This window comes from Allotabrizicola aquatica (SeqCode), from assembly GCF_965194375.1.
Lineage (GTDB): Bacteria > Pseudomonadota > Alphaproteobacteria > Rhodobacterales > Rhodobacteraceae > Tabrizicola_A > Tabrizicola_A aquatica.
Genome location: NZ_CBDAEL010000001.1, coordinates 113433 through 169975, shown reverse-complemented (window position 1 = coordinate 169975; position 56543 = coordinate 113433). Strand labels below are relative to the sequence as shown.

At 61.0% G+C, this 56543-nt stretch carries 51 protein-coding genes and 1 tRNA gene (2 of these 52 cut by a window edge); 31 read left to right on the top strand and 21 right to left on the bottom strand.

The features are described 5' to 3' along the window. From AC72UB_RS00795 to AC72UB_RS00785, 3 genes are all read left to right on the top strand, one after another. Positions 1-288, top strand: partial view of an FAA hydrolase family protein gene (locus AC72UB_RS00795; protein ID WP_505188097.1) — the end only. The gene continues 501 nt to the left of window position 1, outside the view; the window shows 288 of its 789 coding nt (coding positions 502-789); the start codon falls outside the window, past its left edge; the stop codon is at positions 286-288. 9 nt (positions 289-297) lie between these two features. Further along, positions 298-1065, top strand: coding sequence for an HpcH/HpaI aldolase family protein (locus AC72UB_RS00790; protein WP_505188096.1), 768 nt, complete (start codon positions 298-300; stop codon positions 1063-1065). 63 nt (positions 1066-1128) lie between these two features. Next, positions 1129-1899: a GntR family transcriptional regulator gene (locus AC72UB_RS00785; RefSeq protein WP_505188095.1), complete on the top strand. Its 771-nt coding sequence runs from the start codon at positions 1129-1131 to the stop codon at positions 1897-1899. A 30-nt stretch (positions 1900-1929) separates the two neighbouring features. Here AC72UB_RS00785 and clpB read toward each other — a convergent pair whose 3' ends face one another. Then, a complete protein-coding gene (gene clpB / locus AC72UB_RS00780; RefSeq protein WP_505188094.1) occupies positions 1930-4545 on the bottom strand; it encodes an ATP-dependent chaperone ClpB in 2616 nt (871 codons plus the stop codon). 271 nt (positions 4546-4816) lie between these two features. On the opposite strand from clpB, the gene AC72UB_RS00775 reads away from it, so the two are divergent. From AC72UB_RS00775 to iolB, 6 genes are all read left to right on the top strand, one after another. Next, a complete protein-coding gene (locus tag AC72UB_RS00775; protein ID WP_505188093.1) occupies positions 4817-4960 on the top strand; it encodes a hypothetical protein in 144 nt (47 codons plus the stop codon). Positions 4961-5072: 112 nt separating this feature from the next. Next, complete coding sequence (locus tag AC72UB_RS00770) at positions 5073-5432, top strand: hypothetical protein (protein ID WP_505188092.1); 360 nt, start codon at positions 5073-5075, stop codon at positions 5430-5432. Between the two features lie 105 nt (positions 5433-5537). Next, the gene (locus AC72UB_RS00765; RefSeq protein WP_505188091.1) at positions 5538-7445 is read left to right on the top strand and encodes a bifunctional 5-dehydro-2-deoxygluconokinase/5-dehydro-2-deoxyphosphogluconate aldolase; all 1908 of its coding nucleotides are present in this window, start codon (positions 5538-5540) and stop codon (positions 7443-7445) included. After that, a complete protein-coding gene (gene iolD, locus AC72UB_RS00760) occupies positions 7442-9268 on the top strand; it encodes a 3D-(3,5/4)-trihydroxycyclohexane-1,2-dione acylhydrolase (decyclizing) (protein ID WP_505188090.1) in 1827 nt (608 codons plus the stop codon). The genes AC72UB_RS00765 and iolD overlap by 4 nt, the downstream gene beginning before the upstream one ends. A gap of 10 nt (positions 9269-9278) precedes the next feature. Next, positions 9279-10175, top strand: a complete 897-nt coding sequence (gene iolE / locus AC72UB_RS00755; RefSeq protein WP_463291355.1) for a myo-inosose-2 dehydratase — start codon at positions 9279-9281, stop codon at positions 10173-10175. A gap of 72 nt (positions 10176-10247) precedes the next feature. Continuing rightward, positions 10248-11054: a 5-deoxy-glucuronate isomerase gene (iolB, locus tag AC72UB_RS00750; RefSeq protein WP_505188089.1), complete on the top strand. Its 807-nt coding sequence runs from the start codon at positions 10248-10250 to the stop codon at positions 11052-11054. 144 nt (positions 11055-11198) lie between these two features. Here iolB and AC72UB_RS00745 read toward each other — a convergent pair whose 3' ends face one another. Continuing rightward, positions 11199-11864, bottom strand: coding sequence for a TetR/AcrR family transcriptional regulator (locus tag AC72UB_RS00745; protein WP_505188088.1), 666 nt, complete (start codon positions 11862-11864; stop codon positions 11199-11201). 137 nt (positions 11865-12001) lie between these two features. Here AC72UB_RS00745 and AC72UB_RS00740 point away from each other — a divergent pair, with 137 nt between their 5' ends. Then, positions 12002-14041, top strand: a complete 2040-nt coding sequence (locus AC72UB_RS00740) for an FAD-dependent oxidoreductase (RefSeq protein WP_505188087.1) — start codon at positions 12002-12004, stop codon at positions 14039-14041. Between the two features lie 4 nt (positions 14042-14045). On the opposite strand, the gene pyrF is transcribed toward AC72UB_RS00740, so the two are convergent. After that, entirely contained in the window at positions 14046-14741 is a 696-nt protein-coding gene (gene pyrF / locus AC72UB_RS00735; protein ID WP_505188086.1) for an orotidine-5'-phosphate decarboxylase, read from the bottom strand. 218 nt (positions 14742-14959) lie between these two features. Between pyrF and AC72UB_RS00730 the strand changes: the two genes are divergently transcribed. Continuing rightward, positions 14960-15733: a hypothetical protein gene (locus AC72UB_RS00730; protein WP_463291350.1), complete on the top strand. Its 774-nt coding sequence runs from the start codon at positions 14960-14962 to the stop codon at positions 15731-15733. A 34-nt stretch (positions 15734-15767) separates the two neighbouring features. Here the strand turns inward: AC72UB_RS00730 and AC72UB_RS00725 are convergent. The 4 genes from AC72UB_RS00725 to AC72UB_RS00710 all read right to left on the bottom strand — a co-directional run bounded on the left by AC72UB_RS00725 (position 15768) and on the right by AC72UB_RS00710 (position 19194). After that, a tRNA-Thr gene (locus AC72UB_RS00725) sits at positions 15768-15843 on the bottom strand. A 45-nt stretch (positions 15844-15888) separates the two neighbouring features. Beyond that, positions 15889-17340: a heme biosynthesis protein HemY gene (locus tag AC72UB_RS00720; RefSeq protein WP_505188085.1), complete on the bottom strand. Its 1452-nt coding sequence runs from the start codon at positions 17338-17340 to the stop codon at positions 15889-15891. Between the two features lie 9 nt (positions 17341-17349). Further along, on the bottom strand, positions 17350-18390 hold the full coding sequence (locus AC72UB_RS00715) for a COG4223 family protein (protein ID WP_505188084.1): 1041 nt from the start codon (positions 18388-18390) through the stop codon (positions 17350-17352). A gap of 51 nt (positions 18391-18441) precedes the next feature. Continuing rightward, positions 18442-19194, bottom strand: coding sequence for a uroporphyrinogen-III synthase (locus AC72UB_RS00710; protein ID WP_505188083.1), 753 nt, complete (start codon positions 19192-19194; stop codon positions 18442-18444). A 48-nt stretch (positions 19195-19242) separates the two neighbouring features. Between AC72UB_RS00710 and tsaD the strand changes: the two genes are divergently transcribed. From tsaD to AC72UB_RS00690, 4 genes are read left to right on the top strand one after another with little or no spacing between them, the layout of a single operon-like run. Then, positions 19243-20340, top strand: a complete 1098-nt coding sequence (gene tsaD / locus AC72UB_RS00705) for a tRNA (adenosine(37)-N6)-threonylcarbamoyltransferase complex transferase subunit TsaD (protein WP_505188082.1) — start codon at positions 19243-19245, stop codon at positions 20338-20340. Next, positions 20337-21278, top strand: a complete 942-nt coding sequence (locus tag AC72UB_RS00700; RefSeq protein WP_505188081.1) for an NAD(P)H-dependent glycerol-3-phosphate dehydrogenase — start codon at positions 20337-20339, stop codon at positions 21276-21278. The genes tsaD and AC72UB_RS00700 overlap by 4 nt, the downstream gene beginning before the upstream one ends. A gap of 3 nt (positions 21279-21281) precedes the next feature. Then, positions 21282-21554, top strand: coding sequence for a YciI family protein (locus AC72UB_RS00695; RefSeq protein ID WP_463291647.1), 273 nt, complete (start codon positions 21282-21284; stop codon positions 21552-21554). Beyond that, a complete protein-coding gene (locus AC72UB_RS00690; RefSeq protein WP_505188392.1) occupies positions 21551-21967 on the top strand; it encodes an EVE domain-containing protein in 417 nt (138 codons plus the stop codon). Before AC72UB_RS00695 ends, AC72UB_RS00690 begins: the two co-directional genes overlap by 4 nt. Before the next feature lie 161 nt (positions 21968-22128). Here the strand turns inward: AC72UB_RS00690 and AC72UB_RS00685 are convergent, their stop codons facing one another. The 3 genes from AC72UB_RS00685 to ahcY form a co-directional block, all read right to left on the bottom strand. Beyond that, complete coding sequence (locus AC72UB_RS00685; RefSeq protein WP_505188080.1) at positions 22129-23322, bottom strand: MFS transporter; 1194 nt, start codon at positions 23320-23322, stop codon at positions 22129-22131. A 71-nt stretch (positions 23323-23393) separates the two neighbouring features. Next, positions 23394-23735 (bottom strand): DUF2853 family protein, encoded by a 342-nt coding sequence (locus tag AC72UB_RS00680; protein WP_505188079.1) that lies wholly within the window; start codon positions 23733-23735, stop codon positions 23394-23396. A gap of 195 nt (positions 23736-23930) precedes the next feature. Continuing rightward, positions 23931-25319 carry an adenosylhomocysteinase gene (gene ahcY / locus AC72UB_RS00675; RefSeq protein WP_505188078.1) on the bottom strand — a complete coding sequence of 463 codons (1389 nt, stop codon included), beginning with the start codon at positions 25317-25319 and terminating at the stop codon, positions 23931-23933. Between the two features lie 76 nt (positions 25320-25395). On the opposite strand from ahcY, the gene AC72UB_RS00670 reads away from it, so the two are divergent. After that, a complete protein-coding gene (locus AC72UB_RS00670) occupies positions 25396-25986 on the top strand; it encodes an HD domain-containing protein (protein WP_505188077.1) in 591 nt (196 codons plus the stop codon). Between the two features lie 3 nt (positions 25987-25989). Here AC72UB_RS00670 and AC72UB_RS00665 read toward each other — a convergent pair whose 3' ends face one another. The 3 genes from AC72UB_RS00665 to AC72UB_RS00655 all read right to left on the bottom strand — a co-directional run bounded on the left by AC72UB_RS00665 (position 25990) and on the right by AC72UB_RS00655 (position 27649). Continuing rightward, entirely contained in the window at positions 25990-26307 is a 318-nt protein-coding gene (locus AC72UB_RS00665) for an H-NS histone family protein (RefSeq protein ID WP_505188076.1), read from the bottom strand. Positions 26308-26395: 88 nt separating this feature from the next. Then, positions 26396-26950, bottom strand: a complete 555-nt coding sequence (locus AC72UB_RS00660; protein WP_505188075.1) for an ActR/PrrA/RegA family redox response regulator transcription factor — start codon at positions 26948-26950, stop codon at positions 26396-26398. A 78-nt stretch (positions 26951-27028) separates the two neighbouring features. Beyond that, a complete protein-coding gene (locus tag AC72UB_RS00655; RefSeq protein WP_505188074.1) occupies positions 27029-27649 on the bottom strand; it encodes an SCO family protein in 621 nt (206 codons plus the stop codon). 88 nt (positions 27650-27737) lie between these two features. Here AC72UB_RS00655 and regB point away from each other — a divergent pair, with 88 nt between their 5' ends. Beyond that, complete coding sequence (gene regB / locus AC72UB_RS00650; RefSeq protein ID WP_505188073.1) at positions 27738-29120, top strand: sensor histidine kinase RegB; 1383 nt, start codon at positions 27738-27740, stop codon at positions 29118-29120. A 135-nt stretch (positions 29121-29255) separates the two neighbouring features. Then, positions 29256-30746 (top strand): site-specific integrase, encoded by a 1491-nt coding sequence (locus AC72UB_RS00645; protein ID WP_505188072.1) that lies wholly within the window; start codon positions 29256-29258, stop codon positions 30744-30746. Between the two features lie 326 nt (positions 30747-31072). On the opposite strand, the gene AC72UB_RS00640 is transcribed toward AC72UB_RS00645, so the two are convergent. The 3 genes from AC72UB_RS00640 to AC72UB_RS00630 form a co-directional block, all read right to left on the bottom strand. Beyond that, on the bottom strand, positions 31073-33703 hold the full coding sequence (locus tag AC72UB_RS00640; protein WP_505188071.1) for a M10 family metallopeptidase C-terminal domain-containing protein: 2631 nt from the start codon (positions 33701-33703) through the stop codon (positions 31073-31075). Positions 33704-34447: 744 nt separating this feature from the next. Continuing rightward, entirely contained in the window at positions 34448-35947 is a 1500-nt protein-coding gene (locus tag AC72UB_RS00635; RefSeq protein WP_505188070.1) for a hypothetical protein, read from the bottom strand. A 56-nt stretch (positions 35948-36003) separates the two neighbouring features. Then, a complete protein-coding gene (locus AC72UB_RS00630) occupies positions 36004-36381 on the bottom strand; it encodes a YbjQ family protein (RefSeq protein WP_505188069.1) in 378 nt (125 codons plus the stop codon). A 356-nt stretch (positions 36382-36737) separates the two neighbouring features. Here AC72UB_RS00630 and AC72UB_RS00625 point away from each other — a divergent pair, with 356 nt between their 5' ends. Then, positions 36738-37280 (top strand): recombinase family protein, encoded by a 543-nt coding sequence (locus tag AC72UB_RS00625; protein ID WP_505188068.1) that lies wholly within the window; start codon positions 36738-36740, stop codon positions 37278-37280. A 390-nt stretch (positions 37281-37670) separates the two neighbouring features. Here AC72UB_RS00625 and AC72UB_RS00620 read toward each other — a convergent pair whose 3' ends face one another. Continuing rightward, positions 37671-38081, bottom strand: a complete 411-nt coding sequence (locus tag AC72UB_RS00620; protein ID WP_505188067.1) for a hypothetical protein — start codon at positions 38079-38081, stop codon at positions 37671-37673. Positions 38082-38761: 680 nt separating this feature from the next. Between AC72UB_RS00620 and AC72UB_RS00615 the strand changes: the two genes are divergently transcribed. From AC72UB_RS00615 to trxA, 7 genes are read left to right on the top strand one after another with little or no spacing between them, the layout of a single operon-like run. Continuing rightward, positions 38762-40345: a PAS-domain containing protein gene (locus AC72UB_RS00615; RefSeq protein ID WP_505188066.1), complete on the top strand. Its 1584-nt coding sequence runs from the start codon at positions 38762-38764 to the stop codon at positions 40343-40345. 44 nt (positions 40346-40389) lie between these two features. Continuing rightward, positions 40390-40869, top strand: a complete 480-nt coding sequence (gene tsaE / locus AC72UB_RS00610) for a tRNA (adenosine(37)-N6)-threonylcarbamoyltransferase complex ATPase subunit type 1 TsaE (protein ID WP_505188065.1) — start codon at positions 40390-40392, stop codon at positions 40867-40869. Then, positions 40862-41866 carry an aminoglycoside phosphotransferase family protein gene (locus AC72UB_RS00605; RefSeq protein WP_505188064.1) on the top strand — a complete coding sequence of 335 codons (1005 nt, stop codon included), beginning with the start codon at positions 40862-40864 and terminating at the stop codon, positions 41864-41866. Before tsaE ends, AC72UB_RS00605 begins: the two co-directional genes overlap by 8 nt. Then, positions 41851-42534, top strand: a complete 684-nt coding sequence (locus AC72UB_RS00600) for a nucleotidyltransferase family protein (RefSeq protein WP_505188063.1) — start codon at positions 41851-41853, stop codon at positions 42532-42534. Before AC72UB_RS00605 ends, AC72UB_RS00600 begins: the two co-directional genes overlap by 16 nt. A gap of 1 nt (position 42535) precedes the next feature. Next, entirely contained in the window at positions 42536-45496 is a 2961-nt protein-coding gene (gene addB, locus AC72UB_RS00595; RefSeq protein ID WP_505188062.1) for a double-strand break repair protein AddB, read from the top strand. Then, positions 45493-48879, top strand: coding sequence for a double-strand break repair helicase AddA (gene addA / locus AC72UB_RS00590; protein ID WP_505188061.1), 3387 nt, complete (start codon positions 45493-45495; stop codon positions 48877-48879). Before addB ends, addA begins: the two co-directional genes overlap by 4 nt. 58 nt (positions 48880-48937) lie before the next feature. Next, entirely contained in the window at positions 48938-49264 is a 327-nt protein-coding gene (gene trxA, locus AC72UB_RS00585) for a thioredoxin (protein WP_463290830.1), read from the top strand. A gap of 52 nt (positions 49265-49316) precedes the next feature. Here the strand turns inward: trxA and AC72UB_RS00580 are convergent, their stop codons facing one another. Beyond that, the gene (locus AC72UB_RS00580; RefSeq protein ID WP_505188060.1) at positions 49317-50225 is read right to left on the bottom strand and encodes a hypothetical protein; all 909 of its coding nucleotides are present in this window, start codon (positions 50223-50225) and stop codon (positions 49317-49319) included. Between the two features lie 109 nt (positions 50226-50334). On the opposite strand from AC72UB_RS00580, the gene hslV reads away from it, so the two are divergent. Genes hslV through AC72UB_RS00565 form a run of 3 tightly spaced genes read left to right on the top strand, consistent with a single transcriptional unit; the run spans position 50335 to position 53287 of the window. Continuing rightward, positions 50335-50892 (top strand): ATP-dependent protease subunit HslV, encoded by a 558-nt coding sequence (gene hslV, locus AC72UB_RS00575; RefSeq protein ID WP_505188059.1) that lies wholly within the window; start codon positions 50335-50337, stop codon positions 50890-50892. Continuing rightward, on the top strand, positions 50889-52187 hold the full coding sequence (gene hslU / locus AC72UB_RS00570) for an ATP-dependent protease ATPase subunit HslU (RefSeq protein WP_505188058.1): 1299 nt from the start codon (positions 50889-50891) through the stop codon (positions 52185-52187). The genes hslV and hslU overlap by 4 nt, the downstream gene beginning before the upstream one ends. After that, the gene (locus tag AC72UB_RS00565; protein WP_505188057.1) at positions 52184-53287 is read left to right on the top strand and encodes an alpha/beta hydrolase; all 1104 of its coding nucleotides are present in this window, start codon (positions 52184-52186) and stop codon (positions 53285-53287) included. The genes hslU and AC72UB_RS00565 overlap by 4 nt, the downstream gene beginning before the upstream one ends. On the opposite strand, the gene AC72UB_RS00560 is transcribed toward AC72UB_RS00565, so the two are convergent. The 3 genes from AC72UB_RS00560 to AC72UB_RS00550 are packed head-to-tail and all read right to left on the bottom strand — an operon-like array spanning position 53288 to position 55587. Beyond that, positions 53288-53899, bottom strand: a complete 612-nt coding sequence (locus AC72UB_RS00560; protein WP_505188056.1) for a Smr/MutS family protein — start codon at positions 53897-53899, stop codon at positions 53288-53290. It abuts the gene before it with no gap. Positions 53900-53902: 3 nt separating this feature from the next. Further along, a complete protein-coding gene (mltA, locus tag AC72UB_RS00555) occupies positions 53903-54928 on the bottom strand; it encodes a murein transglycosylase A (RefSeq protein WP_505188055.1) in 1026 nt (341 codons plus the stop codon). Further along, positions 54928-55587, bottom strand: a complete 660-nt coding sequence (locus tag AC72UB_RS00550; protein ID WP_505188054.1) for a Tim44/TimA family putative adaptor protein — start codon at positions 55585-55587, stop codon at positions 54928-54930. The genes mltA and AC72UB_RS00550 overlap by 1 nt, the downstream gene beginning before the upstream one ends. A 108-nt stretch (positions 55588-55695) precedes the next feature. Between AC72UB_RS00550 and AC72UB_RS00545 the strand changes: the two genes are divergently transcribed. Continuing rightward, positions 55696-56139 (top strand): FxsA family protein, encoded by a 444-nt coding sequence (locus AC72UB_RS00545; protein ID WP_505188053.1) that lies wholly within the window; start codon positions 55696-55698, stop codon positions 56137-56139. 57 nt (positions 56140-56196) lie between these two features. Beyond that, positions 56197-56543, top strand: partial view of a protein-export chaperone SecB gene (gene secB / locus AC72UB_RS00540; protein ID WP_505188052.1) — the 5' portion only. The gene runs 136 nt beyond the window's last position; 347 of the gene's 483 nt are visible here — the first part of the coding sequence; it begins with the start codon at positions 56197-56199; its stop codon lies beyond the right edge, outside the window.

The following is a 56543-nucleotide window of genomic DNA, read 5'->3' as shown; positions in this document are numbered from 1 at the left end:
GTCACGGGAAGCCAGCGCCACGCCCCGACAGCCGACCTGCGCTGGGTCGGTGCCATTGTGAAACGCGATGGGGTGGTCGAAGAAACTGGCCTTGGCGCAGGCGTGCTGGATGATCCGGTCACCGGCATCATCTGGCTCGCCCGCCGGATGCACCACTATGGCCAGCGGATCGAACCGGGGCAGATTATCTTGTCCGGCAGCTTTATCCGTGCTCTGGAATGTCCACCCGGCAGCCATATCGACGCCGATTTCGGCCCCTTTGGCCGCCTGACCTGCAGCTTTGCCTAAGGAAACCCAATGCCCGCTCCGCACAATGCCCTGAAAGCCGCCCTTGCCACCAAGACCGTGCAAATGGGCCTTTGGATGAACCTCGTCAGCCCGATCGCCGCCGAAGCGCTGGCGGGCGCGGGGTTTGACTGGCTTTTGATCGACGGCGAACATGGGCCGAACGACATTCCCACCATTCTGGCGCAGGTGCAGGCCATTGGCAGCCGCACCAGCGTTGTCGTCCGCCCGCCCGTGGGCGAGGTGCGGATGATAAAGCAGCTCTTGGATCTGGGCGTGCAGACCATTCTGGTGCCAATGATCGAAAGCGCGGATCATGCGGCGCAGATGGTCAAGGCGATGCATTATCCCCCCGTGGGGATGCGTGGGGTGGGTGCCACGATCGCCCGTGCATCGGATTATGGGCGCATCACAGATTACATCACCACCGCCAATGACCAGACCTGCCTGATCTTGCAAATCGAAAGCCGCGCCGGATTGGCCGCCCTGCCCGAGATCTTGAAGCTTGACGGTGTGGATGGCGTCTTTATCGGCCCGGCCGATCTGGCCGCTGACATGGGCTATCCCGGCAATTCTGGGGCGCCCGAGGTGCAGGCCACCATTGACACGACCTTGGCCGCGATCATGGCCAGCGGCAAATCTGCCGGGATCCTGACCTTTGATGCAAAGGCCGCCCAGCGCTACAGCGCCATGGGGGTAACCTTCCTGGGGATCGGCAGCGATGTGGCGGTGCTGGTCAAGGCCGTGACAGCGACACTTCAGGCTGCGAAAGCCGGATAAAGCCCCCTTGCGGCCTTGGGGGTTTGCACCCCAGATAGGGGCTAACAACCGCAAAGGCCGCGAATGCCCCGCCCCGACACCTTGTTTCACCCAGACACTTGGTTCCGCGAAGGCCACGGGCCGCGCTATGAGCAGCTGTATCGCCACCTTGTCGCGGCCATTGCCGATGGCACCTTGGCCGCCGAAACCCAGCTTCCGCCAGAGCGTGCACTCGCCGAACTGGCGCAGGTCTCGCGCGTCACCGTGCGCAAGGCCGTGGCGCAACTGGTGGAAGATGGCCAGTTGGAACAGCGGCGGGGTGCCGGAACCTTTGTGCGCGTGCCACGGGCGCGGCAGGACAATTCACGCTCTGCGCTGGTCTCCTTTACCGATTACATGCGCCAGCGCGGCAAGATCCCGACCAGCCGCATCCTGTCAGCCGGGTTATATGCGCCGATGCCAGATGAACAGCAGGCCTTGGGCCTCATGACATTGGCGCGGGTGGCGCGGATTGAACGGCTGCGCAGCGCCGATGGGGTGCCGATGGCACTGGAGTATTCCTCATGGCCGGCCGATATCCTGCCCGATCCGCAATCGGTGCAAGGATCGCTTTACGACCATGTCCGCGCTTTGGGCCATGTGCCGACCCATGCGGTGCAGCGGGTATCGGCGGCGAACCTGAAGGTATCCGAAGCCCAGCTTTTGAACATGCAGGCGGGGCAGGCTGTGCTGCGGATCGACCGCACCGGCTATCTTGCCTCAGGCCGCCCGGTCGAATTCACCCGCGGGCTTTACCGATCCGACATCTACGACTTCATCGCCGAATTGCGGCTGGAAGCCAGCCCCGCGACATGAAAAGGCCCCCAGAGTGCGGGGGCCTTTTGGTCAGTGAACAATCGCCTCACTGGGTCGCACACGGCGCGAGGCCGACACTCTATCCCCGATCAGCAGCCCCTCGGGTCCGGCCTTAATCTGGATCGTTGCCCCGTCCAGCACGTCACCGGCCAAGATCATCTCGGCCAAGGGGTCTTGCAGATGGCGCTGGATCACCCGCTTCAGGGGCCGCGCGCCGAACACAGGATCATACCCCTCGTCCGCCAACCAAGCGAGCGCGTCAGTATCCAGCTCCAGCGTGATCTTGCGCGCCGCCAAACGCTTTTCCAACCGCTTCAACTGAATGGTGACAATACCATCCATATCGGCACGGTTCAGGCGGTCAAAGATGATCTGCTCATCCAGACGGTTCAGGAACTCGGGGCGGAAATGCTGGCGCACGGCCTCTTCCACCTCACGCCGCGCACCTGCCGGGTCCGCCCCTTCGGGCAGTTCCGACAAGGCCCGTGCCCCAAGATTCGACGTCAGGATGATCAGCGTCTGCTTAAAGTCCACCGTGCGACCCTGACCATCGGTCAGGATGCCATCATCCAGCACCTGCAACAGCACGTTGAACACATCCGGGTGGGCCTTTTCCACCTCATCGAACAGCACCACCTGATAGGGCCGCCGCCGCACCGCTTCGGTCAGCACGCCGCCCTCATCATAGCCAACATAGCCCGGAGGCGCGCCGATCAGCCGCGCGACCGAGTGTTTCTCCATGAATTCCGACATGTCGATGCGGACCATCGCGTTTTCATCGTCGAAAAGATAGGCGGCGACAGATTTGGTCAGCTCGGTCTTGCCGACGCCGGTGGGCCCGAGGAACAGGAAGCTGCCCAAAGGCCGCCCCTCGTCGTTCAGCCCAGCGCGCGCCCGGCGGACAGCGTTGGAAACCGCCACCACGGCGGCACGCTGGCCGATCACCCGCTTGCCAAGCTCTTCCTCCATCCGCAGCAGCTTTTCACGTTCGCCCTCCAGCATTTTCGTGGTGGGAATGCCGGTCCAGCGTTCCACGACCTCGGCAATCTGTTCAGGCCGCACGGCTTCGGAGACCAAAGCCTCCCCCTCACGTGCCTCGGCCTCGGCCAAGAATTTCTCAAGACCCGGGATGCGGCCATATTGCAGCTCGCCCGCTTTGCCGAAATCACCTTCACGCTTCGCCTGCTCCAACTCGGCACGGGCGCGGTCCAGCTGTTCTTTCAGGTCACGGGCCTGTTCCAAGCTGTCGCGCTCTGACTGCCATTTGGCCGTCATTTCCGAGGATTGCTCCTGCAGATCCGCCAGCTCTTTTTCCAACCGCTCCAACCGATCCTTGGACGCCGCATCATCCTCTTTCTTCAGCGCCTCGGCTTCAATCTGAAGCTGCAAGATCTGGCGGTCCAGCTGGTCCAGTTCTTCGGGTTTGCTGTCCACCTCCATCCGCAGCCGGCTGGCAGCCTCGTCCACAAGGTCAATCGCCTTGTCGGGCAAGAAACGGTCGGTGATATAGCGGTGCGACAGCGTGGCTGCGGCGACCAAGGCGCTGTCGGCGATCCGCACGCCGTGATGCAGCTCATACTTCTCCTTGATCCCGCGGAGGATTGAGATGGTGTCCTCCACCGTCGGCTCCGACACCATCACGGGCTGGAACCGGCGGGCCAGAGCTGCGTCCTTTTCCACATATTTGCGGTATTCATCCAGCGTGGTGGCACCCACGCAATGCAACTCACCCCGCGCAAGGGCAGGCTTGATGAGGTTGGCCGCATCCATCGCGCCATCCGATTTGCCCGCGCCGACAAGCGTGTGCATCTCGTCGATGAAGAGGATGATGTCGCCCTGCGCCGCCGTCACCTCGTTCAACACGGCCTTCAGACGCTCTTCGAAATCGCCGCGGTATTTGGCCCCCGCAATCAGCGCGCCCATGTCCAAGGCCATAAGCTTCTTGTTGCGCAGGGATTCCGGCACGTCGCCGTTCACGATGCGGAGCGCAAGCCCCTCAGCAATCGCGGTTTTGCCCACACCCGGCTCACCGATCAGCACCGGGTTGTTCTTGGTGCGGCGGGACAGCACCTGCATGGTGCGGCGAATCTCCTCGTCGCGGCCGATGATCGGGTCGATCTTGCCACTGGCTGCCGCCTCGGTCAGATCGCGGGCGTATTTGTTCAAGGCCTCCATCGTCTCTTCGGAGGAGGCGCTGTCAGCCGTGCGGCCCTTGCGCACCTCGTTGATCGCGGCGTTCAAGGCTTGGGCATTCACCGCACCGGCAGTCAAGGCATCGCGCGCCCGGGTGTTCACCAGCGCCAGCGCGGTCAGCAGGCGCTCCACAGGCACAAAGCTGTCTCCAGCCTTTTTGGCCACCGCCTCGGCCTCGTCCAGCACGCGCACCAAGGACGGATCAACATAGGTGCTGCCATCACCGCCGGTCACCTTGGGCAATTTGGCGATCGACGTGTTGATCGCCTCATTCACCCGCTCCGGGCTGCCACCCGCCTTGCGAATCAAGTTGGACGCAAGCCCCTGATCGTCGTCCATCAAGGCTTTCAACAGATGGTCCGGCAGCACACGCTGATGGCTTTCGCGCATCGCGATGGTTTGCGCCGCCTGAATAAAGCCGCGCGAACGCTCCGTGAATTTCTCCAAATTCATCGGCTATCTCCTTTTAAAAGCGCCTTCGCGGTGCCCAGAATCCCAGCACAGCCGCCATGGCCTTAACAATAACTTGGGGGCGGTTTTGCGGTTTTGCAATGCCGCCTCCCCCGCTCAGCGCGTCATTTTTTGCCCGACCGGCCCGCAGCCTATCCTCTTGGAGAAGACAGTTATGCGCCTGCGATCGCGCGTCAATCAAGCGTTGATGGTCCCTCTGGCAGATCGGGGGCACCCCCGAAGACCCGGATAGGGAAAGGAGAACACCCTCGCGATGATTGAGGCAATGTCGCAGATCAACGACAGGTCGATCTTTCAGGTGGCGGCTTTCCCCACCGGTTCATCAGATCTTCCCGTGAAGCGCCTGAAAGCGGCCCGGGCTTTGTCATGGGCGCAAGATGCTGCCGAAATGGCCTAAACCTTGCGCGACATACTGCCAAGCCGGGTGCAGCCCTGACATTTGGGCTTGTTATGAGCCCCGGCAAAGCCGCCAGACTTCTGTTGGATGACACAAAGAAGGCGGCACCCTGATGGACACTCCGATTCCGCTTTTGGCCAAGGTACCGGTCCATGATCTGCAGATCCATGTGGGCCGGTCCGGGCTGAGCTTGGGCGACACGGTGGCGCTGAGCCTTGATGCCCACGGCAGAGTGATCGTGACGGCCATGGTCCACCAACGGGTGCTCGGGGTTTTCGGCCGAACCCGCCTGCGCAGCCTTGGGCATTTGGGCCCAGTGATCGATCAGCTGCTCATGCCCTTGATTGCAACAGGTCAGGAACTTCGTGTCCGCGTGGTGGGCATCACGCCCGAGCACTTAAGCACCGACGACGGCCCAGAGGTTTTCGTATCGGTTTGGGGCGCGCCGGGGCACAGGATGCGCCGCGCCTAACCCCTTGGTCTTGGAATTTTCACTTCCAATTTTTGCCGTTTTGGAATATTTATTCCACAAGCTGGGCAAGCCCCGGTGCGCCGCTTTCGGCTTTGGGAGAACGGGATGAAAACTCTGGACGTCATCACCATTGGTCGCGCCTCGGTGGATCTGTACGGCGCGCAGGTGGGCGGGCGGCTGGAGGATATGGGGTCGTTCCAGAAGTACATCGGTGGCAGCCCCTGCAATATGGCGGCGGGCACGGCGCGTCTGGGGCTGCGCTCGGCGTTGATCACCCGCGTCGGGAACGAGCACATGGGCCGCTTTATCCGAGAGGAGCTGGCGCGCGAGGGTGTCAATGTGGAGGGCGTGAAGACCGACCCTGACAGGCTGACGGCACTGGTGCTGCTGGGCATCCGCGATGAGCAGCAGTTTCCCCTGATCTTCTACCGCGAAAACTGCGCCGATATGGCGCTGTGCGAAGATGACATTGACGAGGGCTTTATCGCCTCGGCCCGCGCCGTGGTGGCGACCGGGACGCACCTGTCCAACCCCCGCACCGAAGCCGCCGTGATGAAGGCGCTGCATCTGGCACGCAAGCACGGGCTGCAAACCGCTTTGGACATCGATTATCGCCCCAATCTTTGGGGTTTGGCGGGCCATGGCGATGGCGAAAGCCGGTTCATCGAATCCGCCGCCGTGACAGCCAAACTGCAATCCACATTGCATCTGTTTGATCTGATCGTCGGCACCGAAGAAGAATTCCACATCGCAGGCGGCACCACCGACACCATCGCCGCCCTGCGCGCCGTGCGGGCAGTGTCTGCCGCCACGCTGGTCTGCAAACGCGGACCGATGGGCGCGGCGGCCTTTACCGGGGCCATTCCCGACAGCCTTGATGACGGCGACTCCGGCCCCGGCTTTCCGATCGAGGTGTTCAACGTGCTGGGCGCAGGTGACGGGTTTATGTCGGGCCTGTTGAAAGGCTGGCTGGATGGCGAACCTTGGCCCATCGCCCTGAAATACGCCAACGCCTGCGGGGCCTTTGCCGTGTCACGCCACGGCTGCACACCCGCCTATCCCTCATGGGAGGAGCTGCAGTTCTTCCTGAACCGCGGCGTGGTCACCAAAGCCCTGCGCAAGGATGCCGCGCTGGAGCAGATCCACTGGTCCACCAACCGTCACAAGGATTGGTCCAGCATGCGGGTCTTTGCCTTTGACCATCGTATGCAGCTTGAGGCGATGGACGGGGCCACGCCGGAAAAGATCGGCGCGTTCAAAAAGCTGTGCCTGAAAGCCGCGCTTCAGGTGTCAGCCGGTCAGCCCGGCTATGGCATCCTGTGCGATTCGCGCCTTGGCCGCGATGCGCTGTATGCCGCCGCCGGAACTGGCCTTTGGATCGGGCATCCGGTGGAATGGCCCGGCTCGCGCCCCCTGACGCTGGAACCCGAGATCGGCCCTGATTTCGGCGGGCTGTCGGAATGGCCCTTGGAGCATGTGGTCAAGGTTCTGTGCTTTTATCACCCGGACGATACACCCGAGATGAAGGCCCAGCAGGAAGACACCGTGCGCCGCCTGTTCCACGCCTGCCGCCGCAACAGGCTCGAGATGTTGTTGGAGATCATTCCGTCCAAAGTCTTCCCGGTGAAGGACACCACCAGCGCCGAGGTGATTTCGCGGTTCTACGATCTGGGCATCTATCCCGATTGGTGGAAGCTGGAACCCTTTGCCACCGACGCCGCCTATCGCGCCGCCTGTGAGGCGATCACATCGCGCGATCCCCATGTGCGCGGCATTGTCGTCTTAGGGCTGGATGCCAGCGAAGCCGCGCTTGCGGCCTCGCTCGCGCTTGCCGCGCGGCACGATCTGGTGAAAGGCTTTGCCATCGGCCGCACCATCTTTGGCGATGCGGCGCGCGGCTGGCTGGCGGGCAAGCTGACCGACGATCAGGCCGTGCAGGACATGGCCACCAAATACGCCCGCCTGTGCGGCATCTGGGACGCCGCCCGGGCGGCACAGGGAGAGAAGACATGACAACGATTCGGCTCACCGCCGCGCAGGCCATGGTGAAATGGCTGTCTGTCCAGATGACCGAAGAGGGCGAGCGGTTCATCGAAGGCGTCTGGGCGATCTTTGGCCACGGCAATGTGGCCGGTCTGGGTGAGGCGCTGCACGATATCAAGGACACCCTGCCGACATGGCGCGGGCATAATGAGCAGACCATGGCCCATGCCGCCATTGCCTTTGCCAAAACCCACAAACGCCGCCGGGCGATGGCGGTCACCTCCTCCATCGGGCCGGGAGCGACCAATATGGTCACCGCCGCCGCCTTGGCCCATGTGAACCGCCTGCCCGTGCTGTTCATCCCCGGCGATGTGTTCGCCAACCGCGCGCCCGATCCGGTTCTGCAACAGATCGAGGATTTCGACGATGCGACCGTGTCGGCCAATGACTGCTTCCGCCCTGTGGTGCGCTATTTCGACCGCATTTCACGGCCCGAACATATCCTCACCGCACTGCCCCGCGCCCTGCGCGTGATGACCGATCCGGCCAATTGCGGGCCAGTGTGCCTTGCCTTCTGCCAAGACACGCAGACCGAAGCCTATGATTACCCGGTGGAGTTTTTTGCCCCCAAAGTCTGGCACATCCGCCGTCCAGAACCCGATGCCCGCGAACTGGCCGAAGCAGTAGCCGCGATCAAGGCCGCCAAGAACCCGCTCATCGTGACGGGTGGCGGGGTGATCTATTCAGGGGCCGAGGCCACGCTGCGTGACTTTGCCCAGCGCCACAACATCCCTATGGTGGAGACCCAAGCGGGCAAAGGCGCGGTGGATTGGCAGGACAAGCTGCACTTCGGCTCGCCCGGCGTGACCGGCACCGGCTGTGGCAACAAACTGGCGGCCGAGGCCGATCTGGTGATCGGCGTCGGCACCCGGTTTCAGGATTTCACCACCGGATCATGGACGGTGTTTTCCGCCCCGAACCGCAAACTCCTGTCGATCAACATCCACGGCTATGACGCCGCCAAGCGCGGCGCGCAAAGCCTTGTCGCCGATGCCAAGGTGGCGCTGGAAAAGATTTCGGGCAGCTTGGGCGATCACCGCTTTGCCGACCCTGATTTTGCTGCCCGCGATCAGTGGTTCCAAACCACCGATGCGCTAATGGCCGCCCCCAACGGCGCGGGCCTGCCGACCGATGCCCAAGTCATCGGCGCGGTGCAGCGCAATACGGGCAATGACTCGGTCGTGATGTGCGCGGCTGGCACCATGCCCGGCGCGCTGCATGTCCTGTGGCGCGCGGCAGCTGGTGGCTATCACATGGAATACGGCTTTAGCTGCATGGGCTACGAGATTGCCGGAGCCATCGGGATCAAGATGGCCGCGCCCGAAAAGGACGTGATCTGCATGGTCGGCGATGGCAGCTATATGATGGCCAACTCGGAACTGGCGACGGCGGTGATGATGGGCATCCCCTTTACTGTCGTGCTGACCGACAATCGCGGTTACGGCTGTATCAACCGGCTGCAAAAAGGCACCGGCGGGGCTGCGTTCAACAACCTTCTGGACGACAGCTATCATGTGAACCCCGCGCAGATCGACTTTGTGGCCCATGCTCGCAGCATGGGCGCAACGGTGGTGAAAGCAGGCTCTATCGCCCAGCTTGAGACGGAACTGCAGGCTGCCAAGACCGCCAAGATCCCCACTGTCATCGTGATTGACACCGATCCGATGCCCGGCACCGGGGCGGGTGGCACATGGTGGGATGTGGCCGTGCCCGAAGTGTCAACGCGGGCCGAAGTGAATGAGGCCCGCAAGGGATATGAGGAAGCGACCAAGCGGCAATGGCTGGTCAACTAGGAACCACAAGATGATTCAATTCGGAACCAACCCCATCGCCTGGGCCAATGACGACGACCAAACCATCGGCGCCGACATCTCGACCACCCGCATTCTGGACGAGGCGGGCCGTCAGATCGGCTTTGACGGCATTGAGAACGGCCACCGCTGGCCGGATGAGCCCGAGGCGCTTCGGGCGCTTTTGGCCGAATATGGTCTGAAATTCATCTCGGGCTGGTATTCGACCGAGCTGTTGGTGCGGTCGGTCGAGGATGAGATCAAGGCCTGCCAGCACCACCTTGCCAAGCTCAAGCACAATGGCTGTCAGGTGATGATCGTCTGCGAAACCTCCAACGCCATTCATGGCGACGCGGGCAAGCCGGTGAACGACCGCCCGCGCCTGACCCCTGCGGAAATGGTGGCGTTCGGGGCCAAGCTCGAGGCCTTTGCCGCCTATCTGGCAGGTGAAGGTGTGACCTTGGTGTATCACCACCACATGGGCACCATCGTCGAATCCCCCGAGGAGATTGACGCGCTGATGGCCGCCACTGGGCCCCATACCCACCTGCTGTTCGACGCGGGCCATTGCGCCTTTGGTGGGGGTGACCCGGTGACCGTGCTGACCAAACACGCCGCCCGCGTGCGGCATTTCCATGCCAAGAACATCCGTCCCGCCATCACCGCCAAGGTGCGCGCCGAAGGCTGGTCTTTCCTGAAGGCCGTTGTCGGTGGCGCCTTCACTGTGCCCGGCGATCAGGACGGCGGAGTGGATTTCGGGCCGCTGTTGAAGATTCTGGCCGCTCATCATTATGACGGCTGGATCGTGATCGAGGCCGAGCAAGACCCGAAGGTTCGCAACCCGCTCTTGTATCAGACCCTTGGCTTGGCCACGCTGAAGCGTCAGGCCAAAGAGGCCGGCCTGATTTAGCGCTGCAAAGGGCGAGGTGGGGGCCCGCCCCCACACCCCGGGAGTATTTTTGCCAAGATGAAAGGGCACCATATGTCAAACCTGTTGCGCAAACCTGATGGCACTCAGGGCAAGGTGCATGACATCACGCCCGAGACGGCAGGCTGGGGCTATGTCGGCTTTGCGCTTTATCGGCTGGCAGCGGGCGACAGGGTGTCTGCGGCAACCGGGGAGAATGAGGCGATTCTTGTGATCGTGGAGGGTAAGGCGCAGATCACCGCCTCGGGGCAGGATTGGGGTGTGATGGGCGCGCGGATGGATGTGTTTGAAAGAACGCCACCCCACTGCCTTTATGTGCCGAACTGCGACACATGGGAGGCGGTCGCGACCACCGACTGCACCCTTGCGGTCTGTCGCGCGCCGGGCAAAGGCGGGCACAAGGCGCAGCGTTTGGGCCCCGAGGGGATTGAGCTGACCCCTCGCGGCAAGGGCACCAACACGCGCTATGTGAACAACATCGCCATGGAGGCGCGGGATGTGGCCGACAGCCTGCTCGTGACCGAGGTGTTCACCCCGGCGGGGCATTGGTCAAGCTATCCCAGCCATCGCCATGACGAGGACGACTTTCCGCGCATGACCTATCTGGAAGAGACCTATTACCACCGGCTGAACCCTGCCCAAGGGTTTGGCATCCAGCGAGTCTATACCGAGGATGGGTCACTGGACGAAACCATGGCGGTGAAGAACCACGATCTGGTCTTGGTGCCGAAAGGCCACCATCCCTGCGGCGCGCCCTATGGCTATGAGATGTATTACCTGAACGTCATGGCCGGCCCGCTGCGAAAATGGCGGTTTCAGAACGACCCCGACCATGACTGGATCGCCCAGCGCGACGCCTGAAGCCTATTGCTGTCCGATTCCGCTGACCATCAGCGGCTGACCGTGGATCTGTCGGAAGAGGGGCGCGCCATGTTTCTGCTGCTGGTTCCCACTGCGCTTGAGCTGTCGACGGACCCTTGGCCCTTTGTCCGAGGCGGAGCCGCATCAGGTGCTGGATTTGCTCATGCGGCTGGCCTGAAGATGCCCGGCCTTAATGTGCCGGTCCCGAAAGGATTTGACCTCGGCTGCGCTGGGCGCGTGCCCGGTAAAGGTCAGCGCATAGGGCGGGATTCGGTCTAGGCGGGGCAACAAGGGCTCATCAACCCGCATCGAGATATAGCCGATCTGCGTCAGATAAACGGTGTGGGCGCGGATATCGGCCTCGGCATCCGGATAGCCAAAGCGCAGGAACATCGTCTTGATCGCTGCGATCCGTGTGGCATCGGCGGCGGCCAATGTCTTGGCCAGCGCCGGATCGGTTAGCGCCCAGGTTCGGATGGCGAATTCAAGGCGGCTGTCGAACAGATCCTGAATGATCCAGCAATCAAAGAGGTTCAGAACCGCCTCGGTGATCGTGGCCGCTGGGGCTTCGGTCTGGCGCATCAGATTGGCCGTGTTGCGGCTTTGCCAACGCGCCACCAGCCCATCCAACAGCGCCTCACGGTCGGCAAAGTGCCAATAAAAGCTGGTGCGGGACAGACCCAGCTTTTCGGCCAGCGGCATGACCTTGACCGCCTCGACCCCGCCTTCGACCAAAAGCTGATAGGCGGCATCCAGCCACAGATCGGCCGAGCCGCGCCAGCCGCGCTCATTGGGTGCAGGGGTGTCCATGGGGCAGACCCTAGGCAGTTTGGCCCTGTGCCGCAACCCGCCAATCCCGGCCACGGCGAAACTCGACACCAGTGTCGACTTTATGATTGACTTGCACGGCGCGGCCCATAATCTTGGGCCAACCTTGGAGAAAGCCCATGTCCAACGATCCGCTTTTGCAGCCCTATCAGCTGAAACATCTGACGCTGCGCAACCGCATCATGACCACCAGCCATGAACCGGCCTATGGTGAAGACGGTATGCCAAAAGATCGTTACCGACTTTACCACCTTGAGCGCGCCAAGGCGGGCGTGGCCATGGTGATGACGGCGGGCTCGGCATCGGTAAGCCGTGACAGCCCGCCGGTGTTCACCAACCTTCTGGTCTGGAAGGACGAGGTGGTTCCGTGGATGAAGCGCCTGACCGATGACTGCCATGAGGCGGGGGCGGCGGTGATGATCCAGCTTTCCCACCTTGGCCGCCGCACCCGGTGGGACAAGGGCGATTGGCTGCCGGTTCTGGCGGCAGGGCCGTCGCGCGAACCGTCGCACCGCGCCTTTCCCAAGGTCATGGAAGATTGGGATATTTCCCGCGTGGTCAAGGATTACGCCGATGCCGCCGAGCGGATGGCGGCGGCGGGTGTCGATGGGGTGGAGTTTGAATGCTACGGCCACCTGATGGACCAGTTCATCAGCCCGCTGACCAATGGCATGCCCGCTGGACCCTATGACGCAAGCAGCCTTGATAACCGCCTGCGCTTTGCCTTTGACGTGCTGCAAGCCTGCCGCGACCGGGTGGGGCCAAAGTTCCTGCTTGGCATGCGCTATGTCGCCGATGAGGACGCGCCGGGCGGGTTGCCGGTGGAAGAGGGCGTCGAGATGGCGCGGCGGTTCAAAGCCTCGGGTCTTGTCGATTTCGTCAACATCATCCGGGGGCGGATTCACACTGATCCGGCGATGACCGATGTGATCCCGATTCAGGGCATGAAATCCTCGCCACATCTGGATTTGGCGGGGCGGATCAAGGCCGAGGTCGGCCTGCCCACCTTCCACGCCGCCCGCATTGCCGATGTGGCGACCGCCCGTTTTGCGGTGTCGTCGGGGCAGTTGGATATGGTCGGCATGACCCGCGCGCATATGGCGGACCCGCATATTGTGCAGAAAATTGTCGAAGGGCGCGAAGAGGATATACGCCCCTGCGTTGGCGCAACCTATTGTCTGGACAGGATTTATCAGGGCGGCATGGCGCTTTGCATCCACAACCCGGCGACGGGGCGTGAGGAAACCGTGCACCACACCATCACCCGCGCCGAGACGGCGAAGAAGGTGGTGATTGTGGGCGCTGGCCCGGCGGGGCTGGAGGCCGCGCGGGTGGCGGCGGAACGCGGGCATCGCGTGGTGGTGTTTGAGGCCGCCGATGAGCCGGGGGGTCAGGTGCGCCTGACCGCCCGGACGAAGCGGCGGTCGGAGATGATCGGCATTATCGACTGGCGCATGGCCCAAGCGGCGGCGCGGGATGTGGAGTTCCGGTTCAACACCTTTGCCGAGGCGGGGGATATTCTGGCCGAGAAACCCGATGTGGTGATCATCGCCACGGGGGGCCTGCCAGAAAAGGACATTCTGGAGTTTGGCAATGATCTGACCGTCACCTCTTGGGACATTCTGTCGGGCGATGTGAAGCCGGGGCAGAACGTGCTTTTGTATGATGACGCGGGCGACCACACCGCGCTGCAAGCCGCCCAAGCCTTGGCCGAAGCCGGGGCAACGGTGGAAATCATGACCCCCGACCGCAGCTTTGCGCCGGAAGTCATGGCGATGAATCTGGTGCCCTATATGCGGGCCATGCAGGATAAGAATGTCACGTTTACAGTGACTTACCGTCTGACCGGCGCCAAGAAATCAGGCAACCAACTGACCGCCGTGATCGGGTCAGACTATATGAAACTGGCGCAAGAGCGGCAGTTTGACCAAATTGTCGTCAACCATGGCACGCAGCCTTTGGCCGATGTGTATTTCGATTTGAAACCGCAGTCGGAAAACCTTGGCGCGGTGGATTATGAGGCGTTGATTGCAGGCAAGCCGCAGATGCTGAATGGCGGGCCGAAGGGGTTCAAGCTGTTCCGCATTGGCGATGCGGTGGAAAGCCGGAACACCCATGCCGCGATCTATGATGCGCTGCGACTGGTGAAGGATCTGTAAAGGGTCAGATTCCGGCCAGTTCGGCCACGATGGCGCGGGCGGCGGCGGCGGGGTCTGCCGCCTGCCAGATCGGGCGGCCCACAACGATGTGGTTTGCGCCATCGGCCATCGCCTTTGCCGGGGTGGCGATGCGTTTCTGATCGCCGCTGGCCGCCCCTGCCGGGCGCACGCCGGGGGTAACGATCAAGCGGCCTGCTGCCTGCGGCAAGGCGCGGATCATGGCGGCCTCTTGCGGGGAGGCGATCACACCATCAGCCCCCGCCTCCAGCGCCTTTGCGGCGCGTTCTAAGGTGATGTCATGGATGTCGCCGGGCTTGATGAGGTTGGCATCGAGATCGGCGCGATCAAGGCTGGTCAGCACGGTAACTGCCAGAATTTTCAGGTCTTTTCCACGCTTGCCTTCGCAGGCGGCGCGCACCACCTGCGGGTCACCGTGGACGGTCAGAAAGTCCAGATCATACTGGGCAATCCCGCGAACGGCAGCTTCGATCGTCGCGCCGATGTCAAAGAGCTTCATGTCCAGAAAGATGCGCTTGCCGTGTTCCTGCTTCAGCTCATTGGCGAGCGCAAAGCCGCCGCCAGTCAGCATGCCAAGCCCGATTTTGTAAAAGCTGACGGCATCCCCCAGCCGGGCGGCAAGGTCGAGCCCCTGCACCACGTTCGGGACATCAAGGGCAACGATCAGGCGGTCATCGGACATGGGGGCCTCTGGCGAAATTTCGGGGGGTTTGGGCGGAAGATCCTTGCTTGTCAAGCGACTGGGCATAACCCCCTGAAATCACAGAAAACCCCTGTCTGGGATGCGTCTGGTTTGCGTCTGACATCTGTAGGGCATCCGTCCCGACACCGCGCAGCCCGTGCCGGATTGACAGGCGGGGCTTGTGGCGCGAGTCTGGTGGGATAGCCAAAGGTATTTTTATGGACTTCAACATTTCGATTGAGCGGCCCGAGGGCAGCCCCAATTCCGGCCCGATTACCGTGGGCTGGTTCCTGACATCTGACAAAGGCGCTGTGCTCTATGATCCGCCCGAGCGGGTGTCGTTCCGGCAGACCAACAAGACCCATTCGAAAAGCGCGGGCCGCTGCCCCGGAGTGATCCAGCTGGAAAGCCGCTATTTCATGGTGAAGTGTCCCTTCGACATTCACCTTGGCTTTGGCCGGGATGACAAGGGCAAGGCGGTGCTGATCAACCGCGCGGGCACGGCCAGCCCCATTCGCGCCAACAAGCTGGGCGAGGTGATGACGCTGGTGAACGAGGCCGAGTGGCGCTATCCCGACCGGCCCACGGTGCAGCTGATGCTGCCCTACTGTTTTATCGCGGATGAGTTGGTCTATATCACCCAGCTGTCGGCCTTTATGCATTACCGCAAAGAGCAGCTGCCCGGCACGATCTTTGGCGGGCGGTTCCCGGTATCGATCTGGCCGCGCCCGTTGATGTGGGCGTTTGAGTGGCATGAGCCGGAGAAGGACCTTGTCCTGAAACGCGGCGAGCCGCTGTTCTACTGCCAGTTCGAAGGCGAAGGCCCAGATCGCCCGGTGCAGGTGGTCGAAGCAGAACGGACGCCGGAGTTGCAGACCTATCTGGAGCAGATCGGCGGGGTGGTGAACTATGTCAACCAGACCTTCGGGCTGTTCAAAGCGGCCGAAGCGATCCGGCCGAAGAAGCTGCTGACGCCGAAGGCAAGGGAGTGAGTTTTTGGGGGGATGAGGCTTCCCGGAAGGGAAGTGGTGCCGCTGAAGGGACTCGAACCCCCGACCCCATCATTACGAATGACGTGCTCTACCAGCTGAGCTACAGCGGCCTTTGGTGACGGGCTCTTAGCACCCCTGCCGGGCGCTGTGTAGTCCTAATCTGCACGTCTTGCGACGGCGGCGAGGTCGATGATGTCGGGGTCCTGCGCGGGATCGGGGGCGGGTTTGGCGGGCGGTTGGACCATGAGGGGCAAAAGCTCGGCGCCGCGGGCACTTTGGGCGGTGTTTTCCTGGGGTTCGCGCCAGGAGAGGGTGTCGAACCCGCCGCAATTGTCGCAGATCGGGTGCCATTCGGCGTGGATGGCTTGGCATTTGTCGCAACACCACTGCGGGCCGCGCGGCGCGACGAGCGCCTTGGAGAGCCAGCCCCGCACCACCGCCTCATCAGAGCCTTCGCCGCGTTCGATGGCGGCCATGAGCGCTAGTGCGCGCTGCGTTGGGTGGCGGTCGACCATGTCGCCCAGCGCGCGGCGGGCGGCGGGGAAATCTTCGGCGGCGATCAGCATTTCGGCCTGCAGAAGGCGGGTCTCGTCATGCTCGGGGTGACGGGCGATCAGGGGTTTGAAGCGCTTGATCCGGGCGTCGGGGGTCTCATCGGGTTCGATCTCGGCAAAGACGGCGGAGAGGTCGGGGTGGGGGATGCCCTCCCACGCCTTTTTCACCACGCGGGTGGCGCCTTTGCGGTCGCCCTTGGCGATGAGGCTGCGGGCGGCCATGACGGCGGCGGGGATGAGGTCGGGCGATTTGCGGTTGGCCTCAATCGCGGCTTCGCGGGCCTCAACCGTGGCGGTTTCGTCCATGATGCCCTTGGCCTCTTGCAGGGCCAGAACCGCATCGCGGCGGCGGAACACGTCTTTGGTCAGACCGCCGGTCTTGAGCTTGGCGCCGAGTGTGGCGCGCGCGCCTTTCCAGTCGGCGCGTTCGGATTGCAGTTTCAGGAGGATATCCTGCGTTTCGGCATGTTTGGGTTTCAGCGCAAAGGCCTTTTCGGCCAGTTTCAGCGCGGTTTCGCCGTCCCCTTCGGCCAGCTTTTGGTGCATGAGGCCCCGGATGCCGACAAAGCGGGTGCTGTCTTCGGCCAGAAGCCTCTTGTAAGCCTCAGTCGCGCGTTTGCCGTCGCCCGCGGCTTCGGCGGCCTGGGCGATCAACAGCGTCGTCAGCTCGGGGCTTTCAAGATATTTCTCGGCCCGTTGTGCCCGCATCAGGGCCAAGCGACCCTCGCCCGAGGCAAGGGCGAGAAAGCCGTCGGACAGGGCCTGATAGCCTTTGCGCTGGCGGTCGCGGTCGAAATAGCGCGAGATGGCGGTTTCATCGCCGTTGAGAAAGCGCAAGGTGGCGACGAGAAGGCCGATGATCTTCATCACGATCCAGATCACCAGCATCAGCACCAGAAGGGTGATGACGGCTTGCAGCGGGCCAAGGGTGAATTCATAGCCCGCCGCCGCAATGCGGATGCCGCCGCCGGTGTCGACAAGGATGCTTGCGCCGAAGGTCAGCCCTGCGACCACGGCGACGAACAGCACGACTTTCAGCAAAGACCAGATCATGCCGTCCCCTTATCCGCCGATGGTGTCGGCCAGTTCGCGCAAGGCGGTGATCGCCGAGAGCCGTTGGTCTGCCGTGCTGCGCCAGTCTGCCATGGCCGCACGGGCGACCTCGGGCAGGCCGTCAAGTTCGGCAAGGGTGGTCACAAGATCGCCTTTGGCCAGCGCTGCCTCGGCGCGCGAGAGGATGGCGTCGGGGTCGCTGCCCTCACGCGGGGTAAGGGAGCGCGCGCCGGTCTGGGTGCGGAAGAAGCTCATGGCGCGGTCGGTCCAGCTGTCGCCCATGTCGGCGCGCAGGGCGGCTTCGAGGGCGGCGCGGGCGGCTTCGGCAAAGCTGTCTTGCAGGGTGGCAAGGCTGGGCACGCCTGTTTCAGCGGCTTGGGACAGGAGAGGCGACACATCTGGGCCAAGTGCCGCGAGTTCGGGGCCAAAGGGCGCGCCGCTTTCGACGGCGGCGCGCAGAGCGGCAAGGGCGATGCGCCGTTCGGCGGCCAGATTCAGCGCCTCGGCGTCGGCCTTGAGGCGGTTGGCCTGATCTTCGGCCTCTTTCAGCCGCGCCTCGGCTTCGGCGGCGAGGGCAGTGATATTGGCGGGTACCGGGCCGGAGGCTTGCAGCGTGGCCAGATCGCTTTGCAACTGGGCGATGGCGGCTGTGATGGCTGCGGTGTCTTCAGCGCGTTCCGCGGGGCCGGTTTCAAGGTCGGCGACGCGGCCGTTCAGGGTGGCCAGCGTGTCCATCAGGGGCGAGAAGTCGGGGAGGGATTGGCTTTCCAGCGTGGCAAGGCGGGTTTGCAACTGGGCAAGGTCATTGGCCTGTTCGGCCAGCTTGCGCTCTAGCTCGGCGGTGGAGGCGAGGGGCCAGCCTTGGGGCACCAGTTGCGCTGCGCCAAAGCCAAGGCTGGCAGCGATGGCGCCGCCCAAGAGAAGCGCCATAAGGCCGCCGCTGCGCTGGGCGGGTTTGGCTTCGGGCTTGGGGCTGTCATCTTGTGGGGACGGGGCGGCGTCGACGGCCTGATCGTCTTTCCGGCTGGTCAGATCATCCGTGTCGGACATGGCCGCGTTCTCCTCGGACCCCACCTATTGGAGGCTATCCCAAGGTAGCGCCTAGAGGTGACCGGATTCAAGGTTTGCATCTGCAGAAAGCATCTGGAGCACGGTCTGCAGCATGTTTCCGCCGTTGGGGTGCGGGGCGACGGCCAATCGGGCGGGGGTCAGGGCCTGCGCCTCGGTCGCGGCGGCTGGGCTGATGGCGGCGATCCAGAGGGGGGCCGTGGCCTTTGGCGGCAGAGCTTGGGCGAGGATCTGGGCCGAGCGGGGGGAAAAGAGCGGCACCAGAACCGGGTCTTCGCCCTGCAAAAGGGTGAGGGCGGCGGGGGAGAGGGGGCAGGGTCTTTGGGCGTAAAGGATGGCGGAATGTGTCTCTATTCCGCTGTTTGTCAGGGTCTCAGCAAGGTTCCCGGCCACATCCTCGCCCCGGATGTGCAAGAGCGGGCCTTGGGGGTGCGCGGCGCGGATGAGGGCTGCAAGGGCATGAACATCCCCATCGGCAGAGATGGCCTGAAAGCCCGCTGTGCGGGCGGTGTCTGTGGTGCGGGGGCCGACGCAAAAGGCGGTTTCCGGCAGGGGGATACCGGTGGCGCGCAGGTGACCTGCGGCCTCGGCCCCGGTTTCCGACGTGAGGATCAGCGCGTGAAAGGGCAGGTCCGGCAGCGGGGGGTGCAGCCATTCGGTCTGCATCAAGGGCGATATCACGACCTGAACTGACGACAGACGCGCCTGCAGCGCCTGCGCAAAGCGCTGGCTTTGCGGCGCGGGGCGGGTCAAAAGGACAACAGGGGCGCGGGATTGTCTGGCCATGGCCAAGGTGTTACCTGCGCGGGACCTTTGAGGCAACGTTTGAAAACTATGGCCGCGCCGCTGACCTTTCTTGGCATCGAATCAAGCTGCGACGACACCGCCGCCGCCGTGGTGCGTCATGTGCCGGGTGCGGCGGCGCAGATTCTGTCCTCGGTTGTTGAAGGGCAGGTGGCGCTCCATGCCGATTTCGGCGGCGTGGTGCCCGAGATTGCTGCCCGCGCCCATGCCGAGCGGCTGGATCATTGCGTTGAGGCGGCCTTGGTGCAGGCGGGGCTGAGCTTGCGCGATCTGGACGGCATTGCGGTGACCGCCGGGCCGGGGCTGATTGGCGGGGTGTTGTCGGGGGTGATGCTGGCTAAGGGTCTGGCGGCGGCCAGCGGGCTGCCGATGGTGGGGGTGAACCATCTGGCGGGCCATGCGCTGACGCCACGGCTGACAGATGCGGTGGGCTTTCCCTATTTGATGCTGTTGGTGTCGGGCGGGCATTGTCAGTTTCTGATTGCCAAGGGTGTGGACGAGTTCCAGCGCCTTGGCGGCACGATCGACGATGCGCCGGGCGAGGCCTTTGACAAGACCGCGAAACTGTTGGGTCTGTCGCAGCCGGGCGGGCCTGCGGTGCAGGCTGAGGCGGCTTTGGGCGATGTGCGGCGCTTTGGGTTTCCGCGTCCGCTGCTGGACCGGCCGGGGTGCGATATGTCTTTTTCCGGCCTGAAGACCGCGCTTTTGCGGGCGCGGGATGCGGTGGTCGCGGAAAAGGGCGGATTGACGGTGCAGGACCGGCGCGATCTATGCGCGGGGTTCCAAGAGGCGGTGGCCGATGTGCTGGTGGAGAAATCCCGCCGGGCGTTGGAGGTGTATCTCGCGCTTTCCCCGGCTGTTCCGGTTCTGGCGGTGGCGGGTGGGGTCGCGGCGAATGCGGTGATCCGCGCCAAGCTGATGGCGCTGTGTGACAAGATGGGCGTGCAGTTTCTGGCACCGCCCTTGGCTTTGTGCACCGACAATGCCGCGATGATCGCTTGGGCCGGGATGGAGCGGTTTCGCACCGGGGCGCGGGATGATGCGGCGCTGGTGGCGCGGCCGCGCTGGCCCTTGGACCAGACGGCGGCCCCGATGATCGGGTCGGGGAAGAAGGGGGCCAAGGCATGATCGCGATTGCCGGAGCCGGGGCCTTTGGCACCGCCTTAGCCGTCGCCTTGGGGCGCGAGGGTCGGGCGGTGACGCTCTGGGCGCGCGATGTGGGGGAGATGGCGGAGCGGCGGCGGAACGCGCGCTATCTGCCGGGGGTGGATTTGCCCGAAACAGTGACTGTGACGGCGGATCGTGACGTGTTTGCGCGGGCTGAGGTGGTGCTGTTGGCCGTGCCGATGCAGGCGCTGGGCGGGTTTGTCGAGGCCAACGCCGCGCTGTTTGGCGGCAAGTGGCTGGTCGCCTGTTGCAAGGGCGTGGATATGGCGACGTTGCAGGGGCCAAGTGCGGTGATCCGTGCGCGCTGTGCGGATGCCCAGATTGCGGTGCTGACGGGCCCAAGTTTTGCCGCCGACATTGCGCGGGGCCTGCCCACCGCGTTGACCCTGGCCGGGGCGGATGAGGCCTTGCAGGCGCGGCTTTCGACGCCGTCGCTGCGGCTGTATCGCAGCGCCGATGTGGTGGGGGCGGAACTTGGCGGCGCGTTGAAGAATGTGATGGCCATTGCGGCGGGTGTCGTCATGGGCGCAGGGCTGGGCGACAGTGCGCGCGCGGCGCTGATGACGCGGGGCTTTACTGAGATGCAGCGCTTTGCCTTGGCCAAGGGCGCGCGTGCCGAGACGCTGGCGGGGCTGTCGGGGTTGGGCGATTTGATTTTGACCTGCACCTCGGCCCAGTCGCGGAATTTCCGTTTTGGGCAGGCGATGGGCCAAGGGGCGGCATTTGATCCAACCATCACGGTTGAGGGGTCTGCGACTGCGGTTGCGGTGGCCAAGATTGCCCAGCGTGACGGGATTGAGATGCCGATCACCCAGATGATTGCCGCGCTGATGGCGCAAGAGATCACCCTGCGACAGGCCATTCAGGCGCTGATGTCGCGGCCATTGAAAGAGGAATGACCCATGCGTTTTGCCCTGATCTGTACTGACAAAGCCGACCATCTGGAGGTTCGCAAGGCCAACCGGGATGCCCATTTGGCGCATATTGCGTCGTCGGGCGTGGTGGAGATGGCGGGGCCGTTTTTGAACGACAAGGGCGAGATGTCGGGGTCTTTGGTGATCCTTGAGGTGGGCAGCAAAGCCGAGGCCGAGGCTTGGGCTGCCGCTGACCCCTATGCCAAGGCGGGGCTGTTCGCCAAGGTGCGGATCGAGGAATGGAAAAAGGTGATCGGGTGAGCCGCTGGCTGTTCAAATCTGAACCCGACACCTGGGGCTGGGCCGATCAGGTGGCGCGCGGTGACGTAGGTGAGGAATGGCACGGCGTGCGCAACTATCAGGCGCGCAACAATATGCGGGCGATGCGGGTGGGGGATCTTGGGTTCTTTTACCATTCCAACATCGGCAAGGAGATTGTCGGCATTGTCGAAGTGATCCGCGAAAGCGCGCCCGACAGCACGACGGATGATCCGCGGTGGGACTGTGTGATGGTGCGGGCGCAGCGCGCGTTCAAGCGGCCGGTGAGCCTTGAGGATTGCAAGGTGGTGCCGGGGCTGGAGGCGATGGCGCTGGTCAAGAGCCCCCGGCTTTCGGTGCAGCCGGTGACGGCGGAGGAATGGCAGATCATCTGCCGCTTGGGTGGGATTGAATGAAGGGCCTCGCACCCCTACGAGACCCTTCACCACCCCACGCGCTCCCCTAGCACCGCACGTGTTCTGAAAAGGTCTCGGACATGCTGCCCTGCAGGGTGACCATAGCGCAAAAGACCGGGCTTGGGCAAAGGCCAAGCGCGTAAGGTTTGAGGCGAATTTGGTCAGTGCCGGGTGTCGGGCAGGAGGAAAGCGGCCAGCCCAAGAAGGGGCAGGACAGCGCAGATCTGATAGACCGCGACGATGCCCCAATGGTCGGCCAGAACGCCCAGAATGGCGGCACCAATCGCGCCGATTCCAAAGGCCAGCCCGAACAAAAGCCCTGCGACCATGCCGGTTTTTTCCGGCATCAGGTCTTGGGCATAGACCACTATCGCCGGGAAGGCCGAGGCCAATACCAAGCCAGCCAAGGCCGCGACAATGACCGAGGGCACCAAGGGCAGGAAGGGCAAGGAAAGCGAGAACGGGAGAACGCCCAGAATCGACCACAAGATCACACGGCGCCGTCCAATGCGGTCGCCGATCGGGCCGCCAATGAGAGTACCTGCAGCAACTGCGACGAGAAAGACGAAAAGGCAAAGGTTCGCTTGGGCCATCGACAGGCCAAAGCGCTCGATCAGGTAAAAATTGTAGTAGCTGGAAAACGAAGCGCTGTAGACGAACTTGGAGAAAATCAACAAAATCAGAATGTCCATGCTGCGGCGCGCGACGTCCCGAGGCGGGGCCGAGGCGACAGCGCGGGCTTTATTGTGGGCGGCGCGGCTTACGCCCGCTGATATATACCACCGTCCGACAACATAGAGCAGGACCATTCCAGCCAGCGCGACACCTGCAAACCATTCGATCGAGGCTTGTCCGCGCTCTAGAACTATGAATGCAGCCGCCAGAGGGCCAAGAGCAGAGCCCGCATTGCCGCCCACTTGAAACACTGATTGGGCAAAGCCTCGGCGCGCACCGGCAGCGAGGCGGGCAAAGCGAGACGCTTCAGGATGAAACACCGCTGAACCAAGGCCGATAAGAGCCACGGCAAAGAGCAGCAACTCGAAGCTGGCGGCATGGGCCAGCAGGATTAGCCCCACCCCGGTTGAGGCCATGCCCGCAGCCAAAGCATAGGGCATTGGGCGCTTATCAGAATACAGCCCGATCAAGGGCTGCAGAAGCGAGGCAGTGCCCTGAAAAACAAAGGTGATCAGGCCGATTTGGGTGAAGGAGAGCTGCAGGTTTTCTTTGAACAGCGGATAGCCTGCCGGGATCAAGGACTGCATCAGATCATTTAGGAAATGGCCAAGCGCCACGGCAAAAATCACCGGGATAACGGTGGTCTCAGCGCCTTGAGTGCTATTTGGGCGGGCGGGCATGATTGGCCTTAATGATGCAGACGGGCGGCACAATGGCCGCCCGTCCAGAAAAGTTCAATGGTAGAAGACGTTTACTTGTAGGCGGATTCCTTGCCGAAATGCTTGACCAAAAGGTAATAGAATACGGCGCGGTACTTGTTGCGTTCTGATTTGCCATAAGTGTCGATGGCGGCATCGATGCCCTGCATCAGCTTGGGGCCAGCAGGCAGTCCGAGCTTTTTGACCAGAAAGTTCTTTTGAACACGCTCCAGTTCAGCGGCATCGCTGGCGGCGACGGTTTCGGCGTCATTGTCATAGATCGCCGGGCCGCAGCCGATGGTCACTTTGGTCAAGAGCGCCATGTCAGGCGTCATCTTGCACTTGGTCTTAAGGTCATCGGCATATTTCGCAATCAAATCGTCTCTCTTGCCCATGGTCAATTTCCTGTTTGAAAAGCCGGCTTGCCGGAGGTTGAATGGCGCGATGTTACGCAAGGACGCGGCATGCTCAAAGGGAAATGTCAGGGGCAGTTCCCCTGTGGTTTGTGGTCCGAGTTTTCAGCTGGCGGATAAGACAAAGGGGCCCGAGGGGCCCCTTTGCTGGATCACTGGCGGTGAGTGGGCCGCAGATCAGTAGCGGTAATGTTCCGATTTGAACGGGCCATCCACCGTGACGCCGATGTAGTCGGCCTGTTCCTTGCGCAGTTCGGTCAGTTTGACACCGATCTTCTTGAGGTGCAGGCGGGCGACTTTTTCATCGAGCGCCTTGGGCAGGATATAGACGCCGGGGACGTAGTCTTGGCCTTTGGTCCAAAGTTCGATCTGGGCCAGAACCTGATTGGTGAAGGAGGCCGACATCACAAAGGACGGGTGACCCGTGGCATTGCCAAGGTTCAACAGGCGGCCTTCGGAGAGCAGGATCAGACGGCTGCCCGAGGGCATCTCGATCATGTCCACCTGTTCTTTGATGTTGGTCCACTTGTGGTTGCGAAGGCTGGCGACCTGAATTTCGTTGTCGAAATGGCCGATGTTGCCGACGATGGCCATGTCCTTCATCTCGCGCATGTGTTCGATGCGGATGACGTCGCGGTTGCCAGTGGTGGTGATGAAGATGTCGGCACTGGCGACTTCGTCTTCCAGAAGGGTGACTTCGTAGCCGTCCATTGCCGCCTGCAGGGCGCAGATCGGGTCCACTTCGGTGACCTTCACGCGGGCACCGGCGCCGCGCAGGGAGGCGGCGGAGCCTTTGCCCACATCGCCATAACCGCAGACCACGGCGACCTTGCCAGCCATCATGGTGTCGGTGGCACGGCGGATGCCGTCGACCAGCGATTCTTTGCAGCCATATTTGTTGTCGAACTTGGACTTGGTCACAGAGTCATTCACGTTGATCGCCGGGAAGGGCAATTGACCGGACTTGTGCAGATCATAGAGGCGATGCACGCCCGTGGTGGTTTCCTCGGACACCCCTTTGATGGCGGCCTTGGTTTTGGTGAAGAAACCGGGGGTTTCTTTCATGCGCTTGTAGATCTGCTTTTTGATGACCTCTTCCTCTTCCGACTGCGGAACGGGGATGATGTCTTCGCCTGCTTCGGCGCGTGCGCCGAGAAGAACGTACAGCGTGGCGTCGCCGCCATCATCGAGGATCATGTTCGCGCCTTCGGGGAACATGAAGGATTTGTCGAGGTAATCCCAATGCTCGGTCAGGGTCTGGCCCTTGATGGCGAAGACCGGGATGCCGGCGGCGGCAATGGCGGCGGCGGCGTGGTCTTGGGTTGAGAAGATGTTGCACGAGGCCCAACGCACATCGGCGCCAAGGGCTGTCAGCGTTTCAATCAACGCGGCGGTCTGGATGGTCATGTGCAGCGAGCCCACAATCCGCGCGCCCTTGAGCGGCTTCGTGGTGCCAAACTCTTCGCGGCAGGCCATCAGGCCCGGCATTTCGGTTTCGGCAATGGTCAGTTCTTTGCGGCCGAAGTCAGCCAATCCAATGTCTTTGACGATGTAATCCGCAGCCATAGCGGCGCTCTCCTTGATCCTTTGATTGGTGGGCAGATAGCATTATGAAGGCGCTTCGACAACCAAGGCCCGCATCATGAAACAACCCCGTGCTTGGCAGCGCATGCTTTCCGGCCGCAGACTTGACCTCTTGGACCCCACACCGATGGATATCGAGGTGGAAGACATCGCCCATGGGCTGGCCTTTGTGGCGCGTTGGAACGGCCAGACGCGGGGGGATTGGCCCTATTCGGTGGCCGAACATTCGCTGCTGGTGGAAGAGATTTTCAGCCGCCAAAACCCGGGCATCGCGGCGCGCTGGCAATTGGCGGCGCTGCTGCATGATGCGCCGGAATATGTGATCGGTGACATGATCAGCCCGGTCAAAGCCGCGATTGGCGCGGCTTATGGCGAGTTGGACCTGCGGTTGACGGCGGCGGTGCATCTGCGCTTTGGGCTGCCGGCGCAGTTGCCGGGGGCGATCAAGACGGCGATCAAATCGGCTGACAAAATCTCGGCCTGGTTGGAGGCGGTGCAAATCGCGGGGTTTACCGAGGCCGAGGCAGACAAGCTGTTTGGCCGGCCGGAAACCGCGGTGCTGCGCGGACTTAAAATCAAGTTGGAGCCGCCCGCAACGGTGCGGGCGGCTTTCATCGCGCGTCACGCCGCGCTGCTGCAGGGCCTCTAACGCTTAAATCGAGAGGTCTTCGGGGGATTTTCCAGCCTTCAAAGCGGCTGCAAACCAGCGCGGCTTGCGGCCACGACCCGACCAAGTGTCCGATTTATCGGCTGGATTGGCATATTTCGGCGTCGCCGGTGCGCGTCTGCGGATCTTGGTAACAGCGCCCGTCAACTCAGCCAGCGAGAACCCCATCGCGCGGGCCTTTTCTTCAAGCTCAGCCAGGGCGTTCTTCTTTTTGCGATCTTCGAAGGTCGAAATGGCTTTCGATACCTTCGCCTGGAGATCCTTAAGCTCTTTCAAAGACAGGTCATCAATATTCATCGACATGTTGGCTTCCTTATGAACAATAAAACAATGCGTAAACCTAATGGGATAACGTCATAAGTCAGCTTATCGCGGTTGGCAACAAATCTGATTATCTTGGGCTGCGTTTTGCCAGAATGCGCTGAAGCGTGCGGCGGTGCATAGACAACCGGCGGGCGGTTTCGGACACGTTGCGATCGCACATTTCATAGACGCGCTGAATATGTTCCCAACGCACCCGATCCGCCGACATCGGGTTTTCTGGCGGTGCGGGCATCGCCTCGCCCTTGGCAAGAAGGGCGTTGGTGATGTCATTGGCGTCGGCGGGTTTGGAAAGATAATCTGTCGCGCCGATTTTTACGGCGGCCACGGCGGTTGCAATCGCGCCATAGCCGGTCAGCACCACGATCCGGCAATCGGGCCTGCGATCGCGCAGGGCTTCGACCACATCAAGGCCGTTGCCGTCTTCCAGCCGCAAGTCCACGACGGCGTAGGCGGGCGGGCGCGAAACGGCGATGGCGCGGCCTTCGGCAACACTGGCGGCGGTTTCAGGCTGAAAGCCGCGTTTTTCCATAGCTTTGGCAAGACGCTTTACGAACGCCTCATCATCATCCACCAACAAGAGGCTGCGATCTGTTCCCAGTTCGGCCGAGGGTTCGTCAACCATTCCCAGTCCTTCCATATCCGCCTGCGCTTAATCTAGGCCGTGAGGGGTGCCCGGTCAAACCGGGCAACGATGGCAGGGTCACGATCCTGACTTTGAGACGAAGCAGGCGGTCCGTGCTGCCATATCACTGGCGCTGTCCTCGCGCTTGAAAAACTCAACAAATCCATGACCGGGCAAAACGAGGTAGGTAAAGGTGGAATGGTCCACCAGATAGAATTCGTCGGTCGCGTCCTGCTTTTTGTAATAGGCCTTATAGGCCTGCGCGGCGGCCTTGATCTGTTCGTCGCTGCCGGTGAGACCGATCATTTTGGGGTGCAGGTTTGCGGCAAAATCACGCACCACCTCGGGTGTGTCGCGGGCAGGATCGATGGAGATGAAGGCGGGCTGCACGTCAAACCCGGATTCATCCAAGATATCGATCGCCTCGGCATTGCGGGCGTTGTCCATCGGGCAGACATCGGGGCAGAAGGTGTAGCCGAAATAAAGCAGCGTTGGCTTGGTGAAAATTTCGGCATCGGTCACGGTTTGGCCATCGCCGTTGATCAAGGACATTGGGCCGCCAATGGCGCCACCGCCCACGGCACCGCCCCGACATTCGGCAAAGATATCGGCGCTTTGATTGGACTGGATCACGTAATAAGTACCGCCCAGCAATGCCGCCATCGCAATCAGCGCCGCACCCGCATAGAGTTTTGTCATGCCCACCCACTCCGTTCACGCAGGTTCGCGTTGAACCCGTACCAGCACAGCCTTATCAATCACAGTATCCGCATCAAGGCCGATTGTCATGAAAACCGCAGGACATCTTGACGCTTTGCGCCCCGAGCGGGGCAATTGGCTTCGGCTTCAGACGCTGGTGCTGTTGCGCTGGATGGCGATTGCCGGGCAGCTTGTGGCGATTGGGGTGGCCACGCGGGTTTATGACATCGACCTGCCGCTTGGGCTGTGTTTCATGGCAGTGGGCGTGGCGGTCATTGCCAATTTGATTTTGGTGGCGGTGTATCCCGCCAACAAGCGGATGAGCGAGACCGAGGCGCTGTTGGCGCTGTTGTTCGATCTGACGCAGTTGACCTTTCTTTTGTTCCTGACTGGGGGCCTGTCGAACCCCTTTGCGCTGTTGATCCTTGCCCCGGTGACGGTCTGCGCCAGCACGCTGCGGCTGCGGGCGACAGTGTTTCTGGCGGCGCTGGCGGTGGCGTTTGTGTCGATCCTCGCCGTCTTGGCGGTGCCGATGCAGAGCGCCGGGGCACCCATTCGGATGCCGCCCTTGATTGGCTTTGGGTTTTGGCTGTCTTTGGTGATCGGGATCGTCTTTCTGGGGATCTATTCGCACCGGGTGGCTGCGGAAAAGCGATCTATGTCTGACGCGCTTTTGGCAACGCAGATGGCGCTGGCGCGCGAGCAGAAACTGACCGATCTGGGCGGCGTGGTGGCGGCGGCGGCGCATGAATTGGGCACGCCTTTGGCCACGATCAAGATGGTCAGCACTGAGATGTTGGATGAGTTGCAAGACCGGCCCGAACTGGCCGATGACGCGCGGCTGATCCGCGAGCAGGCCGACCGTTGCCGCGATATCCTGCGGTCAATGGGCAAGGCGGGGAAGGATGATCTGCACATGCGGTCGGCGCCCCTGAGCGCGGTGCTGCGTGAGGCCGCTGAGCCGCATTTGGGACGCGACAAGATGGTGAGTTTCGACCTTGCCCCCGGGGCGATGGCGGGGCCAGCCGAGCCCTTGATCCTGCGCGCGCCTGAGTTGATTCATGGGTTGCGCAATCTGGTGCAGAACGCGGTCGATTTCGCGCATTCGCGGGTCTGGATTGATGCAAGCTGGACAGAGACGAACCTGACACTGCGGATTATCGACGATGGGGATGGGTTCTCGTCGCAGGTGCTGGGCCGGATCGGGGATCCGTTTTTGCGGTCCCGTCGGGATGAGGCCGGGCCAAAGCGGCGGCCCGGGTATGAAGGCATGGGGCTGGGCCTGTTCATCGCCAAGACGCTGCTGGAGCGCACAGGGGCGGAGCTGTCGTTTGCCAATTCCTCAGACCCGTTTCTGGCAACAGGCGGGCGACCCGAGCGGTCGGGCGCGATTGTCGAGGTGGTTTGGCCGCTGGACCGAATCAGCGCCGAAAGCGGGGGTCCGCTGGGGGAAAATCAGCCGCTTGGCTGAGGCGCGGCAGGGGCGGCAGGTTTTGGGTTTCTAAACGTTAACGCTGCCTTAACCTGTCAATCATTGTATTGTGCCTTATTTCTTTGTATGCAAGGGTTTCATTGACCACGTGAACCTATTTTGGAACCTAGATCGATGCGCCCGTACCACCCCAGTCGCTTGGTGTTGAGGAAAGGTTGTTGGTACGTTTCTGTGACCAAGCCAACGCAATTGCAGTTCGGAAGTGACAAACAAGCACGACGATCAACAGGCACTTCGGACAAGCGGCAAGCGCAATACCTTCAGCATCGGTTGACTGAGGAGATTTATGCGCAGTTTGACAATCAGCTTGATCGAACCGATCCGGTTTTTGAGGCTCTTCGGCCAATGCTTGAAGCGCATGGGGTCAACACCCGGCAGTGGTATCAAGATGGCTTTGTCCTTCACACCGCCAAAGGGTCAGAAACTCTTGCTGCGCGGCTCTCTAAGTGGGATGGGAACATCAAGATCGATGGTACACCTGACCAGCGGCTAAGTGTTATTGAGAAGTGGAAAGCGTCCAACCACGTTGATCTTTGTGCGATGGTGTCCTCAGGGCTTGGTCATCCGATTCCGGCTTTCGTTTTGGCACTGCTTGGGCCTGAAGATCGTGCTGCCGTATTGGCAAAATCAAAGCCAGTAGAAGTGCCATCCGATTTGGTGATCCGCGCAGCAAAGATTCTACCCGAGGAAATGGCAATAAACCTCATTGATAGTACACGCAGGCTTCCACCCGTAGTGTTGTTGGATGAGGGTACCGCGGGCAGTGCGACATCATCACCGAATGATCCGACGTTAGCACACATAATCGAAGATTACCTGCCGAGCCGACCAGAAAAGTCACGTCGGAGCGACCGTATTCACCTGAACAAGTGGCTCTCACATAAGCTAGGTAGCAAGGCCCTTATCCAGATCGATCAATACGATCTGTACGAGTTTTTTGAGGAGTATGGCGAAAGGCTTTCGAAGAGCAGCATCGGGGTGCTTAGGGCAGCAATGTCCAATGTGTTCAACTGGGCAATCAAGCAGCGAGGTCTAAACGTAAGCAACAACCCTCTGAGGGGCTTGGATTTGAGTGACATTGGCCATGATGGTGTGGAGAAGCGTCCCTTTACGCATGACGAATTGCACAGACTGTTCAATCTCCCAATGACACCTGACGACAGGGCAGCACTGGCCATCTTGATTACCACAGGGATGCGGGGTGGGGAGTTGATGCAGATGCAAGAACTAAAGCTGCACACGGGCATCAAGCACTTTGACCTGCGCCACATACCAGCAGCCAAAACCAGAGGTAGTCGTCGCTTGGTTCCCGTTAGAGATGGCCTTGATGTAAAGCTACCTCTGCAAACAACCCAAGCGAGGCTCAATAACATAATCCGCAAGGAGTGGCCCGACGATCCAAGGGTGAGCCTTCACAGTCTGCGTCACAGCTTCAAAGACCTGCTGCGTGATCTGGAAGTGTCAAAAGAACTCAATGACTACATCACAGGACATGGTCAGGGAGACGTTGCAGGTGAGTACGGCATTGGTCCTTCTCTGGCAAAGCGGCTTGAGATCATCAACCGTATTGAACATCCGTGGCTGGCAGAACACACGCACAGTTGAAATGCGCCGACGGCAGATCAGCAATCTAGTGCCTAAGACACCAAAACACCGTGTTGATTTTTAGCCGCAAGTAAACGCCTCAGAACTGCCCGCAGAGCGGCATCTACAACTTTTGGATGCCTGATTAGTAACAACCCCAGTTGACGCTCCAGCGCCTTCTTTGGGGCCTCTAGGGATGTCCCTATTGGTGATTGGACATGTGCCTCGCTGACAGCATCCAATGTCACCAAATCCGGAAAGCCCAGCCCGAGAGTCTATGGTTGATCAGCTTTCCAGATTCTCTTTCTGCCCGTTTGTCTCAATTCTGAAGGCTAGTTGATCCTGCCCTATAGAACGAAATCCGACGCTGTTAGATTGTAAAGCCCCGTCAACCGGATTGCCATCTCAACACCAGTGTCCGCATCATTATCGATCCAGATCATCGTGTGGTCATTAGCGGTTCCGGCAAGATCAAACCTCTGGAATCTTACTTCACCTTGTGTGTTGCTACTGAAGTTCGCAGTACCGCGCCAGATAAACGTGTCATTGGCTGATGTCGAAGCAAAGGCATCGATGGCACTCAGATCGATCTTGTCCTGCCCCCTCACAAAGTCGGTGATCACGTCTGAAGCGTCTGCTGTTGTGCCAGATTCTTGCACATTGTTGAAAATGAACGCATCATTTCCAGCGTCACCGTTGAGTGTGTCATTGCCCGCACCTCCAATCAGACTGTCGTTGCCCGCGCCACCTGTCAGCCTGTCGTCGCCGGAACCGCCACTGAGGTTGTTCGCATTGGCATTACCTGTCAGCGTGTCGTTGTGGGCAGACCCAACAAGATTTTCGGTTGTTGTGAGAGTATCAGTTCCAGCGCCGACGGTGTTTTGAGCCGAAGTCAGTGACAAATTGACCGTAACAGCGGCGGCAGAGCCGTTGTAAGACGCCGTATCAATGCCGTCTCCACCTGTTAGGCTGTCATTACCTGCGGCACCTTCAAGCGTGTCGTTACCACCACCACCGATGATCGTATCGTTGCCACCGCCGCCAGAAATGCTGTTTGCAGCAGAGTTGCCGGTCAAAATGTTATTGCCGGAATTTCCGGTGCCATTGATCGCAGCACTACCCGTTAGGGTCAGGTTTTCGACGTTGGCTGTTAAGGTGTAGCTAGCCGCTGAAGATTGAACGAGATCAGTACCTGCTGATGCCACTTCAACAACAACATCAGAGGAACTATCCACGACGTAGGTGTCGTTATTCGCTCCACCTGACATGCTATCATTACCGGTTCCGCCATCCAGCGTGTCATTGCCCGCCCCACCAATGATTGTGTCATCGCCGCCGCCCCCGGATATGCTGTTGGCAGCCGAGTTGCCCGTCAAGATGTTCAAGCCAGTGTTGCCCGTCCCATTGATTTCAGCACTGCCAGTCAGCGTCAGATTCTCGATGTGTTGCCCAAGCGTTATGGTTGCAGATGACTGGACGGTATCGGTTCCAGCATTCGCCGCTTCGGTGATCGTGTCGCCACCATCCGTGATGTAGGTGTCATTGCCCGCGCCCCCAATCAGAGTATCTGCACCGGTCCCACCGTTTAGAACATTGTTTTGAGTGCTACCGAAAGATGAACCAGTCAACACATCATTTCCACTGCCCCCTTTAAGGCCGTCGATGCCCAAAAGAGAAACCCAGCCGGAACCTAGGTCTTGCCAATTGATTTCGAACCCAAGCGAGACCACAAGGTTGGAGGTGAAACGGCTTAGATCAAGCGTATCAATAACCCCACTGTCATAGCCGCCTTCAATGATACAACCGCCGTATTCATTGTTTAGCGGTTCAAAATGGAACGTATCTGAACCACTTCCTCCACCCACGTAATCACCTGATGCATCTGGTCCAATAGTTACTATATCATCGCCATCGCCAGCGCGAACACTACCGAAGCCACCGCCCAATGTGATTTCATCATCTCCCCCACCGGCGTCCATTTGCCGCACCCAACCGCTTCCAGTAACGATTACATCGTTTCCCCGCCCCAACCTTACGGAGTCGGCTCCACCATTTTGCAAAGTCAAGAAAGTTTTACCAACATTATACACCTGAATAGATCCAATCCAACCTTCATACTCGGTGCCATCATTGATCTGCGTAATATGGTGGATCCCTTCACTCAAACGGATTTGTTCAATACCCTCACTACCGACGTTAATGGTAACAGATGCGCCGCGACCGGCAGTGACTGAGCCCACCCAACCTGAGCTCACGTTTAGCGTACTTTCTCCTTGGCTCAGATTAATAAAATCAACACCGCCGCTTCCAATCGAGATGTTGTTGGTGGTAGTGAGGTCACCGTTCGTAGCAATAGACTGAACACCACCGCTGCCAGTCGAGACGGTATTCTTTCCATGACCGAGCGAGATTGATCCAACGCCACCGTTGCCGGTTTCGACGGTATTGTTGCCGTTTCCTAGGATAAGCGACCCAGCACCACCAGAGCCGACCGTTATGTTGGAGTTGTTTTCCGTCGTGATACTCGCCACGTACCCCGATCCAGTGGTGACAATATTGGTTGTCGCAGAAAGCTCGACCGCAGCTGTGTATCCAGATCCAAGCGTCACATCGTGAAGATCACCGTCCCAGCCAACAATGAACTTCACTTTGGTTGAGAGAAGATCAACGTCAGAGTTATAGCCAAGCGACAGGGTAGTAATGGATCGATCTACGCCGTCATCCACATCTCTAATAACTGCGATGTTGTTATACGCGCCACCAAAGCGCAGATTGACGATGAACCAATCTGTTCCACTAAGTAGCGCAGTTGTTTCCAGCGTTTCACTCTCATTGTCGAGATAAAAGCTCTGATACTGCATGTAACCGGATGTGCCGCTATCGGTATCCTGCACTTCATCCCAGCTTGTTGAGCCCCAGAGCGTGTCGAAATCGCTCTTTCCATCAAGCGTTATGGTCAACTCTCTTGTTTCGGTCATCAGTTATCTCTTTTTATTGGCGGCCGGTAACTTTTGCGCATATGTTTTTTCTATTTTTAGTGCAAATACCTTTTTGTGCAAGGGCCGACTGTTCAGAGGCGGAGCCGTTCGCCCCTAAATAATTGCCTTCAATGATAAAACACACGAACCGCCCCACCCCCTGCCCCAACCTCTAGCCCTGCTTTTCCTTTCCCCTGCCCTCTCATGACCCTTCAAGGCCTCCTAGCGCCCCAACCGATCTTTTCCCACAGCGCGCAGACGATAGGGACGGACATGGGCCTCAGATCGCTTGCCTTGGTTAGCCTATTTGCTTTGTCAGCTGTTGTTGTGGCTACACAGGTTAAGGAAGTCGCACTAATGCATTGAGCCAGTTGGTTACAGTTCGAAGTCTGCTCAGTCGAACAAGCCCAGCGCAAAAGTCATTCTTCAATCAACATATGGACTTAATGTCGAATAACTACACAATATATTGATCATGAAGGGCGAAAGGGTATCTGTAGGGAAAGAAGGGAACCGTTAGCTTGGCACCATCCTTGGTTGTTTGTGTAGGTGGTCAGATCAAAGTTCTAAGCAGGGATGTTTTCTATTTCCCCTAGTAACGGAAGGAGGGAGCAATTGGGAGGAGAAGGAGGTAAGCATGAGGTGATTGGGAGAAGAGGTGGGTTAGGTGAGAGCAATATGATCTGAGTGAGAGGAGAGAGAGGAGGCTTATGTCTGCCAACTATCGTCTCATTCGGTCCCATCTTACGTCTCTGTCGTTCTCACCAACCAATTCTGATATTTCCTCTTTCTGGTTATGTACTGGTCTGTAGGCTTTACCTTATCGGGGATAGATATTGTTGCTGGCCTCTTGGTCTCATAACCACTTACGTTGCCGTAAACTTCCAGCCCTATCGTCCTTGTGTTGGCCTTGCTGTCCTGTTTGATCTCCTTCCCGGCCACTTGGACTGAAGCCATACCGAGTACCCGCTCTAGTTCATGTTGCTTGTCGTGTTGGATGATGAAGCTGTCATGGATGCACAGTATTGGTATGCCCTTCTGTGTGAAGTAATCGATGACCATATTGGCTAGCTGACTGTCCTTGTTCATCAACTCTAGGGCTTTGCCGCTATTGAGGGCTTCCTTTAGTGTTGGGTGCTTGTTTGTGAAGGCATCAAGTAGGTTTTGTAGTTGCTCATTCGTGAGCCTCTTGTGTGGGTCGTTCTTCTTCTTGTCGTTCCTGAAGGCTTCAAAGGCTTTCTTCGCACTGGTGGCATTGATGGCCATTAGGATCACGCTCTTCACCACTGACCTTTGTTCAGAAGGTGTCTCGATGATGTCAGGCAACACCAAGTCCCCAAGGTCGTATGGGTCGTAAACCGAAGATTCAGCTTCACCTTCCAGCAGGAGGAGGTTCGGGTGGAGGGCCTTGTAGTCAACCTCTACTGTTGGCTTGTCGTTGATGTAGATGTCCCGGCGCATGTCCTTCGGGATTTGTAGCCACCAACCACCATAGAAGCGTCCACCCTTGGTCCAGTTGTCAGCCTCTGTCCCATTGAAGACTCTGTGAACGTGCTTGTTGTCGGGGCCTATCGAGATCAGATGTTCTCGCCCAGCGCGTGTCCCCTTCTCGATCTTCCGTCTGACATAGGGTTCGGTGAGTGAGGGGATGTCGATGAAGGTCCTGCGCAGCAGATCATTGTAAGCCTTTAGCTGGTCTCTGATCCGATTGGTGTAGTCAGTGTCGGTGTAATCCCTGTTAGCCCGTGCGGTTTGCCCAAGTTCTGTGGTGAACTTCTCCCGTAGGATGATTGTCTCTCTCAGGACATCAAAGTCGAAGTCATAAAGATCAGCCGTGAGTTTGCTGAACTCGTGTCTCAGCTTGGCGCTATGCCTGATGCGGGTCGTGTAACTCTTACCTTGGCCAGTCTTGTCGTTATATCCGGGCAGTTCCTCCAGATACCCAGCCTTGAACAGCCTTTCCTCGATCTCGATGATCTTTTCCGAGATAAACAATTGATTGTACCGATTGCCTTTGACCTTGAAGACCATCTTGCCCTTTGGGAAGCCAATCGAGAGGGATGGGTCCAGCAGCCAGTTGACATACAGATCATTCAACAGAACCCGGAGCATGTCCTTGGCTGACTTCTTGGGCTTTCGATTGCCCGCATCGATGGACTTACCAATCCCCGATTCTTCACTCAGGCGATCCGTGAGACCCTTGATCTCTGGATGTTCAGACCATTTGTGGACATCCAAAGGCACCGAATGCCATCGGTCAATCTTGGGTAGATTTTCTGCCTGAGGTATAGCTATTTCCACTAGAGGCCCTCGTCCTCGATGATTACAGCCGTCCCAGATGCCACAAGCATGACCATGTTGCTGGAACCTGATAGTTCGACATAGTCCAGATCGACACCCACAACAGCATTAGCGCCCACAGAATGGGCTTCCTTCTTCAGCTCAAAAAGGGCTGTCCGACGGGCATCTCGCATAGTTTTTTGGACAGCTTCCGATCTGCCTCCCACAATGTCACGAACGCCCGCGAAAAGGTCCCTGAAGATGTTCATGCCGTAGGCAACCTCAGCCGTCACGATCTCGATACGCTTGGTGATCTTCAGGTTGGGGGCTGTTTCTGTAGTCAAAAGCACTGACTGAACTTCAGCCATCATTCTCTGAGAAGCATCATTTGCAGCCATTTGCTCAACCGCTGACTCTGCGACGCTAAGGCTAGACTTTCTTAGTGCTTCTTCCCGGCAATGCTCGCATGCACCCAGAAATGAAAGCGGCCCACCGCATTTTTTGCACGTAGCCATTACCCAAACCTCCATTTTCCACGGTAGCCACTTGGCTATGTCTGAGCTGCTTGAGTCAAGCGCAGGTCCTGCGATCCAATCACCCCAGTAGTCACAGTTGAGTGTGCGGTGATGGTGCTAGTGCATGTTACCAGAAAACTTGGATATGGGCGGTCACATTTGCCTTGTTTTCATTGCAAAGTAACCACGAATCTTATATCTCTAGATTCAAGAGTTACCGTCTAGGCAAGGGGACCATCATGACTGTTGTTGGGTATCGTCGCGTTAGCAGCATTGACCAATCGCTTGACCGCCAAGACTTGGGTGATGTCGAAAAGGTGTTTGAGGAAAAGCTATCTGGTGCATCAGCGTCTGATCGGCCTGCGCTTCAGGACATGATCGGCTGGGTACGCGAAGGGGATTTGGTTGTTGTCCACTCTATCGACAGGCTTGCCAGAAACCTAGCTGACTTGCTTGGTATCGTCACCACGCTCAACAACAAGGGTGTCAGCATCAAGTTCATCAAAGACAATCTGACGTTCCCCCCAGAAGGGACAGACGGCGCATCGAAACTGTATCTGTCGATCCTTGGTGCTGTAGCCGAGTTCGAACGCTCAATCATCAAGCAGCGCCAACGTGAGGGGATCGACAAAGCCAAGGCCAAGGGCGTCTACAAGGGTCGTAAGCCTACCATAGACAAGGACCGCATCCTTGCTCTGCGAGACCAAGGCCATAGCACCTACAAGATTGCGGAAGTCATGGGGATCAGCCGTATGACTGTCCATCGTGCACTCAACGCCTGATGCTATGGACAAAACTCGTCGATCAATAGGTCTGCAACTTGACCTGACCGATCCGTTTCAGATGCAGTCGCCACCCTCTGAGCGATGTCGGCAGTTGGCACTTGGCTTAAACATAGAACCCTTGCCCGGTCTTCATCACTCGAGAAAATCAAGAAACCGATCAGATCACGATATGCGGCTAGATAGGTAAAGCATGTGCTGTCGAATGAAGTGTCGGACCTACACAAATCAATAATGTTGCGTTGGTTGAAGTGATCAGCCGATGCACTGCTACAGGCGAAAGATGTGGCAACAGCTAGCACACAAGTTCGAAACATCGGGTTTTCCTCAGAGACTTTTTTGGGTTGAACCGCTTCACCAGTCGCCTTCAAGCTGCCAACCATTTTTAGCTTACCATACTTTGTAGAGTACGATCAGCGCCACTATGAGGCTCACCCAAGACAATACGCGTGCAGTTCTCGCCTCACGTTCTGCCTTTACAAGCGCATAGTAGACCATTGCTACGTCTTGCCGAGCATGTGCTAGTAACCGATCACGTGTCGGTTGGTCTAAGTCGTAGTCCACCTTTCCGCTGTCGTCGAAATACCCAAGATCATCATGTAGTACATTTCGTGCGCGTGCCTCCCATCGCTGTTGGTCAACAGACAACCACCCACTTCTAGGTCGAATACTTGTCAAATCCGTCTTGAGTTCGTCGTTCTTGGTATACGCCATGAGATCACCTTGCTGCTTCTTGCGCTGTTCAGTGGCACGACGAAACGCTTCCTTGTAGCCACGAACGAGATCAGTGCGTTCGATCATCTATGCCTCACTCGTTTTGAACTGCGCTCTCGTTGGCAAACCGCCACACCTCAGCATCTTCACATAAAAGGCCCTCAGCCCTTGGCTCTAAAGCAATGGTTCTGCTGGCCCCTAGACTGCTTATATGATTTGGGCATCCATCGCCACATCCTGCTTGCAGAGCAGACTGAGGTTTGAGGCTCGGTCTCCATGGCACCTTGGTCGAAGCAGTCTGTAATCATCCTGTTCTAATCTGAACTTGGGACCCTTGGAAAAGCTGGCTGAGGATTCACTTGCCGCTGGTTGCCCCATTCATATCCGAGATAAAAATTTCAATCCGTTTTGGGTGACATCGAGGGCCAAGGTTCTGGTGTAGCCACAGTATACTTGGTCACGTGAGCAGAAGGTCTTGGCCTGTTCTCAATGCAACTTCACCAAAGCCTTGAGATGGGCAGTTAGTCGATGCTGAGACGGTGGGAGGAGCTAGTGTGGGTGAGTACAGAATAGGGTTACTGACTATTGGATGCAAATGCGCGACCGACATCTGGCTAAGAGATAGGAACCTACAATACATACGATATTGGAACCTAAAGCAGCACTTAAGCCATTGTTTTTGTTAGTATTGCTTTAACGCTGCCTTAACCATTACATCCTTAAGTTGATCCTTCAGGGCTATAGTTCTGTCTGCAGGAGGGGTCGCTTTGGACTGGCTGCTTGGGCTTGCGTTGGTGCTGATTGCCTTTGTGGCCGCGACTGCGGGGCTTTTGACTGTGCAGGCTGTGCAGGGGCCGTCCCGGCAGGTGGGGGCGTCGATCTTTTCAGCGGCGGCGCAGGGCGGGGAAGGAACGGTGTTTCTGTTCGATGGCGACACGCTGATCGATGCAACCCCAGCCGCCCGGCAGATTTTGGCGACAAGCCGCGGGCGCGGCAGCCATTGGTTGCGGCTGATCGGCTATCTGTCGCTGTACTTCCCTGATGTCGAGGCGCAGGTGCAGCGGCTGGAGGACGAAGGGCAGATCCTGTTGGAAGGGCGGTCGTCGCAGGGCAAGACTCTGTTGTTGGCGGCGGATCTGAGCGGCGGGTTGATCCGGATCAGCCTGACCGACCCCACGCAGGATGGACGCCCGATGCTGACTGATGCGCTGGCGCATCGCGCGCTGACCCAAGAGGTGGAGCATCTGCGCGAGGCCTTGGCCCAAGCACCCCTGCCGATTTGGCGGGAGACTGAGGGGGGAGAGGTGGTTTGGGCCAATTCTGCCTATATGTTGAAGGCGATTGGCACGATTCCGGCGGGCAAAGAGCTGGGCTGGCCCCTGCCCCGGCTGTTTGAGCGCGTTGCCAGCCAATCAACGGCGCGCGGCCAGCGCGCGGCGGTCAAAATTCCGGACGAGGACATCGCTTGGTATGATCTGATCGGAACGGCCAGCGGCACAGAACGTCTGGTGTTTGCCTTGCCCGCCGATGCGGCGGTGAATGCCGAAGGCGCGCTGCGCGATTTCATGCAGACCTTGACCAAGACCTTTGCGCAATTGCCCACGGGGTTGGCGATCTTTGACAGGCAGCGGCAGTTGCAGCTGTTCAACCCGGCCTTGATGGATCTGACGGGTCTGCCTGCGGAATTCCTGTCGATGCGGCCCTCGCTGTTGTCGGTGCTGGATGCGCTGCGCGACCGCAAGATGATTCCCGAGCCGAAGGATTACCGCAGCTGGCGGCGGCAGTTGGTTGAGATGGAGAAGGCAGCCGCCTCGGGGCTTTATGAGGAGACGTGGAATCTGCCGGATGGGCAGACCTTCAAGGTTGTCGGCCGCCCACATCCGAATGGCGCGCTGGCCCTGATGATCGAGGACATCACATATGAGGTGTCCCGCAGTCGGCGCTATCGGTCTGATCTGGAACTGGGTCAGGCGGTGATTGATGAAATGGATGAGGCGGTGGCGGTGTTTTCGTCCTCGGGGCAATTGGTGATGTCGAACCTCGCCTATGCGGTGATGTGGGCCCATGACCCGGAAATCAGCGTGATCACCACGACCATCCGAACGGTTGCCGCCCATTGGCGCGCGCTGTCTGCGCCCAGCGCGCTGTGGTCAGAGGCCGAGGAGTTCATCTCGACCGTTGGCAACCGGATGCCGTGGCGGTCAGAGGCGCGATTGCTGGATGGGCGGCTGGTGTCGTGCCGATTTGCGCCTTTGGCGGGCGGGGCGACGCTTGCGGGCTTTCGCTCGCTTGACCCGCAGGGCATGACCCGCCCGGTTCTGGCCGGGGCCGATACGCTGAAAACCGCCTGAAGGCTTGCGGCTGGCTGCGGGGGCCGGATAGACTCGGCGGCAAGATGGCCGATGTTCCCCCCCTTTGCCTGCATCTTGTGGATGCCGATGCCACGGCCCGGCTGGGCCAGTGGTTTGCCGCCCGCCTGCAGGCCGGGGATTGTCTGCTGCTGGAAGGGCAGATCGGGGTGGGCAAAAGCCACTTTGCGCGCGCCTTTATTCAGGCGCGGTTGGGGCGGGCCGAAGATGTGCCCTCCCCCACCTTTACGCTGGTGCAAAGCTATCAGGCGGATGTAGAGATCTGGCATGCCGATCTTTACCGCCTGAGCCATCCGGATGAGGTGCTGGAACTGGGTCTTGAAGAGGCCTTTGACAGCGCGATCTGCCTGATCGAATGGCCCGACCGTTTGGGAAGCCTGCTGCCCAAAGGGGCGATGCGGTTGCGGTTTGCGCTGGAGGGCGAGGGCCGCCGGGTGGCGGTTTTGCCGGGGCTGCGGGCAGATCTTGCGGGCGATCTTGCGAAGGATTGGGCCGAACATGACTGAGCGCCATGAGCTTTCCATCGCGTTTCTGAAGCGCGCCGGGTGGGGCGATGCGGAGCGGCGGTTTCTGGCCGGAGATGCCTCAGACCGCAGTTATGACCGGCTGACCAAGGGGGTTGAAACGGCGGTCTTGATGGATGCGCCGCCCGGCAAGGGGGATGATCCGGAGGTGTTCCTGCGGGTGGCGGCGCATCTGCGGCAGCTTGGCCTGTCGGCCCCGCGCTGTCTGGCGCAAGACCTGCGGCATGGGTTTTTGCTGCTGGAAGACTTCGGGGACGGCAGCTTTGCCCGGCTTGTTGAGGCTGATCCCGCGCAAGAGATGCCCTTGTATCAAGGTGCGACCGATGTCCTGTGCGCGCTGCAAAGACAGGCACCGATGGCCGGGCTTGGCAATCTGAGCGCCGCAGACTGGGCCGAGGCGGGGTGCTTTGCACTGGATTGGTATCGCAAGGCCGCGATTGGAAGCGAGGGCGACCGGGCCGGCTTTCGGGCGGCTCTGGAAGATGTGATGGCCACCCATGCCGATGGGCCAAGGGTGATGATCTTGCGCGATTATCACGCAGAGAACCTGCTTTGGTTGCCGGGTCGCGAGGGGATTGCGCGGGTGGGGGTGCTGGATTTCCAACTCGCGCAGATGGGGCAACCGGGCTATGATCTGGTGTCTCTGCTGCAAGATGCCCGCCGCGATGTGTCGCCTGAAACCGAGGCGGCGATGATCCGCCGGTTCAAGGAGAACATGGGGGCGGATGCGGGGTTTGATGCGGCCTATGCGGTGCTTGGGGCGCAGCGGGCCTTGCGGATCTTGGGCATCTTTACCCGGCTTTGCCGGGTGTCCGGCAAGCCCGGATATCTGCGGCTGATCCCAAGGGTCTGGGGCCAGTTGCAGCGCAATTTGACCCACCCGGCGACGGCGCCTTTGGCGCGGCTGTGCCGGGAATTGCTGCCCGAACCGACGCCTCAAGTTTTGTCCTGTATAGGTGATTCATGTCCTTCCCCCTGATGGTGTTTGCGGCGGGCTTTGGAACCCGGATGGGGGCGCTGACGGCCCATCGGCCAAAACCGCTGATCCCGGTGGCGGGCAAGCCGCTGTTGGATCATGCGCTGGATCTGGCAGATCAGGCGGGCGCGGGGCCGGTGGTGGTGAACACGCATTATCTGGCCGATCAGATCGCGCAGCATCTGGCGGGGCGGCCGGTGACGCTGTCGCATGAGGCGGATGAGATCCTTGAAACCGGCGGCGGGTTGCGCAAGGCGCTGCCGCATCTGGGCGCAGGTCCGGTGATGACGCTGAACAGCGACGCCGTCTGGACCGGGAAGAACCCGCTGTCCCAGCTTGTGGCGCAGTGGGACCCCGAGAGGATGGATGCGCTGTTGTTGTTGCTGCCGGTGGGTCAGGCCACGGGGCACAAGGGCACGGGGGATTTCCTGATTGGTGCCGATGGGCGCATTGCCCGTGCCAAGGGGGCGCCGGGGCTGGTCTATCTTGGGGCGCAGATCCTGCGCTGTGAAGGGTTGGCCGGGGTGGATCGCACGGTGTTTTCGCTGAACATCCTTTGGGATGAGATGATTGGCCGGGGTCGGGCCTTTGGCATTGTGCATGACGGTGGCTGGTGTGACGTCGGGCGGCCCGAGGGCATTGCCGAGGCCGAGGCGATGTTGGGGGTGTAGAATGTTTGACAGTGCCGGACCACGGATCTTTGCCCTACCCCCCGGTGCGGATTTTCCGCGGCTTTTGGTGGACGGGCTGATCGCGCGGATGGCGGGTCAGCCGCCCGAAGCCATGTCGCGGGTGGAGCTTTACCTGAACACCGCCCGCATGCGCCGCCGGGTCAGCGCGCTGTTTCAAGAGCGGGGCGCGCGGCTGTTGCCATGGATGCGATTGGTCACCGAATTGGCCGACCGTCCGGGCCTTGCGCTGCCGCCTGCCGTGCCGCCCTTGCGGCGGCGGTTGGAGTTGGCGCAGTTGATTGCGGCGCTTTTGGATGCCGAGCCGGAGCTTGCGCCGCGCCATGCGCTCTATGATCTGGCCGACAGTCTGGCCAAACTGATGCAGGAGCTGCATGTCGAGGGTCTGCACCCCAGCGCGATTTCGGCGCTGAATGTGTCGGAGCATGCTGCGCATTGGGCGCGGACGCAGTCGTTTCTAGGCATTGTCACCGAAGTGTTTGACCGCACCAGCGCCCCCGAGGCCGAAGCGCGGCAGCGCATGGCGATTGACCTTTTGGCAGAGCGCTGGGCAGAGGCTCCGCCGTCGCATCCGATCTTGATCGCGGGATCAACCGGGTCGCGCGGGGCGACGCTGCGGCTGATGGAGATGGTGGCGCGGCTGCCGCAAGGCGCGCTGGTGCTGCCGGGGTTTGATTTCGACATGCCGCGCGCCGTCTGGGACCAGATGGATGACGTTCTGACGGCCGAGGACCACCCGCAATACCGCTTTCGCCGCTTGCTGGACCGGCTGGAACTGACGCCGGGGGCGGTGCGGGCTTGGGTTGACTGTGCTGCGCCCTGCCCTGCCCGCAATGCGCTGGTGTCGCTGGCGCTGCGCCCAGCGCCGGTCACCGATCAATGGCTTTCCGATGGGCCGAGATTGCCCGATCTTAGGGCCGCGACCGCCGATGTGGCGCTGATCGAGGCGCCTTCGGTTCGGATCGAGGCGCTGGCCATTGCGTTGATCTTGCGGCAGGCGGCGGAGGACGGCACCACCGCCGCGCTGATCTCGCCAGATCGGAACCTGACCCGGCAAGTGACGGCGGCGCTGGACCGTTGGAACATCCTGCCCGACGATTCCGCCGGACGCCCGCTGGGCCTGTCAGCGCCGGGGCGGTTCTTGCGCCAGATCGGCCGGGCCTTGGGGCAAAAGCTGACGGCGGATCAGCTTTTGGCGTTGTTGAAGCATCCGCTGGCTGCCTCGGGTGGCGAGCGGGGGACGCATCTGCGGCTGACGCGCGATCTTGAACTGTCGCTACGCCGCCACGGGCCGGTGTTTCCGACCGGGGCTGATCTTGTCACTTGGGCGGGGCTGCGCGCCGACCCAGAGGCCGCCCCATGGGCCGCGATGGTGGGGCGGGTGATCGACCGGTTCGAGCCCGTGGCGACAGCGCCGCTGGCCGATCTTGTCGCGCTGCACCGGGATTTGGCGGAAACGCTTGCGCGCGGCACGGCGGCCGAGGGCAGCGGCGGGCTTTGGGAGAAAGAGGCGGGCGAGGCCGCGCGGGCGGCGGTTCAGGCGCTGCAAGATGAGGCACCGCACGGCGGGCGGTTCCATCCGGCGGAATATGCCGAGCTGTTTGAGGCGGTTCTGGCCAGCGGCGAGGTGCGCGAGGCGGTGCAGGCCCATCCGCGCATCATGATCTGGGGCACGCTGGAAGCGCGGGTTCAGGGGGCCGATCTGGTGATCCTTGGCGGGTTGAATGACGGGATCTGGCCGAAACTGCCCGACCCGGACCCGTGGTTGAACCGCAAGATGCGCAAGGATGCCGGGCTCTTGCTGCCCGAACGGCAGATTGGCCTTTCGGCGCATGATTTTCAGCAGGCAATTGGCGCACCGCGCGTGGTGCTGACCCGCGCGGCCCGCGATGCCGAGGCGCAGACCGTGCCCTCGCGCTGGTTGAACCGGTTGGAAAACCTGATGAGGGGCCTGCCGACGCGTCACGGGCCAGAGGCGCTGGGCGAGATGCGGGCGCGCGGTGCGGCTTGGGTGCGGGTGGCGCAGTCTTTGGATCGCCCTTCGCCTGCGCTGTTGGACAATCCGCGCTTTCAACCCGCCAGCCGACCTGCGCCGCGCCCGCCGATTGGCGCGCGGCCTGACAAGCTGTCGCTGACCGAGATCACACGGCTGATCCGTGACCCCTTTGCCATCTATGCCCGGCATGTGCTGCGGCTGCGGCCGCTTGACCCGCTGCGGGCCGCGCCCGATCCGCGGGATCGCGGCAGTCTCTTGCATGACATTCTTGAACGCTTTGTCCGCGAGCGGCCGGAGGCGGAAACCCAAGAGGCCGCTCGGGCGCGGCTGTTGACCAGTGCGGCGGATGTGTTGCAGACCGGCACGCCGTTTCCGGCGGCGCGGCTGATGTGGCTGGCCCGGCTGGAGCGGGCGGCGAACGATTTTCTGATCCAAGATGCCAAGCATGGCGGCAGCCCGGCGGTTCTGGAAACCCCCGGCGCTTTGCGACTGGACCCGCCGGGATTCACGCTGGTTGGCAAGCCCGACCGGATTGACGTTCTGCCCGATGGGCGCATGCATCTCTTTGACTACAAGACCGGCAGTCCGCCCAGTGAACCGCAGCAGGAGGCTTATGATAAGCAGTTGCGCCTGACCGCCGCCATGGTGGAGCGCGGCGGCTTTGCGGACCTTGGTCCCTGCGAGGTGGCTGGGTTCAGCTATGTCGGCCTTGGCAGCACGCCCAAGACCATCGAAACGCCACGTGACAAGATTGATCTGGACCAGGAATGGGCGCGGTTCATTGCGCTGATCACGCGCTATCGGCTTGCCAGCACCGGCTATACCGCGCGGCGGGCGGTGTTTTCGGACCGGATCGAAGGGGATTACGACCATCTGGCCCGGTATGGGGAATGGCAGATGACCGACCGCGCCGAGCCGGTGTTTGTGGGTAAAGAGGTGGACGAATGAGCTTGATTCACGAGGCCACCGAACGCCAGGTTCAAGCCGCCAGCCCGGTTGCGACAACTTGGGTGGCCGCCAATGCCGGGTCTGGCAAGACGCGGGTGCTGATTGACCGCGTGGCGCGGCTCCTTCTCAGCGGGGTGGAGCCGCAGCGCATTTTGTGCCTGACCTATACCAAGGCCGCCGCCACCGAGATGCAGAACCGCCTGTTCAAGCGCCTTGGCGAATGGGCGATGTTGCCGGATGACACGCTGCGGGCGGACCTTGCCGCGCTGGGCGAGGGGCCGGGCTTTGTCGCCGATGATCTTGCACGCGCGCGCCGGCTATTTGCCCGCGCGCTTGAAGCCCCCGGCGGGTTGCGGATTCAGACCATTCACAGCTTTTGCGCCACGCTTTTGCGCCGCTTTCCGCTTGAGGCCAAAATCTCGCCCGGATTTTCGGAACTGGATGACCGCGCCGCGCGGCTGTTGCGGGCACAGATCGTCGAGGAGATGTCGGATTCGCAGGCGCCCGCGATCATGGCCGAGATAGCCGCGATCTACACGGGTGAGGAGTTTACCGCGCTGATGGAACAGGTCGCCTCGGCGCGGCATGGGTTTGCGACGGTGTTGGGGGAAGTGGAAGCGAAGGAGTTGTTCGGGGCGGATGCGGGTGACAGCCCCGCACAGCTTTTGCGGGACAGCTTCCTTGGCAATGAGCCTGCGCTGATGGCGGACCTTGTTCCCGTTCTCATGGCGAGCGGCCCCAATGACCAGAAAGCCGCCGCGCGGCTTGCGACATTGAACCTGTCTGAGCCGAGGCTTTCCGATCTGGCCCATCTGGAAAAGATTTTCCTGCACAGCGACGAGGTGAAGGACGCAGCAAAGCGCGAGACCGCCAAGATTGACGCCTTCCCAACCAAGGATGCGCGCGCGGCCTTTGACCATCGGATGGATCAACTCAACGCGTTGATGCTGCGCATCGAACAGGCCAGACCGCGTCGATTGGCACTGGAGGCCGCGCGCAAGACGCATGCACTGCACCGCTTTGCCGCCGCGTTCCTGCCCTTGTATGAGCAGGCCAAGTCGGCGCGCGGTTGGCTGGACTTTGATGACCTGATCGCCCGCGCCAAGGGGCTTTTGACCGACCGGACGGTGGCGCAATGGGTGCTATATCGGCTGGATGGGGGGATCGACCATATCCTTGTGGACGAGGCGCAGGACACTTCGCCCGACCAGTGGAAGGTGATCGAGCTTTTGGCCGAGGAGTTTACCTCGGGCGAAGGGCGCGATCCTGACCGCCCGCGCACCTTGTTTGTGGTGGGCGATAAGAAACAGTCGATCTATTCGTTCCAAGGTGCCGATGTCGCCGCCTTTGATGCAAAACATGCGACGTTCAAGACCAAGTTCGAAGCCGCGAAAAAGCAGTTCCAGACGATGGAGTTGCGCTATTCGTTCCGGTCGTCTCCGGCGATCTTGCGGCTGGTGGACCAGACCTTTGAGGCAGGGTTCGATCAGGCGCTGGGCGCCAGTCCGGCCCATATCGGGGTCAATGACCGTTTGCCGGGCCGGGTGGATCTTTGGCCGCTGATTGAGTCGACCAAGACCGAAGAGGACAAGAACTGGGATGACCCGGTGGACCTTGTGAACGAGGCCCATCACAGCGCCCAGCTTGCCAACAAGATCGCAGCCGAAATCCGCCGGATGATTGCGGCGGGCACGCAGATTCCCGATGAAAAGGGCAATCCGCGCCTGATGCATGCGGGGGATGTGCTGATCTTGGTGCAGCGCCGGTCGACCGTGTTTGCCGAGATCATCCGGGCCTGCAAGGCCGAGGGCTTACCGATTGCCGGGGCTGACCGGCTGCGGCTGGGGGCCGAGCTTGCGGTCAAGGATCTGGCGGCGCTTTTGTCGTTTCTGGCCACGCCTGAGGATGATCTGTCGCTGGCCGCCGTTCTGCGCTCGCCCCTGTGTGGGTGGAGCGAGGATGAGCTGTTTCGGCTGGCCCATGGCCGCAAGGGGTTCTTGTGGGAAGCCTTGCGCGACAGCGCGCGGCATGCCGAAACCGTGGACATGCTCCGGGACCTGCGCGATCAGGCGGATTTCCTGCGGCCCTTTGATCTGATCGAACGCGCGCTGACCCGGCATCACGGGCGCGAACGGCTTTTGGCGCGGCTGGGCGATGAGGCGGAGGATGGCATCGACGAGCTTTTGTCGCAGGCGCTGGCCTATGAGGCGACGGATGTCCCCAGCTTGACGGGGTTCCTGATCTGGATGGAAACCGATGATGTGACCGTCAAGCGCCAGATGGACGCCGCCGGGGACAAGATCCGCGTGATGACCGCGCATGGGGCCAAGGGGCTTGAGGCGCCTATTGTCATCTTGCCTGATACCGCTGATCGCAATCCGCGGGATCGTGACGAGATTTATCTGTTGCCCGGCGGGCAGCCGGTATGGAAAACGCCCGCCGATGCCTCGCCCGTTGCCATTCGTGAGACCCGCGCGCGCCGCAAGGCCAACCAGACCGCCGAGAGCGCCCGGCTTTTGTATGTGGCGCTGACCCGGCCGCGCACGTGGCTGATTGTGGCCGGCGCGGGGGATGCGAAAACTGAAACCAGCACCAAGCCGCCCGCCCCAAAGCCGGTTGATGAGCTGTGCTGGTATCGCCAAGTGGAGCGCGCGATGCGGGCGCTGGGGGCGGAGAAGGCCGAGGGTGGAACGCTGCGCTTGATGAGCGGTGACTGGCCCGCGCCGCTGGGGGCGCCTGAAGTCGCTGTTGCCGCGCCCGGTCATGGGGCGGGTGGGGATCTGCTGCTGAAGCCGATTGAGCCCGAGGCGCGCCCGGCGCAGGCGCGGTCGCCTTCGGATCTGGGCGGGGCCAAGGTGCTGGCGGGGGAAAGCCTTTCAGCCTCGGAAGAGGTTGCCAAGGCGCGGGGCACGGCGGTGCATCTGTTGTTGGAGCAGTTGCCCTGGATTCCACGCGCGGATTGGCCGACGGCTGCGGCGGCGCTGATCCCCGATCCAGGCCTTGTGGCGGACGCCATGACCGAGGCGTCGCGGGTTTTGGAGCGTGAAGATTTGCGCTGGATCTTCGGCCCCGAGAGCTTAGCCGAAGCGCCCTTCACGGCGCAGCTGGGGGAAACCGTGCTGCAAGGCACGATTGACCGGCTGGTGGTGGACGGGCATCGCGTGCGGATCATCGATTTCAAGACCAACACCCAGTGCCCGAAAGCGCCCGAAGACGTGCCCGAGGGCATTTTGCGCCAGATGGGGGCCTATCTGGCCGCGTTGACGCAGATTTACCCGGACCGCGTGATTGAGCCCTATGTGCTGTGGACCCGGACCGCCAATCTTATGGCGCTCGATCCCGATCTCGTGAGTGCGGCACTGAAGCGCGCCGCGCTCCCTTGACGTTGCCGCGCAGTCTCCCTAGCTTCGACGCCTATTCAGATCTTCCAGGAGTCCCGCCATGGGTGCCAATACCGTTGCCGTCACCGACGCCACCTTTGATGCCGAAGTCCGCAAATCGGACATTCCGGTTGTGGTGGATTTCTGGGCCGAATGGTGTGGCCCCTGCCGCCAGATTGGCCCCGCGCTTGAAGAATTGGCCGCTGAATACGCGGGCAAGGTCAAGATCGTGAAGGTGAACGTGGATGAAAACCCCGACAGCCCGGCCGTTCTGGGTGTGCGCGGGATTCCGGCGCTGTTCCTGTTCAAGGACGGTCAGGTGGTGTCGAACAAAATTGGCGCGGCCCCCAAGGCGGCGCTGGCGACTTGGATTCAATCCTCGATCTGATCTTTGTGCGCTTTGCACAGGCTGCGGGCACCCTTCGGGGTGCCTTTTGCATTCAGATGGGCCAGCCGAAATGGGCCAAACGCGCGCGGATCTTATCCTGCGCCGCTGGGTCCCAAGTGCGGATCGCGTTCATCTCAAGCAGCCAATAGAGATAGCGGGCGAAATCGGGGGGGGACTGGCGCATCTTGGCAAAGGCCGCGTCGATCCCATCACGCGGGACCGATCCGGCGATGTGGTGAAAATCGATCTGGGCGAAGAGGATCGCCTGTTTGCCCGCGAAATACCCCGTCACCGCCACGGATGAGTTTTGCGTCACGATGTAATCGCAGGCCTTGACGAAGGGCAGGCTGTCACCTTCGGCCAGTGTAAAGCGGGGCTCATCGGCGGCGAGTTGGTCCAACGCCAAAAGCTCGGTTGCGCTGTAGGTTTCGCGCGGGTGCAGGGTGGCGATCAGCCGCCGATCAGGGTCGGCTTGCAGGGTGGCGCGCAGCATCTGGATCGGCGACATGGATTGGAAATGCCGCTGCTCGGTCAGCCGGCCTTGGAGGGGGGCGAAGATGAACGGACCCAACCCTTGGGCGGGCGGTGTGTCGCCCAGAAAACGCGGCCGCCAATAGCCCATGAAGCCGTTGAACCCGCTTTTGAGGGTTGCGGGGTCAAAGGTGGCGCTGGCAATCTCATACTCCCAGCGGTCATTGGTCTCTTCGATCTTCCAGAACGGATCGCGGTAGGTCTTGCGCAGGCTGAGGCAGCGCGGCCCCCAGACCGGCAGGTTCAGCACCAGATGATAGCCTTCCGCCTTGGGCCTGCCCATTGACTCTTCTAGGGGCGCAAGGGTCACCTCCCAGCCCGCCGCACGAACGGCGTCGGTCACCTGATTGAGCATGCCGCCCGTGCCGGCGGCATGTCTGGCCCGCAAATGGGCATCAAGGTGGAAATGCAGAATCTTCGGTTCGGCCATAGGTTGAATGTGCTGCGACTGGCGGCGTGCAGCAAGCGCCGTTTCGCCGGTGCCGGTTGAATTGCCCCGTGCGGCCTTTCATAGTGGCGCAGGGCATAAGGAGCGGATGATGGCAGACGACAGGTTTCCCGGCTGGCATGGCACCACGATTCTGGCGGTGCGGCGCGGTGGCAAGGTTGTGGTGGCGGGGGATGGTCAGGTGTCCTTGGGCAATACCGTCATCAAGGGCAGTGCGCGCAAGGTGCGGCGGTTGTCGCCCGGTGGGCATGATGTGGTCTGCGGCTTTGCCGGATCGACCGCTGACGCCTTTACGCTGTTGGAACGGCTGGAGAAAAAGCTGGAGTCCGCGCCCGGGCAACTGGCCCGCGCCTGCGTGGAATTGGCGAAAGATTGGCGCATGGACAAATACCTGCGCAATCTTGAGGCCATGCTGATCGTCACCGATGGGGCTGATCTCTATGTCATCACTGGCGCGGGGGATGTGCTAGAGCCGGAGCATGATGTGACGGCCATTGGGTCGGGCGGCAACTTTGCCTTGGCCGCAGCGCGGGGGTTGATGCACAGCGACCTGCCCGCCGAGGAGATTGCGCGCAAAGCGATGGCGATTGCTGCCGAGATTTGCGTGTTCACCAATGGCAACCTGACCGTGGAGACGATTTCCAAATGACCAACCTGACCCCGCGTGAGATTGTCTCGGAGCTGGATCGGCACATCATCGGCCAGCGCGACGCCAAGCGCGCCGTGGCTGTGGCGCTGCGCAACCGGTGGCGGCGCAAGCAATTGGGCGATGATCTGCGCGATGAGGTGTATCCCAAGAACATCCTGATGATCGGCCCAACCGGGGTGGGCAAAACCGAGATCAGCCGCCGTCTGGCCAAGCTGGCGCGCGCGCCGTTCCTGAAGGTGGAGGCGACGAAGTTCACCGAGGTGGGCTATGTCGGGCGCGATGTTGACAGCATCATTCGCGATCTGGTGGACGCCGCGATGATCGACACCCGCACGCGCATGCGCGACGAGGTGAAGGCCCGCGCCCAGAAGGCCGCCGAGGAGCGTGTGATCGAGGCGCTGGCGGGAAAGGACGCGCGTGAACAGACCCGCGAGCTGTTTCGCGGCAAGCTGAAGCGTGGCGAGTTGGACAGCACGATGATCGAGATCGATGTGCAGGACAGCGCCACCCCGCAGGGCATGTTCGGGATGATGCCGGGCATGGAAAACCAGATGCAGGGGTTGAATGATCTGTTCAAGGCGTTCGGTGGGCGCACCACGCGCAAGCGGGTGACGGTGGCCGACAGCTATGAGCTGCTGATCGGGCAAGAGGCCGACAAGCTCTTGGACGATGAGGCGGTGAAGGCCGCCGCGTTGGAGGCGGTGCAGGAAAACGGCATCGTGTTCTTGGATGAGATCGACAAGATCTGTGCGCGGTCGGATGCGCGGGGGGCTGATGTTTCGCGCGAGGGGGTGCAGCGCGATCTGTTGCCACTGATTGAAGGCACCACGGTGTCGACCAAACATGGCCCGGTGAAAACCGATCATATCCTGTTCATCGCCTCGGGGGCGTTCCATATCGCCAAGCCGTCTGATCTGTTGCCGGAATTGCAGGGCCGTTTGCCCATTCGGGTGGAACTGGCCCCGCTGACCGAGGAGGATTTCGTCCGCATCCTGACCGAGACCGACAATGCCCTGACCCGCCAATACTCGGCGCTGATGGCGACCGAGGAGGTGGCTGTCACCTTTACCGCCGAGGGCATTGCAGCACTGGCGCGGATTGCCGCCGAGGTGAACCGCAGCGTGGAAAACATCGGGGCGCGCAGGCTTTATACGGTGATGGAGCGGGTGTTTGAGGAGTTGTCCTTTACCGCGCCGGACCGGGCTGGGGACAGTGTGACGGTGGATGCAGAGTTTGTCGAAAAACATCTTGGCGCTTTGTCGCGGTCTGCCGATATCTCGCGTTATGTCTTGTGACGCGCGCCTTATGGTCTTTGGCGCTCGTCCTCCTTGTCGCGTGCAGCCCGCGGGGGCAGATCACCTATAGCCCAGAGGCGGCAAAGGTTGGGCAGGTCACCCCGGTGTTTATCGGCACCACGCGGGTGTTGGCGGGGGGCGCGTTTGGCCAAGAGCGCAGCGAAGAGATGCGCTTTGCACGGCTTGACGTCTCGATCCCGCCGCAGCGCACGCGGGGCGACATCAATTGGCCCACGCGGTTTGAGAAGCCCAATCCTGCGCGGCACTTTTTGACGACGAAAGAGGTGCTTTACCCGTCAAACCCCGCGTTTCGGGCCGATTTGCAGCGGAATCTGGCGGCGAACGGGTATGAGGCGGTGATCTTTGTGCATGGCTACAACAACAACTTTGCCGAGGGCGTCTACCGGGTTGCCCAGTTCTCGCATGATCTGGAGATCCCCGGTGCCGTTGTGAATTACGCCTGGCCCTCGGCTGCGAAACCGCTGGGCTATGTTTATGACCGGGATTCGGCGCTCTTTGCCCGTGACGGGTTGGAGCGGCTGATTGACGAGGTGTCAGAGGCCGGGGCGCGGCGGATTTTGCTGGTGGCCCATTCGATGGGATCGGGGCTTGCCATGGAAGCGCTGCGGCAGGCCGCCATTCGTGGCGATCAGGCGGCGCTGGGCCGCATTGCCGGGGTGATCCTGATTTCGCCGGATGTCGATGTGGATGTGTTCCGCTCTCAGGTCAGTGCCATTGGTGAGCTGCCGCAGCCCTTTTTGATTTTCGGGTCAGACCGGGACAGGCTTTTGGGCCTGTCGGCGCGGTTGACGGGGCAGCGCGAGCGGCTGGGGTCTTTGTCGGATGTCTCGCGGGTGGCGGATTTGAAGGTCACCTTCATGGATGTTGGAGAGTTTGCCAGCGGTGCCGGGCATTTCACGCTGGGGGACAGCCCGGCGTTGATCCGGTTGATCGAGAACATTGGCCAGATCGAAGGCGCGTTTGAGGCGGACCGCGCGCGGCGGGTGGGCTTGCTGTCTGGCGCGGTGCTGACTGTTCAGAACGCCACACAGATCATCCTGCACCCGGTGGTCCAGATCGCCAGCGACGTGAACCAATAGCTAGCGGCGGCGTAGATAGACGTAATAGGCACCCGAGCCGCCGTGTTTCAGATGCGCCTCGGACACTTGCAGCACCGCTTGCCCCAAGGGCGGCTGGCGCAACCATTGCGGCACCTGATGGCGCAAGACGCCCATGCGCTGCGGGATGGGGCCGATATCTTCGCCCCGCCGCCCTTTGCCAGTGATGACCAGAACCAGCCGCGCGCCGTCGGACTGCGCGTTCAGGATAAAGCGGATCAGTTCGGGGTGCGCCTCAGACAGGGTGAGGCCGTGGAGGTCGATCCGCGCCTCGGGGGTCAGTTTGCCCCGGGTCATCTTGCCGTGGGTCTTGGCGTCCATCTGCAGCGGGGCGGCGGAAAGGGCCTCGGCGGGGGTGGGCACCAGATCCAGTCTTGTGGCAGAGCGGGATTTTTCGCCGAGGTGAAACAAAGGCAAGCGGGGGTGGGTGTGCCCGTGAGGCTCGGGTGCCTCGGGGTGCAGGGGGACGGCGTTGCGGGGGGTGTCGACCTCTTTCAGGAAAAGCTGGCGACCGGGGTGCATGGGCGTGGCCGTGCGCGCCACGGCGGCCCAGATTTCCTGTTCTTCAGGACGCAAGGTGCGGCGGCGGGCCATCGATCAGCCTTCGGGCAGCATCGCATAGGCGCGGTCGATGGGCAAAAGCACCACAAGGCGACCGCCATCCTTGACCTGCCCCGCTGCATCGCCTGCGGCGTCGCCCGTTCCGTAGAACACATCCACCCGCTGCGGCCCTTTGATCGCGCCGCCGGTGTCTTGCGCCACCATCAGGCTGCGGATCGGATCGCCACCGTCTTTCTCGATCCAGACCGGCGCGCCGAGCGGGGTATAGTCGGGGTCAATCGCCACCGATCGCATTGGGGTGATTGACCGGCCCATCGCACCGATGGGTCCTTTTTCCGGCGGCAGATCATCAAGTTTGCGGAAAAAGATGTAGGACGGGTTGTAGTTCAGCATGGCGCTGCCCGCTTGCCCATTGGCGCGGACCCAATCCTGAATTCTTTGGGCCGAAAGCTCATCTGCGGTGTGGGTGCCGCGGCGGATCATCTCTTGACCGATAGACCGGTAGGCATGCCCGTTTCGCCCGCCATATCCCACGCGCATCACCTGACCATCGGGAAGGCGGATGCGGCCCGAGCCCTGAATGTGCAGGAAATAAACCTCGACCGGGTCTTCCAGCCAAGCGAGTTCCAGACCACGGCCACGCAGAGCGCCGGCTTCGATGCTGGCGCGGTCGTGGTATACTTGGCCATCGCGCAATTCGGGCGGGCGGCGGTAAATGGGATAGGCGTAGCGCGGGCTGCGGGTGAGAGAGCCGTTCAGCTCGGGTTCGTAATAGCCGGTGAAAAGCGCGGGCGGATCGCCGATGACCACGGGTCTGAAGAACAGTTCAAAAAACGCCTTGGCCGAGGCGTCGGACGCTCCGGCATCTGCGGCAAAAGCGCAGATCGGACGCCAGTCTGGGCTGGTCAGCTTGTCACAGGTTTCTAGAAAGCTGGTCAGAGCGGCGCGGTGGTTGTCATCCTCCCAGCCTTCCAGCTGGCTGAAATCAAGGATGGTTGCCCGGGCGGGGGTCGCCACGGTCATGGCAAGCGCCAGACAGCCAAGGACCGCCGCCGCACGCATCAGTCCCCGGTCGCCACAAGCTGCCAGTTCGGGTCTTGCACGCCCATGCGGCGGGCAAAGGTCCAAGCGTCGCGCTGGCGTTTGGGGCTGGTGGGGTGGCCGTCGACCACTTCGCCGGCGGCGTTGCGCACGACCGTGGTGAGTTCACCGGTGAAGCGAACAGTGATTTCGGCGGTCCGCGTGGCGGCGTCAAACTCGGCCTCGGCGACGGCGAGTTCGCGCAGCCCGATGAAATTGGCCTCAACCGTCAGGCCCTGACGTTCGCGGGCGTTGATCGCTTGGGCAAAGCTGGCCTCAACCTCGTCGTTCAGGAAAGGGCGGATGCTGTCGAGATCGCCGCGCTCAAAGGCCATGAGGATCATTTCATAGGCACCACGCGCGCCGGTCAGGAATTCGGACACCGAAAATCCCGGTTCAGCCTGTTTCATGGCCATCATGGCGCGGGCCGCGTCCGTGCCTTCGGCGACATGGTCGGTGATGTCGCGGTCAAGGCCACCTTCGATGACCTCAAACTTCTGGTTGGGGCGGGCTTTGGCCGGGTCGGCCGGCACGGCAGGTTTTTCAAACCCTTCGCGGGTTCCGAGAACCGCGCGCAGTTTCAGGATAAGAAAAACGGCAATCCCGGCAAGAACCAGAAGCTGCAACAGGGAAGAATTCATTTCGACCTCGGCACTAAATTGCCCAAAGGGTTGGAGGTTTGGGCTTAGAGAGCTTATGTAGGGACTGTGGGTGCGCAAGTCCAGTTTGCAGCGCCGGGGAACGAAAACATGTGGGTCTTTGCGCTTATTCTGGCCGTGCCGCTGATCGAAATCGGTCTTTTTGTCACGCTTGGCGGGGTCTTGGGGCTTTGGGGCACCTTGGCCTTTGTGCTGGGATCGTCCGTGCTGGGGGTTTCCATCTTGCGGCGCGCGGCGGGACCGGGGCAGCGGCGCGGCGGTATCCCCTTGCATCAGGTGGCGCGTGGTGGGTTTTCGATGGTGGCGGCGCTGCTGTTGATTTTGCCGGGGTTTTTGACCAGCGCCTTGGGGCTGATCCTGTTGATCCCGGTCGTGCAAAAAGCTGTGATTGCGCTGGTGGGTCAGCGTTTGGCTGCGCGCGGGTTTCGCTTTGACGGCAAGCCGCCGCAAAACGAGGTGGTGGAGGGGGAGTTTACCGTGGTGGTCGAACCACGGGATGAGACGCTGCCACCCTCGCGTTGGACCCGGCATTGAGGCCGCCTGATTGACCTGCTAGGAACAGCGTCAAGATCGTATTGAGGAGTTAAGGGAATGGCCGAGGAAAACGGCGCTGCGCCGCAGGTTCGCATGTCGGTGATGGCACAGTTCGTGCGCGATATGTCGTTTGAGAATGTCGTGGCGCAGAAGGGCGTGTCGGGCACCGATGTGCAGCCGGATATTCAGGTGGCTGTCAGCTTGGACGCGCGCAAGCGTCAGGTGGACCACCAGTATGAGATCGTCACGAAATACAAGGTGACGTCGAAGAACAAGGCCACCGGCGATGTGCTGTTCTTGCTGGAGGTGGATTATGGCGGCGTGTTCCACGTGGAAGGCGTGCCAGATGACCAACTGCACCCGTTCCTGCTGATCGAATGTCCGCGGATGCTGTTCCCCTTTGT

Excerpts from the sequence above, each read along its gene's own strand:
- AC72UB_RS00730 (WP_463291350.1), top strand. The coding sequence starts at position 14,960 with ATGGACTTCAACATTTCGATTGAGCGGCCCGAGGGCAGCCCCAATTCC.
- AC72UB_RS00720 (WP_505188085.1), bottom strand. The coding sequence starts at position 17,340 with ATGATCTGGTCTTTGCTGAAAGTCGTGCTGTTCGTCGCCGTGGTCGCA.
- clpB (WP_505188094.1), bottom strand. The coding sequence starts at position 4,545 with ATGAATTTGGAGAAATTCACGGAGCGTTCGCGCGGCTTTATTCAGGCG.
- AC72UB_RS00710 (WP_505188083.1), bottom strand. The coding sequence starts at position 19,194 with ATGGCCAGACAATCCCGCGCCCCTGTTGTCCTTTTGACCCGCCCCGCG.
- AC72UB_RS00640 (WP_505188071.1), bottom strand. The coding sequence starts at position 33,703 with ATGACCGAAACAAGAGAGTTGACCATAACGCTTGATGGAAAGAGCGAT.
- AC72UB_RS00765 (WP_505188091.1), top strand. The coding sequence starts at position 5,538 with ATGAAAACTCTGGACGTCATCACCATTGGTCGCGCCTCGGTGGATCTG.
- trxA (WP_463290830.1), top strand. The coding sequence starts at position 48,938 with ATGGGTGCCAATACCGTTGCCGTCACCGACGCCACCTTTGATGCCGAA.
- tsaD (WP_505188082.1), top strand. The coding sequence starts at position 19,243 with ATGGCCGCGCCGCTGACCTTTCTTGGCATCGAATCAAGCTGCGACGAC.
- regB (WP_505188073.1), top strand. The coding sequence starts at position 27,738 with ATGAAAACCGCAGGACATCTTGACGCTTTGCGCCCCGAGCGGGGCAAT.
- hslV (WP_505188059.1), top strand. The coding sequence starts at position 50,335 with ATGGCAGACGACAGGTTTCCCGGCTGGCATGGCACCACGATTCTGGCG.
- AC72UB_RS00790 (WP_505188096.1), top strand. The coding sequence starts at position 298 with ATGCCCGCTCCGCACAATGCCCTGAAAGCCGCCCTTGCCACCAAGACC.
- AC72UB_RS00625 (WP_505188068.1), top strand. The coding sequence starts at position 36,738 with ATGACTGTTGTTGGGTATCGTCGCGTTAGCAGCATTGACCAATCGCTT.
- AC72UB_RS00620 (WP_505188067.1), bottom strand. The coding sequence starts at position 38,081 with ATGATCGAACGCACTGATCTCGTTCGTGGCTACAAGGAAGCGTTTCGT.
- hslU (WP_505188058.1), top strand. The coding sequence starts at position 50,889 with ATGACCAACCTGACCCCGCGTGAGATTGTCTCGGAGCTGGATCGGCAC.
- iolE (WP_463291355.1), top strand. The coding sequence starts at position 9,279 with ATGATTCAATTCGGAACCAACCCCATCGCCTGGGCCAATGACGACGAC.
- AC72UB_RS00775 (WP_505188093.1), top strand. The coding sequence starts at position 4,817 with ATGATTGAGGCAATGTCGCAGATCAACGACAGGTCGATCTTTCAGGTG.
- AC72UB_RS00680 (WP_505188079.1), bottom strand. The coding sequence starts at position 23,735 with ATGGGCAAGAGAGACGATTTGATTGCGAAATATGCCGATGACCTTAAG.
- AC72UB_RS00605 (WP_505188064.1), top strand. The coding sequence starts at position 40,862 with ATGACTGAGCGCCATGAGCTTTCCATCGCGTTTCTGAAGCGCGCCGGG.
- AC72UB_RS00560 (WP_505188056.1), bottom strand. The coding sequence starts at position 53,899 with ATGGCCCGCCGCCGCACCTTGCGTCCTGAAGAACAGGAAATCTGGGCC.
- AC72UB_RS00655 (WP_505188074.1), bottom strand. The coding sequence starts at position 27,649 with ATGACAAAACTCTATGCGGGTGCGGCGCTGATTGCGATGGCGGCATTG.
- iolD (WP_505188090.1), top strand. The coding sequence starts at position 7,442 with ATGACAACGATTCGGCTCACCGCCGCGCAGGCCATGGTGAAATGGCTG.
- tsaE (WP_505188065.1), top strand. The coding sequence starts at position 40,390 with ATGGCCGATGTTCCCCCCCTTTGCCTGCATCTTGTGGATGCCGATGCC.
- AC72UB_RS00695 (WP_463291647.1), top strand. The coding sequence starts at position 21,282 with ATGCGTTTTGCCCTGATCTGTACTGACAAAGCCGACCATCTGGAGGTT.
- AC72UB_RS00545 (WP_505188053.1), top strand. The coding sequence starts at position 55,696 with ATGTGGGTCTTTGCGCTTATTCTGGCCGTGCCGCTGATCGAAATCGGT.
- AC72UB_RS00715 (WP_505188084.1), bottom strand. The coding sequence starts at position 18,390 with ATGTCCGACACGGATGATCTGACCAGCCGGAAAGACGATCAGGCCGTC.
- AC72UB_RS00785 (WP_505188095.1), top strand. The coding sequence starts at position 1,129 with ATGCCCCGCCCCGACACCTTGTTTCACCCAGACACTTGGTTCCGCGAA.
- iolB (WP_505188089.1), top strand. The coding sequence starts at position 10,248 with ATGTCAAACCTGTTGCGCAAACCTGATGGCACTCAGGGCAAGGTGCAT.
- AC72UB_RS00645 (WP_505188072.1), top strand. The coding sequence starts at position 29,256 with ATGCGCCCGTACCACCCCAGTCGCTTGGTGTTGAGGAAAGGTTGTTGG.
- ahcY (WP_505188078.1), bottom strand. The coding sequence starts at position 25,319 with ATGGCTGCGGATTACATCGTCAAAGACATTGGATTGGCTGACTTCGGC.
- AC72UB_RS00745 (WP_505188088.1), bottom strand. The coding sequence starts at position 11,864 with ATGGACACCCCTGCACCCAATGAGCGCGGCTGGCGCGGCTCGGCCGAT.
- AC72UB_RS00665 (WP_505188076.1), bottom strand. The coding sequence starts at position 26,307 with ATGTCGATGAATATTGATGACCTGTCTTTGAAAGAGCTTAAGGATCTC.
- AC72UB_RS00770 (WP_505188092.1), top strand. The coding sequence starts at position 5,073 with ATGGACACTCCGATTCCGCTTTTGGCCAAGGTACCGGTCCATGATCTG.
- addA (WP_505188061.1), top strand. The coding sequence starts at position 45,493 with ATGAGCTTGATTCACGAGGCCACCGAACGCCAGGTTCAAGCCGCCAGC.
- AC72UB_RS00660 (WP_505188075.1), bottom strand. The coding sequence starts at position 26,950 with ATGGTTGACGAACCCTCGGCCGAACTGGGAACAGATCGCAGCCTCTTG.
- AC72UB_RS00740 (WP_505188087.1), top strand. The coding sequence starts at position 12,002 with ATGTCCAACGATCCGCTTTTGCAGCCCTATCAGCTGAAACATCTGACG.
- AC72UB_RS00670 (WP_505188077.1), top strand. The coding sequence starts at position 25,396 with ATGAAACAACCCCGTGCTTGGCAGCGCATGCTTTCCGGCCGCAGACTT.
- AC72UB_RS00630 (WP_505188069.1), bottom strand. The coding sequence starts at position 36,381 with ATGGCTGCAAATGATGCTTCTCAGAGAATGATGGCTGAAGTTCAGTCA.
- AC72UB_RS00685 (WP_505188080.1), bottom strand. The coding sequence starts at position 23,322 with ATGCCCGCCCGCCCAAATAGCACTCAAGGCGCTGAGACCACCGTTATC.
- pyrF (WP_505188086.1), bottom strand. The coding sequence starts at position 14,741 with ATGTCCGATGACCGCCTGATCGTTGCCCTTGATGTCCCGAACGTGGTG.
- addB (WP_505188062.1), top strand. The coding sequence starts at position 42,536 with ATGTTTGACAGTGCCGGACCACGGATCTTTGCCCTACCCCCCGGTGCG.
- AC72UB_RS00550 (WP_505188054.1), bottom strand. The coding sequence starts at position 55,587 with ATGAATTCTTCCCTGTTGCAGCTTCTGGTTCTTGCCGGGATTGCCGTT.
- AC72UB_RS00580 (WP_505188060.1), bottom strand. The coding sequence starts at position 50,225 with ATGGCCGAACCGAAGATTCTGCATTTCCACCTTGATGCCCATTTGCGG.
- AC72UB_RS00600 (WP_505188063.1), top strand. The coding sequence starts at position 41,851 with ATGTCCTTCCCCCTGATGGTGTTTGCGGCGGGCTTTGGAACCCGGATG.
- mltA (WP_505188055.1), bottom strand. The coding sequence starts at position 54,928 with ATGCGTGCGGCGGCGGTCCTTGGCTGTCTGGCGCTTGCCATGACCGTG.
- AC72UB_RS00700 (WP_505188081.1), top strand. The coding sequence starts at position 20,337 with ATGATCGCGATTGCCGGAGCCGGGGCCTTTGGCACCGCCTTAGCCGTC.